The organism is Photorhabdus tasmaniensis (assembly GCF_011189505.1).
GTDB lineage: Bacteria > Pseudomonadota > Gammaproteobacteria > Enterobacterales > Enterobacteriaceae > Photorhabdus > Photorhabdus tasmaniensis.
Genome location: NZ_PUJU01000010.1, coordinates 1 through 45,385 on the forward strand (window position 1 = coordinate 1; position 45,385 = coordinate 45,385).

A 45,385-nucleotide genomic window follows, 5' to 3' on the forward strand; every position below is an offset into this window, starting at 1 on the left:
ATCAGAAAGCCCTACAAGCGGCTACGGCAGCGATTCAGGGGCTGGCGGGGAATAACCTCGGTCAGGCGCTGGCAGGCGGCGCGTCACCGTATTTGGCGGGAGTGATTAAAGGACTGACCACTGACCCGCAAACCGGTAAAGTGGATATTGCGACCAATACGCTGGCCCATGCGATTTTAGGTGCGGTGGCGGCGGAGGTAAGCGGGAATCATGCCCTGTCGGGTGCAGCCGGTGCGGCTTCCGGTGAGCTGGCAGCGCAGGTACTGATGAAGCAACTTTATGGCGACGGTGCCAAAGTCAGTGAGTTAACGGAGGAGCAGAAGCAAACTATCAGCACCCTTTCTACCCTGGCGGCAGGGCTGGCAGGTGGGATAGCGGGTGATTCCAGTGCAAGTGCCCTCACCGGGGCCCAGGCTGGGAAGAATGCAGCGGATAATAATGCCCTTAGCATGGGAAGTTTGTTTGGTTCCGAAGGCGCTAAACATTTTGAAGGCGCAGGTTCACTGGCTCAAAAAATGGCCCAATCCGGGGCAACATCCGAAGAAATCAACGCTGCCTTGACTCATTACCTGAAAGGACAAGTCCCTGATGGTCAGGACCCGGCAAAAGGTTTGATTATTGCGTGGGGTAACTTCTTTGGTGTTCCGTTGGATGTCGTGTTATCAAATGAGCAAATGACGCCACAGAAAGCGGCGGAAATTGTTGCCGGTGGTATACCTACCAGTGAAGCGAAGTTGATACAGTTTGCAGCCGCGAAAGCATATCTGTCTTTGAGCAAATATCAATCGATAGAAGCTGTTGATAGAAAAAGTAGTTCAACGATTGATAATTTGATGAAAGAAAAAGCACAGACAGCGAAAATTGGAGAAATGGCCCCTGGTGCTGATAAAAACATCTCGCATACAAATGTTAATGCCAAAGCTTCACTAGGAACGAAAATAGATAAGAGTATAGTTATAGTAGATAAGGAACATTTACCTACAAGTGTGTCCTCGACATTTAAGGCTGGAAAATATGAAACTGTTATTACACAAGAACCTGTAACATTATTTAGAAAATTTGGTGGTGTTAATGGTCAAGCCAAATTAGATGGTGGTTACGCAACAACCACACAAAATGCGGGCAGGAATGAAACTGCTGTCTATAAAAACTGGAGTACAACTCGATTTGAGGCTGAGATAGAAATACCCAAAGATACTAAGCTAAATATTGGTTCGGTTGGGGAACAACCACCTTTGAGTAATAATCCTAAATACATAGGTGGAGCCGATCAAATTCTACTGCCACGGAATTACCCTATGAATTGGATTAAATCAATACGAGATGGAAAAACAGGTAATGTTTACACTTACGAAGAATTTAAGAAAGCATTTCCAGATCAAATAACAAATAAAGGAAAATAAAATGTCAACAAATAAAGATATGATAGAAATCGCAAGATTAATATCCCTGTTGAAACAAGTTGTTACGTATTTAAAAAAATCAGGAAATGGAGAGTCATCTTATGCATACTTAATAAAATCCATTAATATTCTTGAGAACAAAGCAAGTAATGGTATGAAGAATTTATACAAATATATTATGAATGATTTCAGAATGATGGGGGATAGAGGCCAATATGGGGAAGATATAGACCCAATAACAGATGAAATTTACGCAATTATAAGCAACAACCCATTGTTCACTAAGTGATAATGCGTTGTTACTGACAATAACTTCTTGGGTAAACTGGCAACAGAAGGTTGCGCAATAGCTGCTCCGTGCCGAACTAAAGTGGCAGAAAAAGTCCTGGAGATAGGCGTTAAGGCGGGTATAACCGGAATAGTGGCAAAGGAAATCGCTGATAAGATTTCTTCAGAAGACTTAGACCATCTGATTATGCTTCAGATGATGGGAAATGATGCAATTACAGAGAGTTACCTAAATACACTTCAGGATAAATACACTCAAGTTGCTAATCCAACTGACCTACCAACACATACCGGCGGTGATCAATCCGGTGATATAAGGAAATACCCTAATCATACAGGAGGAAACCAACAGTTAGAGCCGGGTAGTATACCGAACCATACAGGCAATGAGGAAAATCGGTCTGGTGTTGCACCAAATCATACCGGCAATACGGAAGATAAGCCGGATGTAGGTGGTAATACGACGGTGACACCAATTCCTGATGGTTCGAAAAAAGATGATTTTATTTATCAGGCTAAAGGAGAAAAACCAGAAAACTATTCTCCTGTAGGAGCAGGTAGGTCAGGTGCATTTAATGAAGCAAAACGTCGCTCAGGAATTCCTGTTGGAAAACATCCTGATAGAGTATTACCGAATGTTGATAAGCGAGGAAGGCTCCAGCCTGGAAAAATTTATGAATTTGATGTTCCTAAAGCAGGAGGCGGAACTCAAACAATACAAATTAGGGATGATGCCAAAGGTCATGATTTTGGAATAAATGATCCCCAGAATAGAGGGCCTCATTTTAATGATGAAAAAGGGAATCACTATGACTACTGACATGATAGTTAGATATGCTACTGATATCTGTAAAAATAACGATATCACTAATTTTAGTTCTTTATTTATTACAGAAATGAATATTGAAGCGGTAAGCTGGGAACTATTAGATATAAATCGCGAAAGAGGTTTTGTACCACTTTTTACGAAAATGATAGAGGCGCTAGAAATTTATGATGATAGAAGCTCTATTTGTTTATATATAGAACTATCTGGCGTTCAACCGGACACATCTATTACTCGGTATAAACAAGCTTGGGGATTATTAAAATCAAGAGGAAATGATACAGAATTCGCGTTAAAAAAACAGAATGTTATGGTTCAGTCTTCACAGGGATTGACTTTATCAGGGTTATGTCACTTTTATCTTTCCGATTTAAAAACAGCGGCAAAGTTAATATTAACTGAGAAGAAAACATATTTGGCACTTATCCCCGACGAAAATATTTATGAGAGGTTAGATATAACACGAATTCGACATATTTCAGATTGGGCAAACTTCATTTGGCAACATAATGGCATCGTTTTAATGATATTAGGTGCTTTCGATGATCCTGGCTGTGAGATTGTTGCACTAGGAAGGAATGAGAATATTTTTTCTCTAACAAAGGGTTGTTGCGGATAATAATGCCCTTAGCATGGGAAGTTTGTTTGGTTCCGAAGGCGCTAAACATTTTGAAGGCGCAGGTTCACTGGCTCAAAAAATGGCCCAATCCGGGGCAACATCCGAAGAAATCAACGCTGCCTTGACTCATTACCTGAAAGGACAAGTCCCTGATGGTCAGGACCCGGCAAAAGGTTTGATTATTGCGTGGGGTAACTTCTTTGGTGTTCCGTTGGATGTCGTGTTATCAAATGAGCAAATGACGCCACAGAAAGCGGCGGAAATTGTTGCCGGTGGTATACCTACCAGTGAAGCGAAGCTGATACAGTTTGCGGCAGCGAAAGCGTTTTTGTCTTTAAGTAAGTATCAGTCGACAGAAGTCGTTGAGGGGAAGGGAAGTTCTCTTGCTGGAAATAATACGACGATTTCATCTATGAATAAAGGCAAAGGTACTTCTGAACGACTCCCTGAAAGTCACATCAAAGAAGTAACAGCAGCAGAAGTAAATAATTGGTGGAAAAATCAAGGATATGGACAACCTCCATATACTCCAGGAACTACAGTAAAGGAATTTGAATTAGCAGCTAACACGAAATTTGTTAGGGTCTATGACGGTACTAATTCACAAATGAGAGGCGGATGGATGATGAAAGCCGAAGATATAAAAGGACTAAGTAGTAAACAAATTCAAGAAAAATTTGCTTTGCCATATGAACCCAAATACATTGCGGATGTTGAAATTAAAGCAGGTACTAAGATGAGAACAGGTTCAGCAAATAGTCTGTTTGGCTATAAAGGAGGAGGAACTCAGTTTGATCTTATGGGGCAAAGAACCGGTATATTTACTAATGAACGTGCTATTCAAAAAAAATAGGAGATCAAAATGGCTATCTTAGTTAACGATAACAAGATTAATATCAACGGGCACCTAATTATACTTAATCGAAAAATCATTAAGGCGATAGAAATTGATAATGGTTCTATTCTTGTCTTAACTGATATTCCTATAGGAGATGATGGACTAAATAATTTACTTTCTTATACAAAGAACGGAGAGTTTCTTTGGCAAATAGAGCCTTCGGATTTACAAAAAGAAGGTCAAACAAGTTACCCATACGAAGGGTTGAGTGTTGTTGAAGGGCAATATTTTGTTGTTGATTTTTATGGAAGAAGAATATTTTTCGATCCTTATACTGGTCTATTCTTATCACGAGATGTCGTAAAATAAGATGTCGATAATAATTCCCTAGGTGCAGCGGCAGGCTCAGATCTTGGGTTCTGGATGGCTAAAACACCAGACTGTGATACGACTTGCAAAGCCAATATCGCTAAAGGTATAGCTGATGGCAATCTGATTGTCTCTGCGGGAGGAATGGCAGTAGCCGGGAGTGCCCAGATTGTAGCCGCCACGCCTGAAATCGCTGCTATGGCACGAGCAGCGCTGGAAGGGTGTAAAGCCGCTCCAACAATCTGCCTGAATAATGCAGGTATTCAGGTTGCTGAGATAGCGGGTGATTCCAGTGCAAGTGCCCTCACCGGGGCCCAGGCTGGGAAGAATTCGACTGACAATAATGCTCTTGGTTATGGTCCAGGAACCTTTTGGGGGGCAGATAGCCAATTCGATCAGTTCAGATGCATCATTGTCCTTTGATCTACAAGGTAAAGGGAAAACAATAGAAGAAATAAACAAAGCTATAAAATACTCTCATCAGGGGCCATCATGGGGTGTTACTTATAAAGTTAAACCACATGTAAAAGGTGAGGTTACAGCAGGAATAGGTCCAGCAGGGTTTGCTGAAGCAGCATTGGATCCAAATAAATTTGCAATTAATGGTGGGATGACAACAGCTATTGGTGCTCATGGTGGAGCAACTGTCGGAATAGAATTTGGCCCTTATTTCCCAGGTTTGTTAGGATCTCAAGATAAAGACTATTCTTTTGATCTAGGTTTTGGCTATGGTTCATTTGGAATATCAGCAGGAAAAGATGGAATAGATGTATCACTTGGTGTAGGGCCTTCGATTGGTTGGGGTGGTATTTCAAGGGAAACTCCATTAGGTGAAACAGACATGAATGGCAAAGTTGGCACTGAAATATATAAACATGAGTTTAAGGATAAATGAGCATGATTGTATATATTCCGTTTATTTTGATAGTTTTGAGTCTGTTGGGGTTTCTTGCCTGTTTCATCTATTTTGGCTTGAGCAAAAAAGTTTCACTAAGAAGTGTAAAATCTCCATTGCTCTTTTTTGATTTTTGTTTTTTTAATAAAAATAAACTTTCTAATTTTTCCATGATGATGTTGTCTATTATTTATATATCTGGAATTTGATTTGAATTTATTAGAAATGGAAACTTGATTTCTTTTGCTGGCTATTTTTTTGGAGTATTTTCAATTCTTATTTTTTTTATTCATTGCAGATTTTTATCAAAAAGAAAATTTGCACATAGAAATAACATTGAATTCATAAAAGAGTTTGTTTTTGAAATGGAAATAAGTCTTCAAAATACGTTATTATGGTTATCTAGATTATTTTATATTGTTTGGCTTTATCTGTTTTTTTCTACGTAATTGTTACTGACAATAATGCACTGAGCTTACCCAAAGGAATGGCGGATTACGGTCGGTCAGCATCCAGTCAGGCTACCGCCATGTTAAATGCAGGTAAATCTCTATTTTTTCAATATATTAAATAATGAAAACAAAACGCCATCGGAAAATAACTCGATACTTTTCATCATGAGTAAGATTAAATTATTGATAAGGAAAATTCGACTAAAAAATTTAATCTTAAATCAATCCCCGCCCTGAGTCTGCCATAATAATTTAAAATCGCTTATACGGAGATATTAAAGATTTTATATAAAAGACAGAGTTAACTCAATAAATGTAACTTTCCAGAAGGATATTTAATGACACTTAATCGAAGTCATTAAATATTAATGGCGAGTTGAAAATAAATCAGCACGTAAAATAATATCATTCTAATAGCCTGGTATTTAAGCGTTTTCTCGTCGTTATTTTACGGAGAAAAAAAATAAAAAATAACGCAATAAAAAAATGGATAAAACGGTTAATCTGGCAGGATTTAAGCTCTAAAAAAATAGGTGATTATCCTAGAGCGGTGATTTATTAAAACTGCTCAGGATTGCCGGTAAAAGAGGTAAAAACCGTTAAAACGCTATACTGATTAAAACTCTATGTTAAAACAGTGATTTTTAATAACCATTTAAATCCTACTCATCATAAAACTTAAAATGGAATTTTACTTTTTTATAATTTATCCCGATATGGTTTCGTTTCTAAAGTGCGGATCTCGTCCTGATGTTTATTATGTAAAACCGCGATACCTTAAATACACTGGTTTAAACTTGCTTTACACGACTTTAATCCATCAATAGCGCGGGTTTTCTACGATTTGATTTAAATCTGGCCTCTTTTTGTACCTTATGGTGATTTAACGCTAAAATCAATTTATCCCCTTTATCTTTCAAGTTGCGGCAATAAGGCGTTATTAAGCATTAGAGAAAACCAATCAACTCACAACACGCTATCCGAAATTTTCGATAATGCGAAAATATGCCTCACTTTTCCATATTTATTTAAACTACATTTAAATAAAAGAGTAAGTTCATTAAATGTTAAAATTGAATTGAGTTTATTATTTTGGTTAAAGCACTCCCATTAAATCAGTAAAGAGTGGAAAAATAATATTAAATATTTTAAATAATACTTTTTACTTGGTTATTAATTTACAAAACGCGCTAATCCAATAAAATTTGAAAGTGTTTTTCTGACGTGGAGGTGCGAGTCCCTTTATGCCTCTTGAGATAATTAACCACTTGTTCGGGAATTAAATCCAGCCAAATTAATCGCTTTACCCATTACAGCAACTGACCATACTGCTAAAAAATTGTACGGAAATTTTCCGTACAATTTGATTTATTGAATCATGTGAATTTGGCTATTAATCAACATTAATACTCGCCAGCACACTTCCCGCCGGTTGATAAACGCTTTCCTTCGCATGAATAACAATCTTCCCGGAACGATGTGCAGTCAGTAGTGTTTCCATCTTCATGGCTTCCATCACAGCAATGACATCACCTTGTTTAACTTCATCACCGGTCTGCACATACCAGGATTGTAAAACGCCGGAGATAGGGGCCGATACATGATGGGGCGCTGTGATTATCTCCTCAGTTTCATCGCCTTTATCCTGGGTGACCGCATTTTGTCCAAGATCAGATAATGAAAGTCCTTTCAATAATCCGGCAGGTAGCCCCAGTTCGTGTTTACGTCCATCAATCTCAATAAAAGTGCGGGCTATCTTTTCTTGAGCGTGATTTTCCTGACGCGGCGATATTTTTACTTCGTTGATAAAGTCAGTTTCGATCCAACGTGTATGAACCTTGAATGTATCATCAGAGATAAAATCGGTATGTTCCATTACCGCCCGATGAAAAGGCAGTACTGATGCTACGCCTTCAATGTTGAACTCCTGTAATGCACGCCGCGCTCTGGCAATAGCTTGTTGGCGGGTTGCTCCGGTGACGATCAATTTAGCCATCAGCGAATCGAAGGTTGCGGGAACGATGGAACCCGCCACAATCCCAGAATCTAATCTTATTCCAGGGCCGGAAGGCGGAGAAAATACGGTCACAGCTCCCGGCGTAGGTAAAAATCCTTTACCAGCATCTTCCGCGTTAATGCGAAATTCAAAGGAGTGCCCTGATGGAATTGGGGTTGTTGTTAATGATAAAGGTTTACCTTCAGCAATCCTGAACTGTTCTATCACAATGTCGATACCGGTTGTTTCTTCTGTGACAGGATGTTCGACTTGCAAGCGAGTATTCACTTCCAGAAATGAAATAGTTCCGTCTGTACTGAGCAAAAATTCCACCGTACCAGCCCCGGTATAACCCGCTTCTGCACAGATATCCCGTGCAGCCTGATGAATACGCAGGCGCTGATTATCGGTCAAAAATGGGGCAGGTGCCTCTTCCACCAGCTTTTGATTACGTCTTTGTAGTGAGCAATCACGCGTGCCAAGTACCACGATATTGCCATGTTTATCCGCCAGGATTTGCGCTTCAATATGACGAGGTTTATCCAGAAATTGTTCAATGAAACATTCTCCACGGCCAAAGGCGGCGGTTGCTTCACGAACTGCTGAATTATAGAGTTCGGTTACTTCATCCAAACGCCACGCAACTTTCATGCCACGTCCACCACCGCCATAGGCCGCTTTGATTGCAATGGGTAGACCATATTTTTCAGCAAACGTCAGGGCTTCTTCTGCGTTTTTCACCGGTTCTTCTGTACCTGAAACCAGTGGTGCACCTACATGTTGGGCGATTTTACGTGCTTTAACTTTGTCACCCAGAATATCAATAGTCTCTGGTTCGGGACCAATCCAGATTAACCCGGCATCAATAACAGCATGGGCAAATTCTGCTCGTTCAGACAGAAATCCATATCCGGGATGGACTATGTTTGCTCCTGAACGTTTGGCAATATCCAGCAGACGGGGAATGTTAAGATAAGTGTCAACGGGGCGGTTTCCGCCTAAACCGTAAGCCTCATCAGCTAACTGTACATGTTGTGCATTGATGTCTGAGTCAGCGTAAACAGCAATGGATTGTAAACCATAATCCCGGCAGGCACGGATGATACGGACGGCGATTTCACCACGGTTGGCGATCAACACTTTTTTCATGGAATTTTCTTTATTATTCATGAGCCGCAATCGCTCCCTTCTATTTCGTGAAATTCACTGATTGGGTTGAAGTGGATACGGGCATTGACAGGAATTTGTCCGGCAAGATCAAGATGGTAGCTGGCAACCGAACCGATGACGGGATAGCCGCCGGTCAAAGGGTGATCCGCCAAAAACAGAACCGGTTGCCCACTGGCGGGAACTTGAATGGCACCGGCGGAAGTTCCTTCACTAGGTAATTCTTCATGGTTAAAACGCGATAACGGTGTGTCTCCATTCAGGCGAATACCTACCCGGTTAGATTGTGGGGTAACCTGCCAGAGCTGGTTTTGTAACAGGGATAGCGCTTCTGCGGTGAACCAGTCGGTACGTGGCCCCAGAATAATATCCAGTGTGACAATATCGTCAGTAGCAGGCATATTGAAAGCCGGGCTTTCGTCCATTGATACAGCGGAACCCTGCGTGACAGTAAGAATAGCCAGAATATCGCCTGTAGCGATGGGGTTGGGGCCAATGTGCGCCAGCGTGTCGTAAGAGAGGCTGGAGAGGATCGGTTTGTTGGCAAAACCGCCACGGACGGCCAAATAACCACGAACTCCCGCTTTGGGCATGCCCAGCATGACTTTGTCACCATCACTCAGATCAACAGGTTGGTAACCATCAACCTGAAACCTCCGGCCAGATGCCGTTTGGACCGTGATTGGGCAGTCAGCGCCGGTGACAGCGATAATGATGTTGCCATGAGAGATGAAGCTTAATCCTCCTTCTGCAATTTCCAGACAGGCGTTATCCGAAGGATTACCGACGATACGATTTGCACTTCGCAACGCTGTTTTATCCAGTGCGCCAGCAGTGGAAATGCCTAACCCCGCTTGCCCTGAACGCCCTAAATCCTGAAAAAGTGTTTGTATCCCGGTTGATAAGATTTCCAGTGATGAATGTTTATCAACTTGTGAAGATGTGTCGCTTTCTGTGTGAACAACAGGATGTTCGGGTTGGGTAACGGTTATTGTTGCGCCTTTGCCTTTATCTTTGAAACGCACCCGAAAGCCCGGCTGCAACAAGGAAGGGGGATAACGCGAGAGATCCCACATGCATTCTGGTGTGGTGCCGATGATTTGCCATCCTCCCGGACTGGCTTGTGGGTATATTCCACTGAATTCTCCTGCTAGCCCTACCGATCCCGCCGGGATGCGGGCTCTTGGTGTCATCCGGCGAGGAACACGTAAAAGATCAGAGTCTGCCACTAAATAAGCAAATCCAGGGGCGAATCCGGTAAAAGCAACCGTGTATTCACTTTCTGTATGTTGTTTGATGACTTCCTGTGTGGTGATACCAAGGATTTCAGCCACTTCAACCAGATCTTCACCATTGTAATGCACTGGGATTTCAACGAGTTTCCCGGCTGTTTTATTCCGTGTATTCAGGTTGCGACTACTGATTTTCCTGACAAGTTTGACTGCGGAAACGACATTGGGACGAAATCGAATCAGAAGTGTTCTGGCCGCTGGAATAATTTCTTCTATGCCTGGAATTGGGCTGGCGTTAAGTGAATCAAATAACGCCAGGGTTTCATCCAGATTGCAAAGTTCGACAATAATGGCATTCAAATTAACAGGTAAAAAACGCACTAGGCACTCCTGAGCATGATAAGCAGCATAGGTAAAACGGCGCTGATTACTTACTGGTTTGAATAAAGGGCTGTACGGTGATCCCGGCTTGTTGCAGGGTTATTTTCACCTGACGCGCCATTTCCACCGCACCGGGGCTGTCACCATGAACACAAATGGAGTCCGCCTGAATGCGTGTAAAGCTGCCATCAATCGCATCAATGCCCCCTTCCGTGACCAATTGCAACATACGTCGGGCAATCTCGTTGGTATCATGCAGTACCGCCCCTTTTTCCCGCCGGGAAACCAGCGTGCCTTGTGGCGTGTAAGCTCTGTCGGCAAAGGCTTCGGCAACGGTACGTAAGCCTTTTTCCCTCGCCAAATTCAAAATTCTTGAACCGGCTAATCCAACCAGCGGCAAATTGTCATCCACTTCACGAATTGCTGTAATAACCGCAAGTGCCTGGTATTCATCGTTGGCAATAGTGTTGTACAGTGCGCCGTGCGGTTTAACATAACTCACGGTGGTCCCTGCTGCTGTTGCCAGACCTTTCAGCGCACCAATCTGGTAAATAACATCAGCGATCAGTTCATTGCTGGAAATGTCCATATTGCGGCGACCAAATCCAACAAGATCGGGATAGGAGACATGGGCACCAATAACTACCTGATTTTCATGGGCAGCTTTCAGGGTTTGAAGGATCCCGGCCGGATCACCGGCATGAAATCCACACGCCACATTGGCACTGGTGACAATGCTCAACATGGCATTATCGTCACCCATTTTCCACTGACCAAAGCCTTCGCCAAGATCACTGTTTAAATCGATAAATTTCATGCGATCTCCTTATAAAAACATCAAAAAATAGAGTAAAAAAACGTTGGTAATCAACAGCGCCGTTCCGGTGGGGATTTGTGCTTTAATGACCGCATTGCGATTTGGCAGTTCCAGCAGTGCGGCGGGAACGATATTGAAATTTGCTGCCATTGGGGTCATCAAGGTACCACAATAGCCTGAGAACATGCCGATGGCGGCCATCACTGCCGGATTACCGCCGTGTTGCAATACCAGAATGGGAATACCGATCCCCGCAGTAACAATCGGGAACGCGGCAAAGGCGTTGCCCATCACCATTGTCAGTAACGCCATGCCGATAACGTATGTCGTTACAGCAATAAATCTGTTATCAACTGCCAGGTAGTTTTCAGTCAGGTGAGAAATGGCGGTACCTACGCCCGCTACGGTAAATAAGAGTCCCAACGTAGCTAATATCTGTGGCAGGATAAACGCCCAGCCGATAGCATCCAGCAAGCGACGTGCTTCTTGGGTTGATTGAGTGATGCTTTCTCGTGTCATTTTCAACGCAATACCATATCCGGTTAAACAACCGACTGTCATGGAAAACAGTGTCACCAGTGTGGAATGGTTGCCGGTACCGAATAAGACCTGTTGTAGTCCAGGAACATGGTTAAATAATAGCACTCCCACCACGGTGACAATCGGAATCGCCAGTGCGGGAAAGAAGATACGATGGCTCAGGCGAGAGGCACTTTCCTGCCGTTGTTGAGGTGTGCGCTGATGATAGTTGCCGAGTCGCACACCACCAAGACCGGCTATCAGCGCCATCAACACGACGATCAGCCCCACACTGATATTCAGCATTTTTTGCGCCTCAGCTTCGCTACCTGTCCACAACTCCATCAAACGGTAGCTCCAGTCACCAACCAGAAACACGATTCCGTATAGCGCCCAGAACAGGCTGGTGGTCAGGCGACGGGGGTTGGTGTGATCACGCCAAGACATCACTGCTACGGCCAACAGGATCACGCCAGCCAGCCAGTAAAGATACTGTTGCTGAAACATTACTTTGCCTTCCTTTTGGTTTGGTCCATGCCATTCAGGGCTGCCAGCTCGATAGCAATGTGGTGGTCAAGGCGGGATAAACGGAAAGCATGGATCAGGAAGGCACAGATAGCGGTAGGGATCCCCCACATGGCGATGTGCAGTGGCTCAGTTTGGATGCTGGCAGACTCCAGCATGAAGTTATGCATAAAGATGATTGCCCCAAAGGCGACGAAGATATCCTCACCGAAGAAAAGGCCAACATTGTCGGTTGCTGCTGACATGGCACGCAGACGATAGCGTACATCGTCAGGCAGATCATGGTGGTGGTTTTCCGTTGCGCCTTCTACCATTGGTGCCAGCAATGGACGCACCATTTGCGGATGTCCACCCAAGCTGGTCAGGCCAAGTGCCGCAGTTACCTCACGAATGAATAGATAAACAATCAGTAGACGTCCGGCGGTGGCTGTTTTGATATTCCTAATCCAGGTCTGAGCTTGCTCTTTTAAACCGTGTCGCTCCAAAAGGCCAATCGTTGCCAGTGGCAGCAGTAAGATCAATGGCAGATTTCGGGTATTCAGGAAGCCGGAACCTAACTTTTCCAAAATATTCGTGATTGGCATATGTGCCGCCAGCCCGGTGATGATCCCAGCGACAATCACCACTAATACGGGGTTAAATCTTAATAAAAAGCCGACTACAATGACCGCGATGCCAATCAACGGCCATAGATTCACTATTTGTTGTTGCATGTTGTGTTACCCCTGTACATAAAAATACCTGTTGCGTCGTTATAGGTTGCATTCTTGCGTAGTAGAGAAGTGGTACCGTGACTAACACCTCTTTTGGAACGGTAGTACGGCGTCTGCCAGTAGTGCCATTCCGAAGGAAACAAGCGTAAGAAGTACAGTCTTGATTAATGTAAATTGTTTCAGATGGGTTATTCTCTTATTGTCTATCTGGTTAAAATAGACGGTAAATGCCGTTATGTTCTAATTAAGTTGACTGAATAACCACCAGTGTATTGGTTTGGGAACCCCTTAATCATAAAAATATTAAGGGAGCCGTATGTGATTTATTGATTATTTGAACAAGTTCTCTTCAATGCCTTGGCATGATATGCGATATGCTCGCCGATAAAACTAGCGACAAAATAGTAGCTATGATCATAGCCGGTGCGCAGGTTCAGTGTGTAGGGATGCCCAGTGCTTTCGCACACATTTTTCAACAGCTCAGGGCGTAGTTGTTCTTGAAGAAACGGGTCATCAGTACCGATATCAATTAACACATGCAAGGGCTTGGTGCTACTGGTCAGCAGCTCGATTGCATCATAGGCTTTCCATGTGTCACGAACTTCGCCCAGATAAGCGCGAAAAGCGTTTTCTCCCCAAGGAACCTGAGAGGGCGCAACAATCGGTGAAAAGGCTGATATGCTGTGGTAACGATCTGGATTGCGTAGCGCGATCATCAGTGCACCATGACCGCCCATAGAGTGACCACTAATGGCCCGGGCGGCTGTTACCGGGAAGTGTGCTTCGATCAGTGTCGGTAGCTCTGACACCACATAATCGTACATGTGATAGTGAGGCACCCAGGGTTCCTGTGTTGCGTTGAGGTAAAAACCGGCACCCTGACCCAAATCATAAGCGTTGTCATCCGCAACGTTCTCACCACGAGGGCTGGTATCTGGGGCGACAAGGATAATACCCTGTTCGGCAGCGTAGCGTTGAGCCCCCGCTTTAGTGATGAAATTTTGCTCATTGCAGGTTAAGCCTGAGAGCCAGTACAGTACCGGTAATTTCTGATGTTCAGCCTGAGGAGGAAGGTAAACAGCAAAATTCATGGCACAGCCAAGTACGGCCGATTCGTGCTGATAAACATCCTGCCATCCCCCAAAACAAGCGTGGCGTTCAATCCTTTCCATTCTTTTTCCTCTCTGTGAACCTTGCAGGTTCACTCATTTCACGGTAAACCCGGCTATCGTTTCCTGTTTTGTTAAAAACCGTCTGTTACAGCACGGTTTTTAACTCCCGCAAAACAGCTTAGTAATAGATGACTGTGCGAATGGACTTTCCCTCATGCATCAGTTCGAATGCTTCATTGATGCGCTTGAGCGGTAAGGTGTGAGTAACAAAAGGCTTTAACTCAATTTTACCTTTCATTGCCTCTTCCACCATGTTAGGCAACTGACTACGGCCTTTAACACCACCAAAGGCGGTGCCTCGCCATGAACGGCCAGTGACCAGTTGGAATGGCCGGGTTGAGATTTCCTGTCCTGCACCCGCCACGCCAATAATCACTGATTGTCCCCAGCCACGGTGTGCACTTTCAAGCGCGGCACGCATAACATTGACATTACCAATACACTCGAAAGTATGATCTACTCCCCATTCCGTCATCTCGATGATGACCTGCTGAATAGGCTTATCGTAATCATTCGGGTTTAGGCAGTCGGTTGCCCCGAACCGTCTGGCCAGCTCAAATTTTGCCGGATTTGTATCAATGGCAATGATCCTGCCCGCGTTTGCCTGACGAGCTCCCTGGAGCACGGCAAGGCCAATGCCGCCGAGCCCAAAGACGGCGACAGAGTCACCAGGTTGCACTTTAGCAGTATTGTGCACTGCACCAATGCCGGTCGTGACACCGCAACCCAGCAAACACACCTCTTCATGGTTTGCTTCCGGGTTGATTTTTGCCAGTGATACTTCGGCTACGACTGTGTATTCGCTGAATGTGGAACATCCCATGTAATGATAAATAGGCTGCCCTTGGTAGGAAAAACGGGTTGTGCCATCCGGCATGACACCTTTCCCTTGAGTTGCCCGCACGGCTACACACAGGTTGGTTTTTCCTGATTGGCAAAACAGGCACTCTTGGCATTCTGCGGTATAGAGAGGGATAACGTGGTCACCGGGTTTGACGCTGGTGACACCTTCACCAACTTCAATGACTACACCGGCGCCTTCATGCCCGAGCACAGCAGGAAAAATGCCTTCCGGATCATCCCCTGATAGGGTGAAGGCATCTGTATGACACACACCGGTATGGCTGATTTTAACCAGCACTTCACCGGCCTGGGGTGGGGCAACATCGATTTCAACGATTTCAAGGGGGCGGCCCGGCCCGAATGCAACAGCGGCTCGTGATTTCATATTTCTCCTTAATGCATAACCGCTCTAGGATTTACTGTAGGCAGAAAAAGTAAAGCTTTAGCCTATAAGGCCCTGCTTTTTCAGGGCCTGTCTGTATTACTGTATAACATCGATCAAGCCAAGGTCATTATTTAATGTTGTACCACTGATCATATAGTTGGCAATCGCTTGACTCCCTTTTTTGTATGAAAAAACTTGATGAGCTTCATTATCACGCCCCCATACTACAAACACATGCATATAAACCATCGCTCCATCAGGAACCCCAAGATCACCTGGATCAATAGTCTTTGTTACTCCAAGAGTAATATCGTCACTTTGTTTACTTAGAAACTTTTCACCGTTGGCATCAATATAACTAAATTGGATTCTAGCAACAAATCCGCCTGAGTTTTTAAGGCTCATTTGTCCAATTTTTTGATATTCCATAATAATTTCCTCTTCAGAAAAACACTAATGATATTTAGATATTCAACGACACAAATTGTCCAAGATTTAAAAAAATCTTACCAGATGAAAATAAATAACACCTTAAAACAATCAGGGCAAATGAATGTTATATGTGCTTTTGGCGTGATATAATTATCTTATATTGTTTTGATTGAAAATAATTTCAATTGATAGATTCACACAATTAGTCTTTATTATTATCCATAATTTCTTTAAGTGCAATAAAGTGTTCAATTAATATATTTTTTTCATTAGGTTTAACTGAAATAGCGATTGATTGTGGTAAGACTGGAAACTGACCATTGATACAATGTCGTGGGGCAACTGTTCTGACAACGGTTTCTTCTGAACTATGTGCGAATAAAATAAAAAGCATTTTTACCGGCGACATGCCTAAGGCCATATTTTCATTAACCTGATGTATATTAAATAAATACTTCCTTGTTAATTCATTAATATCATGCTCCTTTATTGTTTTTGCATCTTTATATTTTGCATCAAGTATTATAATGAGTGGATTTTTCCAGCTTTTTGAGTTTACTTTCATGATAAAATCAGGATGAAAATGGTGTTTTTCATATTTGTTAGAATCAATATTGTTACTTGTATCAACAAGATCTCCTTTTTTACTATGGGCGCTTAAAGGGAAAATTTTTGCTTCGTAAAATAATTCAATGTCATATTTTTCATTTTTAAATAAGAAATAATTATTAATTTCATTTTCTGGTCTTTTTATTGTGACGCCGCCGAAAGGCAATTCTTCCGCATGGAGTCTATAACTTTGTTCAATAAGCTGAACTTTATAACTTTCTTGAATAACCTCATGTAATAAAATCAATACAGTCGTTTCATAAATTACTGAGAGGTTTTTTAATCCGGAAAAAAGTTCTTTACCAATAAAAGAGGATATTGGTGCATGGTGGTACTGCTCAATAAGATAAAAGGTTTTTCTGTAATGGTTATGTTTAGCAACATAAGGTGTGATTTTAGGAACAATACCTATTGGTGCTGTTGAGGGTATTTTTTTATTAAACAATAATCTGGTTTTTTCTAAAGTGCTAATTAGGCTTTCAATTTTTTTGGATTTATTTTTCAAGGCTAAATATGCATATTTTGATATTATGTGATTAAATTGGATAAATTCATTTTTTTCTAAAGATTGGATTTTATCTTTAGGATAAATCAGTGATTCTTTAAGCATCACCAGAAACATATTAGCTTGTTTTAGAAAAGCGTGGATGACTTTGTTTTCGTAAGTATTCGTATTTTCTTTTAATGTCTCTTTAGGCAGTTCATTGAAAGAATATCCTCTATTATTATAGAATATGTTGGCGTCTTCATCATTCGCAGGAGATAACTGGTCAAGATTGTATAATGCCCACATAATTGAATCGGGTCCGGTTGGTTGCCCTTGTCTTGATAGAGTTAATTTAGGTTCTAAAGTGTGTCTATGTTCTATAATAAATAATGGCAAATGTTGTGTTAAATAGTTAACTGTTTCTTTTATTATGTCTAATTTATTGAAATTAAAAATATTATCTTCATTCGATGAGGTGATTTTTCTGCTTTTTGAAAAGCAAATGGAAATAATATCCTCTAAGTTTTCGGTTAAGTATTCTAACATCATGTTTGCTAAGGCGACATTTTCTCGTCTTGCCAGAATATCAAAGGTAACACTATATATAGGATCATATTGGCTTCCTAAATAAAGATAAACTTGGTTTTCCCCAAAGAAATTATAAAAATACCTTGAACGATGTGAGTTTATTGGCTCTATTGACGTGTATATTTTCTCGCCATTTCCATAGTGAGAAAAAACTAATTTCAGAGATGTATCTCCTATGATTATTATAGGAATGCCATTTTTCTCAGCATCCTCCTCCGATAAAGAAACTTGAAACAGAATGTGATCTAATTCTGTAATTTGATATTTGTTGTTGATTCTGAGATCAACAACTTCTTCATCAGAAATTGAATTGATAAACATTTCCCAACGGATCATATATTGGCCCCATAACAAAACATATTTTGGCTTCCAGCGCTAATAATTCTTCTCAGTAGTTTATGTGAGTGTTCCATTTCGTCAGGTAAATTATCTAACAAGGTATTTAATCGATTACCAAAATTCTGTCCATAGCCATTTAAAAGAGGTAATATATGTTGAGCTACAGCGTAATCTAATGCTTTATATTTACTTTCGATATACATCATTGGGCCAGCCACATTATGGTATGAGCGAATAGCTTTTATTTTTCGATATGAAACAATAACGGGGGTTCCGAATTCTGGGTTATCATCACGTAAAGTTTCGATGATTAATTGCAAAATTCGCTCAATATCTGGTGTCATTTCTAAAGATCTTGGAAAGAAAATATCAATGAACTTATTTCCAGTAATTGGGGAAATGTTTAAATCTTTATGGGTATCTGATTTTACTACACTCAAATCATAGTCTTGTTCAAAATCATCAAAATTGATTATAGCAGCCCTGTCTAACAACCTAGGAGTAAGGGATTGAACAGATTCGTCCTGATTGATAGTGCCTAAAAAACGTAAATAGGTGGGTACCTGAAAATGTTGCTCCTCTGGATTACCGGTTAAAATTATTCGCTTAGACTCAGGATCGGCCATTTCAAGGAACGGGCTGAAATAGTGTTCCGGTTGTGAAAGGTTAAATTCATCAAGTAAAATAATAGCTGGAGCGGCTGACTCAATTTTCTCTTTCATTTCGTAATGAAGATGTCTAATTAAATCAAATAATCCAGTAGCGGAAGGTATAAATGATTGGGATAAAGCATTATAGAAACCTAATACATCTCTTGATGAAGTCCAACCTCGTGCAACAGGAATATTTAATAAGCGATTTTGTAGCCCCAGGCTGGCTGCAAGTATTTTTGCCAGTGATGTTTTCCCCGTTCCAGGTAATCCGCTAAATAATGTAAACTGACATTGTGCTATCGTTGTCAAAATATTCGCAACGGTATAATAATCTGTTTTACGGCCTCGATTATTTAAAGCATCAAGGACGCTATTGATTAGATTTTCGCGGGTATCTTCATCACTTTCAGTTGCTGAAATTTCCCTTGTTATGACATTATAATCCAATGAGCTAAATACTGCTTTTGGCTTTAAACCACATAAAGCATCTACATCGGGTTTAAGCTGCACCAACCTGCTGGTTAATACTTCATTACTTTCTCTCAGTTTTTTCGCAACATCCTCAACCTGTTCTTCCATCTGCCTTTTTCTATCTCTATATCTGTCGCGTTCACGCTCCAGATCATCTATTTCATTTTTTAAGTCTTCGATTTTTTTAAAACGACTATGTTTTTCTTCTAAAACTTTGACTTCTGCGGTGAGAGTATCTAGTTCTTTACGTCGGGAAGATAGTTTCTGTTCAATCTTATTTTTTTCTTCTGCCGTAATGGTGATTGTTGATATCTGACCACCATTGAATTGAAACAGCTCTCTTGCTCGCAGCATTTTGCGGATATCAGCTTCTACTTGCTCTTTTTTATTGATTAATTCATTAAATGCTTGCTGCTGATTTAATTTATCTTTTTGTAACTTCTTTAAAAAAGATTGTTTTTCTTCCCGAAAATATTCTTCTTTATTTTCGTCGATATATTTTTTTAAAATTTCCCTTCCTTTATCCATTGAAAGAAAACTACCCATCAAATCTTTCCGGGTACTATCCCAACTCTCTGCTATTTCTAAACTTTGAAATAGCCTGTTAAATCTTTCAGGAAAAGTTCTGAATTCTTGTGAGGAAGTATAGCACTTACGAATTTGCGCTATTGTTCCTTTGTTGAAACTTCTTATCTCAGAGTTTTGTGCAATTCTATTTCCGTAGGTTGAAATGATTTGATCGTTAGTTATATAATCGATGGTGTCATCTATGTTTTCAAAGATTCTTTTTATATTGCATAGAAAAGTCATATCTGAATAATTATTTTTTGATAAATATGCGATACATTTCTGGATGCCTATTTTTCCAATATGAAATTGCTGGATTTTATTTAATGGCGTACTTATCGGCTTTAAATGCAAAATATATTGGCTTGTTGCTGGATCTATTTCATCAACATAATCGAAAGGCCCATAGATATAGCTGTCATTTTGGATCAGGATGGTTTTTGTTAAGGGTTTTTCTGTTAAAGTAATAACTGCTTCGTTAACATCAGGAAATGGAAGATCGTAAACTTGGCAGGCTAAAAGCCCTTTGATCTCTTCGCAAAAATTTGCTCTGGTGATATATTGGCAGTTTCCCTCTTTTTTCTCAAAATTTGTTGGAACACATGTTGCTGCAAAAAGTGAGGCGCTATACTTTTCACGTAATTCGCTATACCCCGCAGTAACGAAAACCTGTTCAGTTTCACAAAATAAACTTTCTTTATTAATTGGTACAATTTCACCATTACTCAAAATCTCAAAATACACTCTGAGTTTCCCTAGCTGATCTTCTCTTTCGTAGGAATATCCTTTTTCTATAGTGCATAGTACCTTTCTTTCGTGTGTTTGCATCTTGTCTCTCGTTGGCCTTAAGTATATGTCTAAAAATGAATCATAACATATCGTAAAATATATTCACCTATGATTTAATTTAATTTGATATTGTTTTATTGAGTTCTTAGCTTTTCTATTTAAAATATTTAACTACAATCGATAAAATGAATGGCTATATTATTCATTGAAGTATAAGACGGAATAAATTAAGCATTCATTTTACAAAAAAGTGCCCATGTATTTCAGGACTGGAAATATCCCTCAATCACCGCACAGATTATTACTTGCCATAATTCCGCCGTTCGGAGAGGTATAGCCTAGGCAACCGAGAATAGTGTCATAGAGTTCAACATGGCGATAGATATTACCTGTTTTGGCCTGTGTTCTGAGGTTTTCAAAAGCCTGAGCATTATTTGGGGCATCCAGGAATTTATCTGATGCCCAAACTATCAATGGCACACGGAATTGTTCCGGTGGCGCTATATGACGTGGTGTACCGTGTAGATGGAAATCATCGTTGATCGATTCGCCGTGGTCTGAGGTGTAAAATACCAGCGCTTTTTTATCCCGTACCTGGTCGATGACGTTTTTGATAAAGTAATCGGTGTATAAAATGCTGTTATCAAATGCGTTGATGAGCTGTTCTTTGCTACAGTCATCATCGACGTTCATGCATTCCGGTTGATATTTGGCAAAGCTGCGCGGATAACGTTGTGAATATAGATAGTGAGAGCCTTTAGTATGCAAGATGACCAGATGTTTGCCGTTTGGATGATGTTCCAGTGATTCTTTTAATTCATTAATTAACATCATATCGTCAACAGGCTTGCCATCGTTGCGGCTCTCAGAGGCGATCAGTTCACGGAAAGCAAAATTGTCCACCTCGGTCTTGTTATAAAACCAGACTTCACTTTGCATTGAAAAAAGTTCTGAGCTGAATCCCAATTTATGCATAACTGAGAATATGTTTTGTTCTTTCAGTGTGCGCTGGTCGTTATTTTTGGTACCCCCTTCGCGTACAAACATACAGCGCAGGGAAAGTTTGGTGGCGGTGTCGCAGGATTCACCTCGGAATGCGACCAGATTCGGTTCTTTGCTCAGAAGTGGGGTTGTATCGCGCTCATATCCCAATATTCCCATATGATCCCAACGCGCAGTTTCACCAATGATAAATATCATGTAGGTATCATTAATGCCTTGTGGAGCAACATAAGTGAACTTTTGTGTCGGATCAAACAGTTCATTCTGATTCAGATATTCGTCTGTCGCAGTCGTAATATATAACCCCAGTGCAGTCAGCCAGTTAGAAGGCAAGTAAGAGTGCGCAACCACACCGCCATAGCTTGGCATATCGACATTATTGAGCACGTCGTTAGCTTTTTGCTGAGTGTTCATCCAGTCCAGCGGAACCCATACCAGTAATGCCGCTATCAGCATGACTGCCAGTGATTTTATTCGCTGGCCGGGCGTTCGCAGTTGTTCAAGCAGAGTATTGGGTAAATTACCCGACCAGATAAGCAGTAATGGCAAGATACTGAGCAAAATTAGCCAGACGATAAAGTTGTAACCAATAACTTCAACGGATAAATCAATATCTGTAGTTAAAACGGAAGCAATAATGCCGTAGCCAATAACGACATTAAAGAAGGTCATGTAATAGCTGGCAGCAACTGAGAATAGAACTAATAAGCTGGCAGTAATACGGTAGAACCGGCGTCCACCTAAAGAAAGAAGACGTAACAGAAAAAAGGTAAATAGAATAATGGTGAGAGCTTTAATGCTGCCGGTAACTAACTTAGAAGTATGAATGCCAACATGAGTCTCTTCAAAATGACGATAAAAAACCGATAGATTGAGAAAAATGCCGATATAGATCGCCAGTAATAGCGCTTGTATGGGATGTGGCAAAGATTTTATTTTTTTCATTAGCTTAGGAAACCTTGGTAAACTTAATTTGAAAAATGAGGCAAGCCTATAGATCATTCATTACTTAACGAATATTTGTGGTTATTTACAATTCTGGCTCCTTCATTTTTTCCACCCACCCATTAACAGCACATTTGTACAGTAAGAGTATCTTGAATTGCTGTGGTTATTTTTTGCAGATTGTCCTGACAAACGATAGTAAAAGCTATTAGTATTGAGACAATGATCACTCGGATTGATAACTATTTTCAGGGAAATATCAATGTTACATGTACTAACATGGCCTGATCTGTTTATTTGTATTTTTGCTGTTTTTTTTGCTTACTTGGTTTTTGGCATGGCTGGGTTTGGCTCTGCACTTATTGCCAGTCCGATTCTGGCGCTTTATATCCCTGTAGCAAAAATTGTTCCTCTACTTGCGTTGATAGATTTAACCGCCGCAGTGATTAATGTTGCCAGAGATGGCAGAAGAGCCGAGTTTAGTGAGCTCAAGCTAATTGTTCCGTTAATGATTATCGGTAGCTTGATTGGTGCAGCCATTTTATTAATGGCCCGACCTGATGTTTTGGTTCTGGTATTAGGATTATTTGTTGTTTTCTATTCACTTTATTCATTATTTTCTGGTAAAGCCTATCGTCAATTCCCGGTGAAAGCGGCGATTCCATTTGGCTTGGGGGGTGGTGTTTTCAGCGCATTATTTGGTAGTGGTGGTTTTCTTTATGCCATCTATTTGGCCGGGCGGATACCCGATAAGGAAGCTTTCCGAATTACTCAGACGACTTTAATTGGTTTCAGTACTCTGACAAGAGTGATTATTTTTGTTGTCCTGGGTATTTATCTGGATAGTTCACTCTTGTTATTAATACTGGCATTGATCCCAGCTATGTTGTTGGGAATTTATTTAGGCCGCAAGGTGACACTAAAAATTTCCAGAGAGACATTCCTGAGGTTTATCAATATTATTGTGCTAGTTTCAGGGTTAATGCTGATATATCGTTATATATTTACCTATTGAAATAGTAACTAATAAAAATTTATTTGTTTTGTATAATATCATTGAATTGTTATTTCGATTCATTTCGCATTTATTTTCTCTGTTTTTTGCTGGAGGGGTAGGCATAAATAAATGAATAGTCGTCATTACAGGAATAGCCATTTCTTCGCTATTTTTATTATTACCAATAGTATCGCTGTCATGGGTATTGTAATTGGTTTGACTATCCCAATGGTAGCGTGACGATTGTTTAACCTCTTACTTTAACTTAATTGAAAAGGAACTTTTTGTGCCGATATCTTTTAGCCCTAAAGTCGGGGAGATCCTTGAATGTAACTATGGGAGTTATCCCATTGGTAATGATGGTGCTGTTGTGGCAAATTTTTATGACGGCCACATGCCACCTGAAATGGTGAAGAACCGTCTGGTAGTGGTGCTTAATGGTAAGATAAACGGAAATGCTTGTATCGTGGTTCCTTTGTCAACAACGTGTGACGTAGATAAGCTACGGCGTGGTATGCACGTAGAAATCGCAGAGGGAATCATTGAAGGGGTAAGATATTTCGATCAGCAAACCCGCTGGGCTAAAACTGATCTCGTTCAGCAGGTAAGTCGCATGCGCCTTAGCAGGCCGCGAACTGTCCGTGGATACCTGAATCAATGCTTGTCGAGAGAACTTGTAGCAGAAATACAAAGTGCGGTTATCAAATCCATCAATGCAAGCTGGATGCTATCAGATTCTTGACTTGTTTTAAAATAACTGTTGACGATTTCGTCAAAATCCACGATGATGCAGCGGTAGCCCATTGAGGCCCTTTAAAGATTTATTCCCCATTGAGGGACCTGCAAAGCCCAGTTGATATGCTGGGCTTTTGCCATTCTACGGCAAGTAAAACATTTTTTCCCGCTTTAGGCCTTTCTGTTAGACCCACCAAGCTTGATCCTCACAGGTAGTATCCTGAATCCTTATGGGAAATAACACTGTTTTTGGTAATTGGGCTTAGTGCTTAACATGGTTGTACTGCGGAACAGCATTTATATAGACGCAGTGTTGAAACAACTAAAGGTAGAGGATCAGATTTGCGAAATGATGAGGTCAGAGCCAACACCTTACAAATATATCAAGGTAGCTAAAGTCAAATGACCAGGTAGCAATGAGAACTGTCAATTTTTTTCGGCAGGTGAATGTTGTGCAGGAATTTATGGTTTGAAGTGAATTTGTAAGGATGAAATTATAAATTTCTGTTCAAATGCCCCCATAGTGCCGTTTTAGTAAGTTTTTAACGAGAAAAACATGACAATAAACAGGCCGCTTTTTTTGTGTTAAATAGTACTGTTAGCTCTTGATTCCAACACCATAATCACTGGATAATCTTTCACCTCAAATTCTCTCGCCATTTTTTATTCTGAAAGCCAAACGATTGCTTTTATGGTTTGTGAAACCGATTGGTGCAATATTCATTATTGTTATTAAGTAAAGTAATCGTTTTCGTTTGGCAGAAAGCGGGGAAATACATGAATATAATGCAGAGGAACAACATGATGTCCGGCACTCAGGCACCAGCTAAATGCAAGCTGGATAAATATTTTAAATTGACCGAACGCGGAACAACGGTACGCCGTGAAATTCTGGCAGGGCTCACGACTTTCCTGGCGATGGTTTACTCCGTCATCGTTGTACCGGGTATGTTAGGACAAGCCGGGTTTCCTCATACCGCTGTCTTTATTGCGACTTGTTTGGTTGCTGGTTTTGGCTCTTTGTTAATGGGGCTTTGGGCTAACCTGCCAATGGCTATCGGTTGTGCAATTTCATTGACCGCATTTACCGCTTTTAGTTTGGTTTTGGGGCAGCAAATCAGTATTCCGGTTGCGCTCGGTGCGGTATTCCTGATGGGCTGTTTGTTTACGGTGATTTCTGTTACCGGTATTCGCTCCTGGATTTTGCGCAATATACCCATGGGTATTGCGCATGGTGCGGGGATTGGTATTGGGCTGTTTTTGTTATTGATTGCCTCAAATGGCGTTGGTTTGATCATTAAGAACCCGTTGGAAGGTCTGCCTGTTGCTCTGGGTTCGTTCACCTCTTTTCCAGTTATGATGACTTTGCTTGGTCTGGCGGTTATTTTCGGCCTGGAAAAATTGAAAGTTCCAGGTGGTGTGCTACTGGTGATTGTGGTGATTTCTGTTCTCGGGCTGATTTTTGATCCGGCGGTGAAATATCAAGGATTCTTTAAAGTACCCAACTTGGGAGATGACGGCCTGTCTCTGATTTTTAGTATGGATATTATGGGAGCTTTGCAGCCGATTGTATTACCCAGTGTGCTGGCACTGGTAATGACCGCCGTATTTGATGCCACCGGCACAATCCGCGCAGTGGCAGGGCAAGGGAATCTGTTGGATAAGGGCGGGCAGATTATTAATGGCGGTAAAGCGCTGACTGCCGATTCTGTCAGCAGTATTTTTGCCGGTGCTATCGGTGCCTCTCCGGCTGCGGTATATATCGAATCAGCGGCGGGTACCGCAGCAGGGGGTAAAACAGGTTTAACTGCAACAGTTGTCGGTATCTTGTTCTTGTTAATTTTGTTCCTTTCTCCACTTTCATATCTTGTACCAGCGTATGCGACTGCGCCGGCGCTGATGTATGTCGGTTTGCTGATGCTGAGTAATGTCAGAAAGCTGGATTTCGAGGATTTTGTTGGCGCGATGTCCGGTATGCTCTGTGCGGTCTTTATTGTTCTGACTTGCAATATTGTCACTGGCATTATGCTGGGTTTCGGTTCTTTGGTTATTGGCCGTGTCTGTTCCGGTGAATGGCGTAAGTTAAATGTCGGTACAGTAATGATCACGATCGCTTTAGTAGTATTTTATGCTGGTGATTGGGCTATTTGATTGATTAAAAAGTGCGTAAGGTGTGTCCATGCTGGCACACTTTGCCATTTCTTGCGATTACTTTTAAATTCTCAATTATTTCACCGCTATTTATCTGATTAGTTTACAATATTCCTGCAATTCTTTCGGATACGACTCAGCATGTATCTACCTTTTTCGATTGATTCAGCTATTTTAGCATTAAGATCTATTCTCACTGTTTTTGTTTTGACGGGAAGAAAAAAGTCTCAATCTGTATATCAACGGTTTTCAGGTAAATTGTAAGGGCAACATGGAAATATTCTTTACTATTCTGATTTTGATTTTGGTGGTTTCAGTCTCTGGCGTTCTGACTAAGGTGATTCCATTACGTATGCCTCTGCCGTTAGTGCAAATTGCAATGGGTGCATTGCTGGCCTTTCCGCATTTTGGCTTACATGTTACTTTCGATCCTGAGCTGTTTCTTGTCCTGTTAATCCCTCCTTTGTTATTCGTTGATGGTTGGAAAACGCCAACCAGAGAGTTTTTCCACTACGGAAGGGAAATTTTTATACTGATGCTGGTATTGGTGCTGGTGACTGTTATCGGTATTGGTTATCTAATTTACTGGCTGATGCCAGGCATTCCATTAATTGCTGCCTTTGCCCTTGCCGCTGTGCTATCGCCAACGGATGCGGTGGCTTTATCATCCATTGTCGGAAAAGGGCGTATGCCTAAGCGCATGATGAGTGTGATGGAAGGGGAAGCGTTAATGAATGATGCTTCCGGTCTGGTGGCCTTAAAGTTCGCTGTCGCGATAGCGATGGGAACGATGGTATTTACTGTTACCGGCGCAACTATCGAATTCTTCAAAGTTGCCATCGGCGGTTTGTTATCGGGTATTGCGGTGACTTGGTTGTACAGTAAATCCCTGCGTTTGATGAACAGCTGGAGTGGTGGCGATCCGGCGACTCAAATTGTTTTCATGCTGCTGCTGCCCTTTGCTTCTTATTTGATTGCCGAACATATTGGTGTTTCCGGTATCCTTGCCGCCGTCGCTGCGGGTATGACTATCAGTAAATCTGGCGTTATCCGTAACGCGCCGTTGGCGATGCGTTTGCGGGCCGATAGTGTCTGGTCAATGCTGGAGTTTGTGTTTAACGGCTTGGTATTTATCATGTTGGGCCTGCAATTACCGGGGATCTGGCAAACTTCCGTTGTACAGGCAGAGCTTGATCCAACCGTTGAAACCTGGATGCTATTTGCTGCGGTAGCTGTGATTTATGTTGCGCTTTTACTGCTGCGTTTTTGTTGGTTGTGGTTGATGAAGAATATCAGCAAAACCTTTATGAAAAAAAATCCACTGGATTTCGCTAGTTATACCACCCGTGAGTTATGGTTGGCGTCTTTTGCTGGTGTTCGTGGGGCAATCACACTCGCTGGTGTTCTGTCTGTTCCTTTGTTCCTGACTGATGGTACGCCATTCCCAGCTCGTTATCAGCTTATCTTTATTGCGGCAGGTGTCATCCTGTTTTCTCTGTTAATTGGGGTTATCTCTTTGCCATTCCTGTTACGGGGAATTCAAGCTTCCGATAAACAGGCAAATATCAGTGAAGTGCGAATGGCGCGGGCAGCAATGGCAGAAGTGGCTATTGTCAGTATGAATAAGATGGAAGAACGCCTTTCTGTCAGCCCAGAAGAGCAATTGGATGCTGAGGTTATTACCGAAGTTGCTTCCAGGGTAATTGGTCATTTGCGTCGCCGTACGGTGGGGCAGGATGAGATAGAACATAACCTGCTGGTGGAAGATTTGGAGCGTCGTTTCCGTCTGACTGCGTTAAGAGCAGAACGCGGTGAGTTATATCATCTGCGCGCAACCAGAAAAATCAACAATGAGACTCTTCAGACTTTGTTGCATGATTTGGATTTACTGGAGGCTTTACTGGTAGAGAAAGAGCACTGATACCCTGTGATTCACGGGCTGTCACTACAATCTTGCCGATTGTGCCATTCAACCTGATTGGTGGATATCTCACCTGTCAGGCTGATAGCCCATTTGCTTGGTTTGTCGGTGTTGGTTTTCCCACCGGAACCTTGGCAATGATGAATAATATCTTGGTTCCGGTGGGATGGGGGATAAATTTACCATTGGAGGAGGTTTGCTTGTTGCGTTGTTATAGCGTCATCAACGCTTGATCTCGCAATTCCCTTCACGAATGGCAGATTATCCATCGCGTGCTGGCGTGCGGAATGGATAAATGCGTTAATCTCAGGCTGGCGTTGTTCACCTTCACGGACGGCAGCATACAATCTGCTCCATAAACCTTCTCCCAGCGTTTTCGTTACCACTAATCCTTGCCGTTCAAATGTTTCAACAACCCAGTGTGGCAGAGCGGCGATCCCCATACGGGCAGCGACCATTTGAATCAGTAACAGCGTGTTATCCACATTTTTCAGGGTGGGGATGACACCAGCGGGTTGCAAGAAACGTCGCCAAATATCAAATCGTTGGCGCTGAACGGGATAGATCATCAACGTCTCATCAATTAAATCCTTTGGCTGAATGTGCAGCTTATTTGCCAGAGGATGATCTGGGGCAACAATCAATTTGACCTCATAATCAAATAGCGGCGTGTAGTACAGATCGCTATCAGGAAGGATATCTGATGTCAGAACGACATCTAATTCCCGTTTCAGTAGTGCAGGCTGTGGATCAAAAGTGACGCCGGATTTGAAATCCACATTGACCTGTGGCCAGGTTTCACGGAAATTCTTGAGTGCGGGTGTTAGCCATTGAATACAACTATGGCATTCAATAGCGATACGCAAATTGGTCTGGCCCGGCTCTTTGCATTCGCGCAGTGCGTTTTGGACCAGTGGGAGAACTTGTTCTGCCAACCGTAATAAAACTTCACCCTGTGGTGTGAAACGAAGTGGTTGACTTTTACGGATAAACAATCGAAAGCCAAGGCGGTGTTCAAGATCACTGAATTGATGAGACAAGGCGGATTGTGTCTGATGCAAGTGATTGGCCGCTGCTGCTAATGAACCACAATGACTCAATGATTGTAATGTTTTTAAATGTTTTATTTCGATCATGAGAAACCTTCAGGATGATAATGAATAAATTGCGCTTGTGGTTTATACCTTACCTGTTGATTATGGATGTGTAAACATCTAGACGGCTAAAAATGACGGGATAATGAAATGACGATTATTAATCACACACTTGGCTTTCCACGTATCGGTTTGAAAAGAGAATTAAAAAAGGCTCAGGAAAATTATTGGGCAGGGAAAATTTCTCAGCAAGAATTATTGGAAACTGGCCGTGAGTTACGTGCCCGTCACTGGGAACAACAGAAGCAGGCTGGTGTTGATTTAGTGCCGGTTGGTGATTTCGCCTGGTATGATCATGTTCTGACCACCAGCTTATTGCTGGGTAATGTACCACCGCGTCATCAGAATGCAGATGGCATTATTGATCTGGATACACTATTCCGCATTGCCCGCGGTCGTGCACCGACTGGTGAGCCTGCCGCTGCCGCAGAAATGACTAAATGGTTTAATACTAACTACCATTATATTGTGCCGGAATTTCAGCAAGGCCAGGAATTTAAACTGAGTTGGACTCAGTTACTGGAAGAAGTGGATGAGGCTTTGGCTCTGGGTCATAAAGTGAAACCCGTTTTACTGGGACCGGTGACTTACCTGTGGTTGGGTAAAGTGAAAGGTCAGGTGTTTGATCGCCTCTCTTTACTGAAAGATATTCTTCCTGTTTATCAGCAAGTGTTAGCTGAGTTAGCTAGACGTGGTATTGAATGGGTTCAGATTGATGAACCTGCTCTGGTGCTAGAATTGCCGCAAGAGTGGCTGGCAGCTTATCCGGTTGCTTATCAGGCACTTCAGGGGCAGGTTAAATTGTTGCTGACTACCTACTTCGATAGCATTGGTCACAACCTGGAGATCATTAAATCTCTGCCTGTACAGGGGTTGCATGTGGACCTGGTTGCCGGTAAAGATGATGTTGCGCAGCTGCATGAGTCACTACCAAAAGAGTGGCTGCTTTCCCTGGGTGTAATTAATGGCCGTAACGTATGGCGTGCTGATTTAACTGCTAAATATCAGTTGATTAAACCACTGGTAGAGAGTCGTACACTGTGGATTGGTTCATCTTGTTCTCTTCTGCACAGCCCTATCGATCTGAATAATGAAACAGCTCTTGATGCAGAGGTGAAAAGCTGGTTTGCGTTCGCCTTGCAGAAATGTGAGGAATTGGCTCTGCTGGCTGCGGCGTTGAATCAGCCAGAAGGCAGTAAACAAGCAGAGTTGGATGCTTACAGTGCACCAATCCGTGCCCGCCGTGAATCTAAGCGGGTGAATAATCAGACTGTTACTCATCGTCTTGCCGCTATTGAGCCACAGGATAGTGAACGTAATCAACCCTATCCACAGCGTGCGGAGGTACAGCGTCAGCGCTATAACCTGCCATTGTGGCCAACAACAACGATTGGATCATTCCCGCAAACCACGGAAATCCGCGGCTTGCGTCTGGATTTCAAAAAAGGCCGGGTAGATGGTGCCAGCTATCGCACCAACATTTGTGAACATATCAAGCAGGCAATCAATGAACAGGAACGTTTAGGGTTGGATGTATTGGTTCATGGTGAAGCTGAACGTAACGACATGGTGGAATACTTCGGTGAACACTTTGACGGCTTTGTCTTTACGCAGAATGGCTGGGTTCAGAGTTATGGCTCCCGTTGTGTTAAGCCACCGGTGATTATTAGTGATATCAGCCGCCCTGAAGCTATCACGGTAGAGTGGGCTAAATATGCTCAATCGCTGACGGATAAACCGGTCAAAGGGATGTTAACCGGGCCGGTGACGATCCTCTGCTGGTCATTCCCAAGGGAAGATGTCAGCCGTGAGACTATCGCTAAACAGATTGCATTGGCACTGCGTGATGAAGTGGACGATTTGCAGAAAGCCGGCATTGGTATCATCCAGATTGATGAGCCGGCATTGCGTGAAGGTTTACCACTGCGCCGCGAAGAGTGGCAGGCATATCTTGATTGGGCTGTAGATGCATTTAAATTGAGTGCAGCAATTGCCGAAGATGACACACAGATTCACACTCATATGTGTTATTGCGAGTTTAATGACATCATGCCTTCCATTGCGGCACTGGATGCGGACGTGATCACCATTGAAACTTCCCGTTCAGATATGGAGTTGCTGGATTCATTTGAAAATTTCTCTTATCCGAATGAGATCGGGCCAGGTGTTTATGATATTCATTCACCTAACGTACCCAGTGTTGAATGGATTGAAGCATTGTTACGTAAAGCGGCTGATCGTATTCCGGTTGAACGTTTGTGGGTTAACCCGGATTGCGGCCTGAAAACCCGAGGCTGGACTGAAACCCGTCAGTCACTGGCAAACATGGTACAGGCGGCGAAACGTCTCCGCGAATCAGTAAAATAACTCAATCTAGTAATTTGCCCATCACCTTTATTGGTGATGGGCTTTTTCATAAATAATCTTTCTCTGAAGTGTTTGTCGCCTAATGGTGCCTCCTTTGTAATCAAATTTTTTGTAACTTATATATATATTCCATATTGATATTGGAAAAAATACGTTTTATTAACAAAATACCCGTGCCGTAACAAGATGATAACTGGAAGCATTGTAATAGAAACTAAATAATTAAAGGGAGAATTATATGGATGTTAATAATTTGCAAGGTAAGAAAAGTAGCTCTCGAAGAAATTTTCTAAAAAATAGCGCTGCTATCACGGCTACAGCCGCGCTTGCTCCAATTGGCTTGTCCCGTGCAGAAGGAAAATTATCGCCACAGAATGGCATTGGTGTATGTACGCTTGCACCCGAGCAGATATCAGGGCCATATTTTCGAAATAGTAAAATTGTAAGACGGGATATTACCGATTCAGAAGCAGGAATACCTTTTTTATTGAAAGTGACTATTCTGGATCAGAAAACATGTAAGCCGGTTGATAAATTATTTGTTGATATTTGGCACTGCAATAGTCGGGGAAAATATTCTGGTTGGAGTTATATAAGTCCTGATATACCACCTAATGCCGGTGAAATATCGGGTATCAACAGAACTGATGATAAAGTTTTTCTAAGAGGGGCTCAACAATCGGATAAAAGTGGCGTGGTCAATTTCACCACTATTTATCCAGGATTTTATGTTGGTAGAGCAACTCACATTCATATTGCAATTAGACAGATTAGCAAAGATATAAATGAAGAAGAACATTTTGCCTTTGTTGGTCAAATGTACTTTCCTGAAAAGATCAATACAGAGGTTTATCAATATGATTTGTATTCAAAACGGAGGGTAATCAGAACAAAAAATCATGAGGACGAGTATTTCAAAAATATGAATGGTCATCTTTCAGAAATAAAAGTAACAAAAATAGACGAATCTGATATTAATCGTGGGATCTTGGGTGAAATAATTCTGTCAGTAGACTTGGAGAATATATCCAATTTCATAACTAAAGATGATCTATATTCCCATACGGTATGACAAGTTTTGTTGAATAAACTAAATTTCAATATAATAACAGTCGAAATTATAAAGTAACCTATGTAAATGGCATATTGATTAATAATTTAAAAGAATATCAGGTGCTTGATAGTTACATACGGACATTGTGCAGGCACAGAGAGGATTATCTTTACTGTTTGGTTAATATTATCCAATAGATCGTATTTCTCTGTGCCTGTCACTTTTGTGGAAAGTGTTTAACTGCGCGAGCAGAATATTAAATCAATGAGTGGTACCTCCACTGATGACGATATCCTCACTGTTTTTTAATGCTTCATTGATGGCGATTTCCAGTGCTGTTATTACTGTTTCCAGTGCCATACTCGGTGAGCCAGAGAACCGTACTGCCTGCTCAGGCAGATAAGGGATATGGATAAAACCACCGCGTATTTCAGGATTGGTGTTCGTCAGATAATGCAGCAAGCCATACATGACATGATTACAGACGAAAGTACCTGCGGTCTGTGAAATTGAAGCTGGGACACCTGCTTCATGTAAACCTTTGACCATTGCATTGAGCGGTAACGTAGCAAAATAAGCGGCGGGACCGGTTGCTACGATCGGCGTATTAATAGGCTGGTTACCTTGATTATCAGGAATAAGTGCATCGTTGATATTAATTGCCACGCGCTCCACGGTGATATCAGCTCTACCACCCGCCTGTCCCATGGCAATCACCAGATCAGGTTGGACATCATTAATAGCCGCATATAAGTAAGTTAGGGAGACATCGAATACGCATGGAAGCTGGCGTGCTTCTATACGCGCTCCACACAATGTGCGCCCTTGCAACTGCTTGACTGCTTCCCATGATGGATTAATCGTTTCATTGTCGAAAGGCTCAAAACCTGTAATTAAAACGGTTTTCTGTCTTGTCATAGGTAGTATTCCTGTATGATGGAAAGGTTCTAATATGTTTAAACAATATGTATCCTATTAAAGGGTGACGGTGATATTTATATTTGGTAATTGTTTTATTTTTGTTGAAAAATAAAGAGAATATGGTGAAAGATAATAAATAAAATTTCCTTATTAATTACGGAGTAAAATGAATTTTATTTTTAAATATGTTTTTCATAGGAAAATTTACCGTGAAAATGGCGGATTCGACTAATAATTGGCTATTTATTCCATATACGAGCGTATTCAGTTTAGCTTATGGCAGAAAGAGAACGCCGGGTTCTTTATTTTTGAGTTTGTGATTACTATTTAGGCATGTGTTAATTTTTTTCTTTGTAATAGTTCGCTTATTTTTACTCATTTTACGATTATTTTGTGACTTACATCGCAAAATAATGTACGTTTTTCTTTTTTATCTTACTTCGAAGTGATATTTATCACTAAAAGATGTCTAAATGCTCAATACAGTAGATTTCAACCCATTTCGTTATAAATTCTTCCCTTTGAGGAGTCTAATATGTCTGATGTATTTCACTTAGGTCTGACCAAAAACGACCTGCAAGGCGCGACTTTAGCTATTGTTCCGGGAGATCCGAAACGTGTGGAAAAAATTGCAAGATTGATGGATAACCCAGTTTATCTTGCTTCTTTGCGTGAATTCACGTCGTGGCGCGCAGAAATTGATGGTAAAGCAGTTATTGTATGCTCCACGGGCATTGGTGGCCCATCAACATCCATTGCTGTTGAAGAATTAGCACAATTGGGGGTTCGTACTTTCTTACGTATCGGGACAACAGGGGCAATCCAGGAAAATATCAATGTTGGGGATGTGCTGGTAACCACGGCTGCTGTTCGTTTGGATGGCGCCAGCTTGCATTTTGCTCCGATGGAATTCCCGGCGGTTGCCGATTTTGACTGTACGACTGCACTGTATGAAGCAGCAAAAGATTGCGGTGCAACGACACATGTGGGTGTAACCGCTTCTTCCGATACTTTCTATCCTGGTCAGGAACGCTACGATACCTATTCTGGCCGTGTTGTGAGCCGTTTTAAAGGCTCAATGGCTGAATGGCAGGCGATGGGGGTCATGAACTATGAAATGGAATCTGCAACTTTGTTGACTATGTGTGCAAGCCAGGGGCTGCGTGCAGGTATGGTTGCCGGTGTCATCGTTAACCGTACTCAGCAGGAAATTCCTGATGTTGAGCTACTTAAGAAAACAGAAAGTAACGCATTAGGGATCGTGGTCGAAGCGGCTCGTCGTTTGTTGTAAATAATACTTGTTGGGCCGGAATATTCCGGCTCACTCTTCTTTTAAACAGAAATCTGTTAATGTTTTAAAATTTACAACTAATTAAGAGTCATCATGATAACTACATCTTTATTGCACCCATCAGTACTTCCCCTCCATGGCGGGATTAATTTTCGTGATTTAGGGGGTAAAACGGTAGCCAGTGGTGGGAAAATTAAATCAGGTTTACTTTTTCGCTCTGGTGCTTTGGATCGTTTAACAGAAAAAGACCAATCTTTCCTGACAAATAAAAACCTCTTTCAAATCATAGATTATCGTGACATAGGTGAAATAGAAGATAAACCTGATCAGGTATGGCATGGGGCTGATTATCACCATGCTCCTGCCAATCCATTATCCAAGGAGGTGAATGCGAATCTGGAAAAATTGACATCAGAGATGTTGGAACAATTTAATCCGCAGTCATTTATGTTCCGTCTTTATAAATTACTGCCTTTGAAAAATGCGGCCTATAAGCTATTAGTTAAATTGCTGCAACAACCGGAAAAGGGTGGGATAGTACAACATTGTGCGGTAGGTAAAGACAGAACGGGTGTGGGCTCTGCCTTGGTATTGTTTGCACTTGGAGCCGATTTAGATACAGTAATGGAAGATTATTTGGTGACGAACACCACGTTGGCACCTTACCGTGAGTATTTGTTAAATGAACACGCGAAAACCATGAGTGATGATATGGTTGAGAAATTCGCTTATGTCTATTCTGTCAGAGAAGAATTTTTAATAGCAGCACTAGGTAGTATTAACCAGAATTATGGCAGTGTAAATGTATGGTTGGAGAAAGATCTTGGCCTTGATTTTTCTGCCCGTCAGAAATTACAAGGTTATTTCCTTGAATAAGAAGTTGGTTTAATTCTGGTTAATACAACAGTGGTTAAATTGAATGTGGTATTAATCAATACAGGAATTTGAATTTGAGTCTTCATGAAATAGTTGAGTTGGTAATCGCTTTTGTTAAAGCACACGATACCTGGATCATGCCGATTGTTTTCTTACTTGCTTTTGGTGAATCTCTGGCTTTTTTCTCCTTGTTATTGCCTGCAACGATCATACTGCTTGGATTAGGTGCATTAATAGGTGAAAGTGGCCTTAATTTCTGGCCAATCTGGTTGGCTGCGGCGATAGGAGCCTTTTTAGGCGATTGGGTATCCTATATCGCCGGTGCGCATTTTAAAGGTGATGTTGGTAAAATCTGGCCGATTTCCCGTAAACCACAATTGCTGACACGAGCGCATAATTTCTTTGAGCGATGGGGCATTTGGAGCATTTTCCTTGGTCGGTTTTTTGGGCCATTCCGTGCAATTGTGCCATTGGTGGCAGGTATTTGTACCATGCCGTTGCGGTACTTCCAGATTGCCAATATCTGTTCCGCACTTATCTGGTCTTTTGGGGTATTAGCTCCGGGCGCTTTTGGTTTGCAATGGTTAGCTCAATGGATAAGTTAATTGAGAGCGGCTTCGCAGACTGAGTCACTTGTGTAAATCAACATGGACATCTATACAGTGTTAATTTAACTTAGCTGGTCGAAGAATGTAACAGAGGAAATACAGGTGGATATCCAGTTGTTATATACGTTGATTGGCGTTCTTGGTGGCCTGTTGAGCGGTGGGGCTCTTGTCTGGCTCTCCATTCATCAACGTATTCAGCAGCAAGAATTGGAGTTACGGGAACTGAGCAGTCAGCTTGCCGTTGCTAATGAAAAACTTGAGCAGTCTGTTTACTGGCGGGTTGAATGTGAGCAATTGAACCAAGAATTACGGGCTCAGAGAGAAATCAATAACGTGCAAGAATCTGAGTTGCGCGAAGTGACTACACGTCTGGAAGAGAGCCGTCTTGCTGCTGAAGAGAAACAGCGGTTATTGATCAACAGTGAACTACGCCTGAATACCCAATTTGAAAACCTGGCTAACCGTATTTTTGAACAAACAGGTCGTCGTACTGACGAACAAAACCGGCAGAGTCTCAATAGTCTTCTGGCTCCATTCCGTGAACAACTTGATGGTTTTCGCCGTCAGGTACAGGAGAGTTTTGGTCAGGAAGCCCGTGAACGGCATACTCTTGCACATGAAATCCGTAACTTGCAGCAACTGAACGTTCAAATGGCGAAAGAAGCAGTCAATCTGACCAATGCACTTAAAGGTGACAACAAAATTCAGGGAGATTGGGGGGAAGTGGTGCTGGCTCGCATTCTGGAAGCTTCTGGTTTACGGGAAGGACATGAATTTCGTACTCAGGTGAATATTAAGGCAGAGAGTAACAGCCGCTTCCAACCCGATGTTATTGTTCATTTGCCGCAAGGGAAAGATGTGGTGATTGATGCCAAAATGTCGCTGGTCGCTTATGAGCGTTATTTTAATAGTGAAGATCAACACCAGCGGGAATCAGCCCTTCAAGAGCATATCAGCTCAATTAAAGGTCATATCCGTGGTTTGAGCCGCAAAGATTACCAGCAGTTGCCTGGGTTGAAATCGCTGGATTATGTACTGATGTTTATTCCGGTTGAACCTGCTTATTTGGTTGCACTCAATAGGGCACCTGAGCTGCTTGATGAGGCACTTAAACACAATATTATGCTGGTTAGCCCATCAACATTGTTAGTTGCTGTGCGTACTATCAATAACTTGTGGCGCTATGAATATCAAAGCCAGAATGCGCGTTTAATCGCGGATAAAGCATCACGTATGTACGATAAGATGCGTTTGTTTGTTGATGATATGCAAGGCTTAGGGCAAAGCCTGGATAAAGCCCAAGTTAATTATCGGTTGGCAATGAACAAGCTCACAGAGGGGCGTGGTAATTTGATAAGCCAGGCTGAGGGGTTTCGTAAGTTAGGGGTTGAAGTGAAACGTTCTATTGATCCTGAATTGGCTAATAAGGCCAACCAACCATCCTGTGCTAATGATTAACGCCAGGATAGGGTTTTATCTGAAAGGCTGATACACTTTTATAACAGTTTGAATAAAAAACGGGCAGATAACATGGTAGACCAAACGAAACAAACCACACATTTTGGTTTTCGCACCGTAGCCAAAGATGAAAAAGAAGGTATGGTAGCCGAAGTATTTCATTCCGTTGCGGCAAAATACGATTTAATGAATGATTTAATGTCGTTTGGCATTCATCGTATTTGGAAACGTATGGCTATTAATGCCAGTGGTGTTCGCCGAGGCCAGAGAGTCCTTGATTTAGCTGGCGGTACCGGAGATCTGGCCGCCAAGTTTTCCCGTATAGTGGGTGAAAAGGGTGACGTTGTTCTTGCTGATATCAATGAGTCTATGTTGAAGATTGGGCGTGAGAAATTACGTGATACCGGTATTGTTGGTAATGTCAGCTATGTGCAGGCTAATGCGGAAGCGTTGCCTTTCCCTGATAACTATTTTAATTGCATCACTATTTCTTTCGGTTTGCGTAATGTCACTGAAAAAGAAAAAGCCCTGCGTTCTATGTTTCGGGTTTTGAAACCGGGCGGGCGCTTATTGGTGCTTGAGTTCTCTAAACCGTTGCTCGCACCATTAAGCAAAGCTTATGATACATACTCTTTCCATGTACTGCCAAAAATTGGTCAGGTTTTTGTGCAAGATGCTAACAGTTATCGTTACCTGGCGGAATCCATCCGTATGCATCCTGATCAGGAAACACTTAAAACCATGATGGAAAATGCGGGTTTTGAACAGGTAACTTATACCAATATGACCGGCGGCATTGTTGCACTACACAGAGGTTTTAAATTCTGAGATGGAAAGACCATCACTGAGTACAGCTATTAATTCCACACTTATGCCGGTCTTAACCGCAGTGATGGAAAGATCATTGAATCACCTGTTGTACCGCGAACCTGTATTAAGACCTGCCCGTATGCGGCTGGTGGGCAAAGTTTTGTCGATTGAACTGCAAGAAATGAATACACCACTCACATTAGTATTCAGTGAAAAACAAGTGGATGTATTGAGTCAATGGGCTGGAACTGCCGATTGCACGGTTAAAACTAACTTTGCTGCTTTGCTTAAGCTACGGGATCGCCAACAAATTTCCAGGTTGCTCAATAGCGGTGAAATGGTTATTGAAGGGGATATGCAGGTTATTCAGCAATGGTCTGCTTTGTTGGATATGGTTGAATGGGATTTGGCCCATTATCTTTCCCCTTATTTCGGGGATATCGCTGCTGAAGGTATCAGCCAGGCTATTAAAAAAGGATTTCAGTTTGTTTCCGGTTCAATAACATGTCAGAAAAATTATCTGGTGGAAACATTAACCGAAGAGTGGCAACTGGCACCAAATGCGCTTGAAGTGGCTTATTTCAGTGAAGAAGTCAGCGTGTTGACCAAAGATATCAATCAAATAGAACAACGATTGGCAGTATTAGAGGAAAAATATGACTCCAGGTGAATTAAGGCGTCTTTATTTGATCATACGGGTTTTTCTTTCTTACGGATTGGATGAGCTGATTCCTCGAATTCGCTTAACTTGGCCTCTTCGTTTTGGGCGTTATTTGTTGTTTTGGATCCCGAATAGACATAAAGATAAACCGCTTGGGGAGAGGCTGCGACTTGCCTTACAAGAGCTAGGGCCTGTCTGGATCAAATTTGGACAGATGCTTTCAACACGGCGTGATCTTTTTCCTCCGGCAGTAGCTGATCAACTGGCATTGTTGCAGGACCGGGTTGCCTCTTTCGACGGTGCTCTGGCTCGTCAATATATTGAAGCCTCTTTGGGGGGGACGCTGGAAACCTGGTTTGATAATTTTGAACCTGTAGCTTTGGCCTCTGCTTCAATTGCACAGGTACATACTGCCCGGTTAAAAGAGAATGGTCAGGAAATTGTTATCAAAGTTATCCGTCCTGATATTCTGCCGATTATCAAAGCGGATATTCGGTTAATGTACCGCCTGGCTAATTGGGTACCTATGCTGTTACCTGATGGACGTCGCTTACGCCCTCGTGAAGTAGTGCGGGAATACGAAAAGACGTTGATTGATGAGCTGAATTTACTGCGTGAAGCCGCTAATGCAATTCAGCTTCGCCGTAATTTCGAAAATAGCTCAATGCTTTATGTACCGGAAATTTATTCTGATTATTGTCGTGAAAATGTGTTGGTGATGGAACGGGTTTATGGTATTCCGGTTTCTGATATTGAAGCACTGGAAGCGCAGAATACCAATATGAAATTGCTGGCTGAGCGGGGAGTACAGGTCTTTTTTACTCAAGTCTTTCGTGACAGTTTCTTCCATGCGGATATGCATCCGGGAAATATTTTTATCAGCTATGAACATCCTGAAGATCCGTTTTATATTGGCATTGATTACGGCATTGTTGGTTCGCTTAACAAAGATGATAAACGTTATCTGGCGGAAAATTTTATCGCTTTCTTTAATCGTGATTACCGAAAAGTTGCCGAACTTCATGTGGATTCAGGTTGGGTTCCCAGTGATACTAATGTTGAAGACTTCGAATTTGCAATCCGTACAGTCTGTGAGCCAATATTTGAGAAGCCACTGGCGGAAATTTCATTTGGTCATGTTCTTCTGAATCTATTTAATACTGCCCGCCGTTTTAATATGGCAGTGCAGCCTCAGTTAGTGCTTCTACAAAAAACGCTTTTGTATGTAGAAGGGTTAGGACGACAGCTCTATCCACAACTTGATTTGTGGAAAACAGCAAAACCATTTCTGGAGGAGTGGTTACATAGCCAGGTTGGATTGCCGGCTATTATTCGGGCGTTGAAAGAAAAAGCGCCTTATTGGGCAGAAAAGTTGCCGGAACTCCCTGAATTAGTGTATGACAGTCTTCAACAGCATAAACATTTGCAAGCCAATATTGAGAAGCTATCAGATCAGTTAAAAGGGCAGCAGACAAAACAGCGACAGTCGCAGTATTTGCTCGGTGTTGGTGCGACATTGTTTCTTTGTGGGAGTTTGTTTTTGTTGTCTGGCTTAGTCGATATTCCTTGGTTGTTTATGGGCGCGGGTGTCGCCTCATGGCTGTTTGGCTGGTGCCAGTTAAGTAAAACAAAGTAAAATTTGTCTTCGGTATTTTCGAATATATAGTTCGTCGTATAATGAGCTATCAATGATAATCCCTGTTAAAGAGGTAAACCAGAATGGGCGGTATAAGTATTTGGCAATTACTCATCATTGCTGTCATCGTAGTACTGTTATTCGGCACAAACAAACTCCGTACTCTGGGGTCTGATCTGGGAGCATCTATTAAAGGTTTTAAAAAAGCGATAGGGGATGATAATCCGTCTCAGCAAGCTCAGAAAACCAGTAATGATGCTGATTTTGAGACTAAAAATATTGCTGAAAAGCAATCAGCAGCTCAATCTGAATCATCTGAGAGCAAAAACAAAGAGCAGGTATAAACCGTGTTTGACATTGGTTTTAGTGAACTGCTGTTGGTTATGGTCATTGGCTTGGTGGTTCTGGGGCCAGAACGGTTACCTGTGGCAGTTAAGACGGTTGCCGGCTGGATCAGAGCATTGCGCTCTTTAGCTGCTAACGTCCAAAATGAGCTTGCTCAGGAGCTGAAATTACAAGAGCTCCAGGAAAGCTTGAAAAAAGTCGAAGAAGAAGCGGGGTTACAGAATTTATCCCCGGAATTAAAAGCTTCGATGGATGAGCTAAAAGAAGCGGCTGAGTCTTTGAAAAAGGCCTACCAAAATGAACCTGATGCAGGGAATATGACAGCATTAGAAACAGATCAGGTGGCTCAAAAGCCGGCAGCATCTCAGATTGTGGCTTCGCCCATATCATCTTCTCCGGTGGATGATAAAGCGGTTTCTGAAACGAAGAAAAAAACTTCTGATTAAGTTAATGGTGAACACGAAAACATGGCTGTTGATGATACTCAACCACTTATCAGTCACCTTATTGAACTGCGTAAGCGAATTCTAAACAGTTTACTTACTGTATTAGTGGTTTTTTTAGCGTTGGTCTATTTTTCTAACGATATCTATCAGATGATCTCTGCACCTTTGATTAAGCAATTGCCTCAAGGTGCCAGTATGATAGCGACGGATGTTGCCTCTCCCTTTTTTACACCAATAAAGCTGACCATTATGGTGTCTATATTCGTATCTGCACCTATGGTTCTCTATCAGGTATGGGCATTTATTGCACCCGCGTTATATAAGCATGAACGTCGCTTGATGATCCCTCTGCTCGTTTCCAGTAGCCTGCTGTTCTATTTGGGGATGGCATTTGCTTACTTTGTTGTATTTCCGATTGCTTTTGGGTTCTTTGCTAAGACAGCGCCTGTAGGGGTTTTAATTGCAACGGATATTAGTAATTATCTGAGCTTTGTCATGGCATTGTTTATGGCCTTTGGCGTCTCTTTTGAAGTCCCGGTTGCCATTATTTTGTTGTGCTGGAGTGGGGTAATTACACCCGAATCCCTGAAGAAAAAGCGGCCGTATATTTTGGTAGGTGCTTTTGTTGTTGGCATGTTATTGACGCCGCCGGATGTTTTCTCACAAACCTTACTCGCTATTCCTATGTATCTGCTGTTTGAATTGGGGATTTTACTTTCCCGTTTTTACACCGGACAGCGCAAGCTGGGAGATCGTTCAGAAGAAGAGCAAACATCAGAAGCAAATAGGGAAAAGTGATAATAGTGATCTTAACATGTTGTTCTGTAATGCTAAGATAATTAACTCAAAGCGATAGCATATTAATTAACCCAGCGTCTATACGCTGGGTTTGAGTTAGGAGAGCTATATGAGCTATGTATTTCCAGGAACTTTTCCTGATCGCCGTATGCGGCGAGTGCGCCGTCATGATTTTTCCCGTCGTCTGGTTGCTGAAAATCAATTAACTGTTAACGACTTAATCTATCCGGTGTTTGTGATGGAAGGCACTAACCATCGTCAAGAAGTACCCTCTATGCCAGGCGTGTATCGTCTGACAATGGATCTTTTGCTGAAAGAAGCTGAAGAGATTGCCCGACTGGGTATTCCTGTTTTATCTCTGTTCCCTGTTATTGAAGCAGATAAAAAATCTTTGGATGCGAAGGAAGCTTATAGTCCTAATGGGCTGGTTCAACGCACAGTTCGTGCGCTGAAAAATGTTGTTCCTGAATTGGGATTGTTGACTGATGTGGCATTAGATCCATTCACTACACATGGTCAGGATGGCATCATCGATCAAGATGGTTACGTGATTAACGATGTAACCAAAGAAATTTTGGTCAAACAGGCTCTGTCACATGCAGAGGCTGGGGCTGAGATTGTTGCACCGAGCGATATGATGGATGGACGTATTGGTGCAATCCGCGAGTTGTTTGAAGCGGAAGGTCATGTAAATACTCAGATTATGGCCTATTCTGCTAAGTATGCTTCGGGTTATTATGGCCCATTCCGTGATGCGATCGGTTCAAGTAGCCATCTGAAAGGGGGGAATAAAAAAACCTATCAGATGGACCCGGCTAACAGTGATGAAGCATTGCAGGAGATTGCACAGGATTTGCAGGAAGGTGCTGATACTGTAATGGTTAAACCGGGTATGCCTTACCTGGATGTGATCCGCCGGGTAAAAGACACCTTTGGTGTACCGACCTTTGCTTATCAAGTATCTGGTGAATATGCCATGCACATGGCTGCGATCCGGAATGGTTGGTTACAGGAGCAAGTCATTATGGAGTCCTTGCTATGCTTCAAGCGTGCAGGGGCGGATGGCGTGCTGACATATTTCGCAAAACAGGTTGCTCAACAGTTATATGAGCAGAGGTTTTAATATTTGATTAAAAACGGGTGAATGTGAATTCTACCCGTTTTTTGTTTGGTTAAAGTTTCACAAACTGTTTGTTATCAAGCGCTTTAGGTAATTGTTTATTCAGAATATTCAGTAATAAAATAGAGCGGGTTTCTCCATCAGGCTCATTGTAGATAGCCTGCAATCCTTCAAATATTCCGTCTGTGATTAATACTGTATCACCGGTTACAGGAGTATCTGGTGATACATATTCTTGTTCTGTTGCAGACATAATTTCATTAATAAGAACGTCCGGTACAATAGCTGGACGTATACCAAAACGGACAAAATGACTAACGCCGCGTGTTGAATTGATAGTCGTGGTATGAATAACTTCTGGGTCAAACTGAACAAATAGGTAATTAGGAAAAAGGGGTTCTGTACTCACAGTACGTTTACCGCGAGTTATTTTTTCAATTTTCGCGATAGGCGTCAGGCAGGCAACATCCTGTCGTTCCAGATTTTCTATTGCTCGTGAAATTTGCCCACGCTTACAGTAGATGAGGTACCAGTTTTCCATGTTTATTTAACCTTGATCCAATGACTATTAAGCATAGCAAAATAGGAAAGGGCATTACAGGAATTATCTCAGTGATAATTGTTTGATGATAGATATTTATTGTTATGAGTAGATACTGCGTTTCTTAGTAAGAAAGCTGTGAGTAATATCCTGGTAAGCCACGGGCAAAGCGATCAATATAATGCTGGTGATTCTGTCTGCAATTAATATAAGGAAAAGAAAGATGGAAGTATTTCTGCTGAGTAATGGCAAACTTTCAGGTAATCCGAATTGGTTGAGTTATGCCAAAGAGCAGTTAAGTGCGTAGATTTTTCTTGAGCTCTGTAAAAAACCATGGATGTGGCATACAGTCTAGCTATTGATGCCAGCCTACTGCCTAAATGGGTAAAGCAGTACCATGCTGAACTTCACCAATGGTTCGGCCATGACGGTTGAACAACGCCACATAAAAGAGCTGGAAGCCCAGAGGTCATCACCCAGCTGCACTCGCCCTGCTTCGACCAGACAAAATGGGCCCGGTGCAGACGGCAGGTACACAGCCAGACACCGTGTCGGTCCCAGCGCAACACCTTAAGGCGGGAGCGGGCCTTGTTACAGAAAACGAAAGCCGCTTCCTCCTGCCAGCGCAAATTCAATCCTTCGAGGTGTTGGGTCAGAGCATCAATGCCCCGGCGCATATCGACGGGTTCGCGCACCAGAAAAAGCGATTCGGGTTTTAGCATCGGAATGGTTAACTATTTTCAATTAAATACAATTAACTCCCCTTATGAAAATTTGCATTTATCGAGTTAAATCCCTCCTTGATATAAAAATTTTAATACCTCTGTATTCGCGTTTTTAAATGATTATGACAGTTAACCTGTTATCGGAAGTCGTTTTTTTACTCGATGGATTTAATTAGTATAAAGTTTTAACCGTTGTTTTCATCCCTTTTAACACCTGATTTTTGTTAAGTTTAATCATCATCGGATATCGTGTTTTATGTTTAACGAACACGGATTATATTCACTTTTTATCTTTTCTGATGCTGTTAAATAACTGATGGGAAAGCGCTTTAATATCCGTTTATTCGGGTGATGTTATTTTACGTGCGATTTCTTTTCAACTTTGGATTAATGGTTAATGATTTTCGATTAAATGCCATTAATGGTTATTTTTAAAGGTTGCATTTAT

40 protein-coding genes are annotated in these 45,385 nt (G+C 41.9%); 25 read left to right on the forward strand and 15 right to left on the reverse strand.

All coding sequences use genetic code 11. The features are described 5' to 3' along the window. The 8 genes from C5471_RS24235 to C5471_RS06290 form a co-directional block, all read left to right on the forward strand. Positions 1 to 1,403: VENN motif pre-toxin domain-containing protein (locus C5471_RS24235; RefSeq protein ID WP_242688598.1), on the forward strand; the 1,403-nt coding region annotated here is incomplete at its 5' end. Position 1,404: 1 nt separating this feature from the next. Next, positions 1,405 to 1,692 (forward strand): hypothetical protein, encoded by a 288-nt coding sequence (locus tag C5471_RS06260; RefSeq protein WP_133816230.1) that lies wholly within the window; start codon positions 1,405 to 1,407, stop codon positions 1,690 to 1,692. Positions 1,693 to 1,824: 132 nt separating this feature from the next. Further along, complete coding sequence (locus C5471_RS06265) at positions 1,825 to 2,511, forward strand: HNH/endonuclease VII fold putative polymorphic toxin (protein ID WP_339959218.1); 687 nt, start codon at positions 1,825 to 1,827, stop codon at positions 2,509 to 2,511. Beyond that, a complete protein-coding gene (locus tag C5471_RS06270; protein WP_133816231.1) occupies positions 2,501 to 3,136 on the forward strand; it encodes a hypothetical protein in 636 nt (211 codons plus the stop codon). The genes C5471_RS06265 and C5471_RS06270 overlap by 11 nt, the downstream gene beginning before the upstream one ends. Before the next feature lie 13 nt (positions 3,137 to 3,149). Next, positions 3,150 to 3,989 carry a hypothetical protein gene (locus tag C5471_RS06275; RefSeq protein WP_133816232.1) on the forward strand — a complete coding sequence of 280 codons (840 nt, stop codon included), beginning with the start codon at positions 3,150 to 3,152 and terminating at the stop codon, positions 3,987 to 3,989. Between the two features lie 9 nt (positions 3,990 to 3,998). Then, positions 3,999 to 4,343 (forward strand): DUF7957 family protein, encoded by a 345-nt coding sequence (locus C5471_RS06280; RefSeq protein ID WP_133816233.1) that lies wholly within the window; start codon positions 3,999 to 4,001, stop codon positions 4,341 to 4,343. Positions 4,344 to 4,397: 54 nt separating this feature from the next. Beyond that, on the forward strand, positions 4,398 to 4,766 hold the full coding sequence (locus C5471_RS06285) for a VENN motif pre-toxin domain-containing protein (protein WP_133816234.1): 369 nt from the start codon (positions 4,398 to 4,400) through the stop codon (positions 4,764 to 4,766). Continuing rightward, positions 4,756 to 5,238 carry a polymorphic toxin type 25 domain-containing protein gene (locus C5471_RS06290; protein WP_166295722.1) on the forward strand — a complete coding sequence of 161 codons (483 nt, stop codon included), beginning with the start codon at positions 4,756 to 4,758 and terminating at the stop codon, positions 5,236 to 5,238. Before C5471_RS06285 ends, C5471_RS06290 begins: the two co-directional genes overlap by 11 nt. Positions 5,239 to 7,083: 1,845 nt before the next feature. Here C5471_RS06290 and C5471_RS06295 read toward each other — a convergent pair. From C5471_RS06295 to eptB, 11 genes are all read right to left on the reverse strand, one after another. Continuing rightward, positions 7,084 to 8,856 (reverse strand): acetyl/propionyl/methylcrotonyl-CoA carboxylase subunit alpha, encoded by a 1,773-nt coding sequence (locus C5471_RS06295; protein ID WP_207627238.1) that lies wholly within the window; start codon positions 8,854 to 8,856, stop codon positions 7,084 to 7,086. Beyond that, complete coding sequence (locus C5471_RS06300; protein WP_133816236.1) at positions 8,853 to 10,466, reverse strand: 5-oxoprolinase/urea amidolyase family protein; 1,614 nt, start codon at positions 10,464 to 10,466, stop codon at positions 8,853 to 8,855. The genes C5471_RS06295 and C5471_RS06300 overlap by 4 nt, the downstream gene beginning before the upstream one ends. A gap of 46 nt (positions 10,467 to 10,512) precedes the next feature. After that, positions 10,513 to 11,283, reverse strand: a complete 771-nt coding sequence (locus tag C5471_RS06305) for a LamB/YcsF family protein (RefSeq protein WP_133816237.1) — start codon at positions 11,281 to 11,283, stop codon at positions 10,513 to 10,515. Positions 11,284 to 11,292: 9 nt separating this feature from the next. Next, positions 11,293 to 12,309, reverse strand: a complete 1,017-nt coding sequence (locus C5471_RS06310) for a DUF979 domain-containing protein (protein ID WP_133816238.1) — start codon at positions 12,307 to 12,309, stop codon at positions 11,293 to 11,295. Beyond that, positions 12,309 to 13,040 (reverse strand): DUF969 domain-containing protein, encoded by a 732-nt coding sequence (locus C5471_RS06315; protein WP_133816239.1) that lies wholly within the window; start codon positions 13,038 to 13,040, stop codon positions 12,309 to 12,311. Before C5471_RS06315 ends, C5471_RS06310 begins: the two co-directional genes overlap by 1 nt. A gap of 323 nt (positions 13,041 to 13,363) precedes the next feature. Beyond that, on the reverse strand, positions 13,364 to 14,212 hold the full coding sequence (fghA, locus tag C5471_RS06320) for an S-formylglutathione hydrolase (RefSeq protein ID WP_133816240.1): 849 nt from the start codon (positions 14,210 to 14,212) through the stop codon (positions 13,364 to 13,366). A gap of 118 nt (positions 14,213 to 14,330) precedes the next feature. Further along, complete coding sequence (locus tag C5471_RS06325) at positions 14,331 to 15,440, reverse strand: S-(hydroxymethyl)glutathione dehydrogenase/class III alcohol dehydrogenase (protein ID WP_133816241.1); 1,110 nt, start codon at positions 15,438 to 15,440, stop codon at positions 14,331 to 14,333. A gap of 96 nt (positions 15,441 to 15,536) precedes the next feature. After that, complete coding sequence (locus tag C5471_RS06330) at positions 15,537 to 15,869, reverse strand: hypothetical protein (RefSeq protein WP_133816242.1); 333 nt, start codon at positions 15,867 to 15,869, stop codon at positions 15,537 to 15,539. A gap of 205 nt (positions 15,870 to 16,074) precedes the next feature. Then, positions 16,075 to 17,892: a nuclease domain-containing protein gene (locus C5471_RS06335; RefSeq protein WP_133816243.1), complete on the reverse strand. Its 1,818-nt coding sequence runs from the start codon at positions 17,890 to 17,892 to the stop codon at positions 16,075 to 16,077. Continuing rightward, on the reverse strand, positions 17,889 to 20,414 hold the full coding sequence (locus C5471_RS06340; protein WP_133816244.1) for an AAA family ATPase: 2,526 nt from the start codon (positions 20,412 to 20,414) through the stop codon (positions 17,889 to 17,891). Before C5471_RS06340 ends, C5471_RS06335 begins: the two co-directional genes overlap by 4 nt. Before the next feature lie 243 nt (positions 20,415 to 20,657). Then, complete coding sequence (gene eptB / locus C5471_RS06345; RefSeq protein ID WP_133816245.1) at positions 20,658 to 22,322, reverse strand: kdo(2)-lipid A phosphoethanolamine 7''-transferase; 1,665 nt, start codon at positions 22,320 to 22,322, stop codon at positions 20,658 to 20,660. A 262-nt stretch (positions 22,323 to 22,584) separates the two neighbouring features. Between eptB and C5471_RS06350 the strand changes: the two genes are divergently transcribed. The 4 genes from C5471_RS06350 (at position 22,585) to C5471_RS06365 (ending at position 28,126) form a co-directional block, all read left to right on the forward strand. After that, positions 22,585 to 23,337 (forward strand): sulfite exporter TauE/SafE family protein, encoded by a 753-nt coding sequence (locus C5471_RS06350; protein ID WP_133816246.1) that lies wholly within the window; start codon positions 22,585 to 22,587, stop codon positions 23,335 to 23,337. Positions 23,338 to 23,605: 268 nt separating this feature from the next. Further along, positions 23,606 to 24,061: a type II toxin-antitoxin system PemK/MazF family toxin gene (locus C5471_RS06355; protein ID WP_133816247.1), complete on the forward strand. Its 456-nt coding sequence runs from the start codon at positions 23,606 to 23,608 to the stop codon at positions 24,059 to 24,061. Between the two features lie 797 nt (positions 24,062 to 24,858). Further along, positions 24,859 to 26,205, forward strand: a complete 1,347-nt coding sequence (locus C5471_RS06360) for an NCS2 family permease (RefSeq protein WP_133816338.1) — start codon at positions 24,859 to 24,861, stop codon at positions 26,203 to 26,205. 271 nt (positions 26,206 to 26,476) lie between these two features. After that, complete coding sequence (locus C5471_RS06365) at positions 26,477 to 28,126, forward strand: Na+/H+ antiporter (protein WP_133816248.1); 1,650 nt, start codon at positions 26,477 to 26,479, stop codon at positions 28,124 to 28,126. Between the two features lie 179 nt (positions 28,127 to 28,305). Here C5471_RS06365 and metR read toward each other — a convergent pair whose 3' ends face one another. Continuing rightward, positions 28,306 to 29,262 carry an HTH-type transcriptional regulator MetR gene (metR, locus tag C5471_RS06370; protein WP_133816249.1) on the reverse strand — a complete coding sequence of 319 codons (957 nt, stop codon included), beginning with the start codon at positions 29,260 to 29,262 and terminating at the stop codon, positions 28,306 to 28,308. A gap of 108 nt (positions 29,263 to 29,370) precedes the next feature. On the opposite strand from metR, the gene metE reads away from it, so the two are divergent. Next, a complete protein-coding gene (metE, locus tag C5471_RS06375) occupies positions 29,371 to 31,647 on the forward strand; it encodes a 5-methyltetrahydropteroyltriglutamate--homocysteine S-methyltransferase (RefSeq protein WP_133816250.1) in 2,277 nt (758 codons plus the stop codon). A gap of 238 nt (positions 31,648 to 31,885) precedes the next feature. Beyond that, positions 31,886 to 32,719: an intradiol ring-cleavage dioxygenase gene (locus C5471_RS06380; protein ID WP_133816251.1), complete on the forward strand. Its 834-nt coding sequence runs from the start codon at positions 31,886 to 31,888 to the stop codon at positions 32,717 to 32,719. 243 nt (positions 32,720 to 32,962) lie between these two features. On the opposite strand, the gene pcp is transcribed toward C5471_RS06380, so the two are convergent. Then, positions 32,963 to 33,619, reverse strand: coding sequence for a pyroglutamyl-peptidase I (gene pcp, locus C5471_RS06385; protein WP_133816252.1), 657 nt, complete (start codon positions 33,617 to 33,619; stop codon positions 32,963 to 32,965). A 538-nt stretch (positions 33,620 to 34,157) separates the two neighbouring features. On the opposite strand from pcp, the gene udp reads away from it, so the two are divergent. The 11 genes from udp (at position 34,158) to hemB (ending at position 43,674) form a co-directional block, all read left to right on the forward strand. Beyond that, on the forward strand, positions 34,158 to 34,913 hold the full coding sequence (gene udp / locus C5471_RS06390) for a uridine phosphorylase (RefSeq protein ID WP_133816253.1): 756 nt from the start codon (positions 34,158 to 34,160) through the stop codon (positions 34,911 to 34,913). Between the two features lie 93 nt (positions 34,914 to 35,006). Continuing rightward, entirely contained in the window at positions 35,007 to 35,789 is a 783-nt protein-coding gene (locus C5471_RS06395; protein ID WP_133816254.1) for a tyrosine-protein phosphatase, read from the forward strand. A 74-nt stretch (positions 35,790 to 35,863) separates the two neighbouring features. Beyond that, positions 35,864 to 36,394: a DedA family protein gene (locus tag C5471_RS06400; RefSeq protein ID WP_133816255.1), complete on the forward strand. Its 531-nt coding sequence runs from the start codon at positions 35,864 to 35,866 to the stop codon at positions 36,392 to 36,394. Between the two features lie 150 nt (positions 36,395 to 36,544). Then, complete coding sequence (gene rmuC / locus C5471_RS06405; protein ID WP_387466608.1) at positions 36,545 to 37,855, forward strand: DNA recombination protein RmuC; 1,311 nt, start codon at positions 36,545 to 36,547, stop codon at positions 37,853 to 37,855. Positions 37,856 to 37,927: 72 nt separating this feature from the next. Continuing rightward, on the forward strand, positions 37,928 to 38,683 hold the full coding sequence (gene ubiE, locus C5471_RS06410) for a bifunctional demethylmenaquinone methyltransferase/2-methoxy-6-polyprenyl-1,4-benzoquinol methylase UbiE (protein ID WP_133816257.1): 756 nt from the start codon (positions 37,928 to 37,930) through the stop codon (positions 38,681 to 38,683). Position 38,684: 1 nt separating this feature from the next. Next, a complete protein-coding gene (ubiJ, locus tag C5471_RS06415; RefSeq protein WP_133816258.1) occupies positions 38,685 to 39,335 on the forward strand; it encodes a ubiquinone biosynthesis protein UbiJ in 651 nt (216 codons plus the stop codon). Next, positions 39,322 to 40,962, forward strand: coding sequence for a ubiquinone biosynthesis regulatory protein kinase UbiB (ubiB, locus tag C5471_RS06420; protein ID WP_133816259.1), 1,641 nt, complete (start codon positions 39,322 to 39,324; stop codon positions 40,960 to 40,962). Before ubiJ ends, ubiB begins: the two co-directional genes overlap by 14 nt. A gap of 83 nt (positions 40,963 to 41,045) precedes the next feature. Next, positions 41,046 to 41,306 carry a Sec-independent protein translocase subunit TatA gene (gene tatA / locus C5471_RS06425; protein WP_133816260.1) on the forward strand — a complete coding sequence of 87 codons (261 nt, stop codon included), beginning with the start codon at positions 41,046 to 41,048 and terminating at the stop codon, positions 41,304 to 41,306. 3 nt (positions 41,307 to 41,309) lie between these two features. Beyond that, on the forward strand, positions 41,310 to 41,753 hold the full coding sequence (tatB, locus tag C5471_RS06430) for a Sec-independent protein translocase protein TatB (RefSeq protein WP_133816261.1): 444 nt from the start codon (positions 41,310 to 41,312) through the stop codon (positions 41,751 to 41,753). 21 nt (positions 41,754 to 41,774) lie between these two features. Beyond that, a complete protein-coding gene (tatC, locus tag C5471_RS06435; protein ID WP_133816262.1) occupies positions 41,775 to 42,551 on the forward strand; it encodes a Sec-independent protein translocase subunit TatC in 777 nt (258 codons plus the stop codon). 109 nt (positions 42,552 to 42,660) lie between these two features. Beyond that, on the forward strand, positions 42,661 to 43,674 hold the full coding sequence (gene hemB, locus C5471_RS06440; protein WP_133816263.1) for a porphobilinogen synthase: 1,014 nt from the start codon (positions 42,661 to 42,663) through the stop codon (positions 43,672 to 43,674). Between the two features lie 49 nt (positions 43,675 to 43,723). Here the strand turns inward: hemB and rfaH are convergent, their stop codons facing one another. Both rfaH and tnpB read right to left on the reverse strand, forming a co-directional pair. Next, on the reverse strand, positions 43,724 to 44,212 hold the full coding sequence (gene rfaH / locus C5471_RS06445) for a transcription/translation regulatory transformer protein RfaH (protein WP_133816264.1): 489 nt from the start codon (positions 44,210 to 44,212) through the stop codon (positions 43,724 to 43,726). A 407-nt stretch (positions 44,213 to 44,619) separates the two neighbouring features. Next, positions 44,620 to 44,934 carry an IS66 family insertion sequence element accessory protein TnpB gene (tnpB, locus tag C5471_RS06450; RefSeq protein ID WP_133816265.1) on the reverse strand — a complete coding sequence of 105 codons (315 nt, stop codon included), beginning with the start codon at positions 44,932 to 44,934 and terminating at the stop codon, positions 44,620 to 44,622. Between the last annotated feature and the right edge of the window lie 451 nt (positions 44,935 to 45,385).

Bases quoted from the DNA above. Each gene is read 5' to 3' on its own strand.
- C5471_RS06260 (WP_133816230.1), top strand. From the start codon at position 1,405: ATGTCAACAAATAAAGATATGATAGAAATCGCAAGATTAATATCCCTG.
- C5471_RS06270 (WP_133816231.1), top strand. From the start codon at position 2,501: ATGACTACTGACATGATAGTTAGATATGCTACTGATATCTGTAAAAAT.
- C5471_RS06275 (WP_133816232.1), top strand. From the start codon at position 3,150: ATGGGAAGTTTGTTTGGTTCCGAAGGCGCTAAACATTTTGAAGGCGCA.
- C5471_RS06280 (WP_133816233.1), top strand. From the start codon at position 3,999: ATGGCTATCTTAGTTAACGATAACAAGATTAATATCAACGGGCACCTA.
- C5471_RS06285 (WP_133816234.1), top strand. From the start codon at position 4,398: ATGGCTAAAACACCAGACTGTGATACGACTTGCAAAGCCAATATCGCT.
- C5471_RS06295 (WP_207627238.1), bottom strand. From the start codon at position 8,856: ATGAATAATAAAGAAAATTCCATGAAAAAAGTGTTGATCGCCAACCGT.
- C5471_RS06305 (WP_133816237.1), bottom strand. From the start codon at position 11,283: ATGAAATTTATCGATTTAAACAGTGATCTTGGCGAAGGCTTTGGTCAG.
- C5471_RS06310 (WP_133816238.1), bottom strand. From the start codon at position 12,309: ATGTTTCAGCAACAGTATCTTTACTGGCTGGCTGGCGTGATCCTGTTG.
- C5471_RS06315 (WP_133816239.1), bottom strand. From the start codon at position 13,040: ATGCAACAACAAATAGTGAATCTATGGCCGTTGATTGGCATCGCGGTC.
- fghA (WP_133816240.1), bottom strand. From the start codon at position 14,212: ATGGAAAGGATTGAACGCCACGCTTGTTTTGGGGGATGGCAGGATGTT.
- C5471_RS06325 (WP_133816241.1), bottom strand. From the start codon at position 15,440: ATGAAATCACGAGCCGCTGTTGCATTCGGGCCGGGCCGCCCCCTTGAA.
- C5471_RS06330 (WP_133816242.1), bottom strand. From the start codon at position 15,869: ATGGAATATCAAAAAATTGGACAAATGAGCCTTAAAAACTCAGGCGGA.
- C5471_RS06335 (WP_133816243.1), bottom strand. From the start codon at position 17,892: ATGATCCGTTGGGAAATGTTTATCAATTCAATTTCTGATGAAGAAGTT.
- C5471_RS06340 (WP_133816244.1), bottom strand. From the start codon at position 20,414: ATGCAAACACACGAAAGAAAGGTACTATGCACTATAGAAAAAGGATAT.
- eptB (WP_133816245.1), bottom strand. From the start codon at position 22,322: ATGAAAAAAATAAAATCTTTGCCACATCCCATACAAGCGCTATTACTG.
- C5471_RS06350 (WP_133816246.1), top strand. From the start codon at position 22,585: ATGTTACATGTACTAACATGGCCTGATCTGTTTATTTGTATTTTTGCT.
- C5471_RS06360 (WP_133816338.1), top strand. From the start codon at position 24,859: ATGTCCGGCACTCAGGCACCAGCTAAATGCAAGCTGGATAAATATTTT.
- C5471_RS06365 (WP_133816248.1), top strand. From the start codon at position 26,477: ATGGAAATATTCTTTACTATTCTGATTTTGATTTTGGTGGTTTCAGTC.
- metR (WP_133816249.1), bottom strand. From the start codon at position 29,262: ATGATCGAAATAAAACATTTAAAAACATTACAATCATTGAGTCATTGT.
- metE (WP_133816250.1), top strand. From the start codon at position 29,371: ATGACGATTATTAATCACACACTTGGCTTTCCACGTATCGGTTTGAAA.
- C5471_RS06380 (WP_133816251.1), top strand. From the start codon at position 31,886: ATGGATGTTAATAATTTGCAAGGTAAGAAAAGTAGCTCTCGAAGAAAT.
- pcp (WP_133816252.1), bottom strand. From the start codon at position 33,619: ATGACAAGACAGAAAACCGTTTTAATTACAGGTTTTGAGCCTTTCGAC.
- udp (WP_133816253.1), top strand. From the start codon at position 34,158: ATGTCTGATGTATTTCACTTAGGTCTGACCAAAAACGACCTGCAAGGC.
- C5471_RS06395 (WP_133816254.1), top strand. From the start codon at position 35,007: ATGATAACTACATCTTTATTGCACCCATCAGTACTTCCCCTCCATGGC.
- ubiE (WP_133816257.1), top strand. From the start codon at position 37,928: ATGGTAGACCAAACGAAACAAACCACACATTTTGGTTTTCGCACCGTA.
- ubiJ (WP_133816258.1), top strand. From the start codon at position 38,685: ATGGAAAGACCATCACTGAGTACAGCTATTAATTCCACACTTATGCCG.
- ubiB (WP_133816259.1), top strand. From the start codon at position 39,322: ATGACTCCAGGTGAATTAAGGCGTCTTTATTTGATCATACGGGTTTTT.
- tatA (WP_133816260.1), top strand. From the start codon at position 41,046: ATGGGCGGTATAAGTATTTGGCAATTACTCATCATTGCTGTCATCGTA.
- tatC (WP_133816262.1), top strand. From the start codon at position 41,775: ATGGCTGTTGATGATACTCAACCACTTATCAGTCACCTTATTGAACTG.
- hemB (WP_133816263.1), top strand. From the start codon at position 42,661: ATGAGCTATGTATTTCCAGGAACTTTTCCTGATCGCCGTATGCGGCGA.
- rfaH (WP_133816264.1), bottom strand. From the start codon at position 44,212: ATGGAAAACTGGTACCTCATCTACTGTAAGCGTGGGCAAATTTCACGA.
- tnpB (WP_133816265.1), bottom strand. From the start codon at position 44,934: ATGCTAAAACCCGAATCGCTTTTTCTGGTGCGCGAACCCGTCGATATG.